General features: G+C 65.9%; 52 protein-coding genes (2 of these 52 running past the window's edge). 28 read left to right on the top strand and 24 right to left on the bottom strand.

What is annotated here, in order from left to right; genetic code table 11:
* Nucleotides 1-850, bottom strand: the beginning of a protein-coding gene (locus tag C5F44_RS00820) for a monovalent cation:proton antiporter-2 (CPA2) family protein (RefSeq protein WP_107671597.1). 941 nt of this gene lie to the left of the window's left edge; 850 of the gene's 1,791 nt are visible here — the first part of the coding sequence; its start codon is at nt 848-850; its stop codon lies off the left edge, out of view.
* Nucleotides 851-939: 89 nt separating this feature from the next.
* A complete protein-coding gene (locus tag C5F44_RS00815) occupies nt 940-1,404 on the bottom strand; it encodes an Lrp/AsnC family transcriptional regulator (protein WP_107671825.1) in 465 nt (154 codons plus the stop codon).
* Nucleotides 1,405-1,547: 143 nt separating this feature from the next.
* On the opposite strand from C5F44_RS00815, the gene ald reads away from it, so the two are divergent.
* Nucleotides 1,548-2,666 carry an alanine dehydrogenase gene (gene ald / locus C5F44_RS00810; protein ID WP_107671596.1) on the top strand — a complete coding sequence of 373 codons (1,119 nt, stop codon included), beginning with the start codon at nt 1,548-1,550 and terminating at the stop codon, nt 2,664-2,666.
* Between the two features lie 78 nt (nt 2,667-2,744).
* Here ald and mscL read toward each other — a convergent pair whose 3' ends face one another.
* The gene (mscL, locus tag C5F44_RS00805) at nt 2,745-3,116 is read right to left on the bottom strand and encodes a large conductance mechanosensitive channel protein MscL (RefSeq protein WP_107671595.1); all 372 of its coding nucleotides are present in this window, start codon (nt 3,114-3,116) and stop codon (nt 2,745-2,747) included.
* A gap of 134 nt (nt 3,117-3,250) precedes the next feature.
* Nucleotides 3,251-4,204, bottom strand: a complete 954-nt coding sequence (locus C5F44_RS00800) for an L-threonylcarbamoyladenylate synthase (RefSeq protein ID WP_107671594.1) — start codon at nt 4,202-4,204, stop codon at nt 3,251-3,253.
* Between the two features lie 89 nt (nt 4,205-4,293).
* Between C5F44_RS00800 and C5F44_RS00795 the strand changes: the two genes are divergently transcribed.
* The 6 genes from C5F44_RS00795 (at nt 4,294) to C5F44_RS00770 (ending at nt 9,005) form a co-directional block, all read left to right on the top strand.
* Nucleotides 4,294-6,000 (top strand): acyl-CoA dehydrogenase, encoded by a 1,707-nt coding sequence (locus C5F44_RS00795; RefSeq protein WP_107671593.1) that lies wholly within the window; start codon nt 4,294-4,296, stop codon nt 5,998-6,000.
* Nucleotides 6,001-6,076: 76 nt separating this feature from the next.
* Nucleotides 6,077-7,105 (top strand): MBL fold metallo-hydrolase, encoded by a 1,029-nt coding sequence (locus tag C5F44_RS00790; RefSeq protein ID WP_107671592.1) that lies wholly within the window; start codon nt 6,077-6,079, stop codon nt 7,103-7,105.
* Nucleotides 7,102-7,551, top strand: a complete 450-nt coding sequence (locus C5F44_RS17890) for a DUF6173 family protein (RefSeq protein ID WP_181318135.1) — start codon at nt 7,102-7,104, stop codon at nt 7,549-7,551. Before C5F44_RS00790 ends, C5F44_RS17890 begins: the two co-directional genes overlap by 4 nt.
* 37 nt (nt 7,552-7,588) lie before the next feature.
* Nucleotides 7,589-7,738, top strand: a complete 150-nt coding sequence (locus tag C5F44_RS00780) for an aa3-type cytochrome c oxidase subunit IV (RefSeq protein WP_107671591.1) — start codon at nt 7,589-7,591, stop codon at nt 7,736-7,738.
* A gap of 113 nt (nt 7,739-7,851) precedes the next feature.
* Nucleotides 7,852-8,379, top strand: coding sequence for a hypothetical protein (locus C5F44_RS00775; RefSeq protein WP_235822471.1), 528 nt, complete (start codon nt 7,852-7,854; stop codon nt 8,377-8,379).
* A 29-nt stretch (nt 8,380-8,408) separates the two neighbouring features.
* A complete protein-coding gene (locus tag C5F44_RS00770; RefSeq protein WP_412917514.1) occupies nt 8,409-9,005 on the top strand; it encodes a GNAT family N-acetyltransferase in 597 nt (198 codons plus the stop codon).
* Nucleotides 9,006-9,011: 6 nt separating this feature from the next.
* On the opposite strand, the gene C5F44_RS00765 is transcribed toward C5F44_RS00770, so the two are convergent.
* Nucleotides 9,012-10,040 (bottom strand): hypothetical protein, encoded by a 1,029-nt coding sequence (locus C5F44_RS00765; RefSeq protein ID WP_107671589.1) that lies wholly within the window; start codon nt 10,038-10,040, stop codon nt 9,012-9,014.
* A gap of 5 nt (nt 10,041-10,045) precedes the next feature.
* The gene (gene greA, locus C5F44_RS00760; protein WP_164681944.1) at nt 10,046-10,516 is read right to left on the bottom strand and encodes a transcription elongation factor GreA; all 471 of its coding nucleotides are present in this window, start codon (nt 10,514-10,516) and stop codon (nt 10,046-10,048) included.
* A 256-nt stretch (nt 10,517-10,772) separates the two neighbouring features.
* Here greA and C5F44_RS00755 point away from each other — a divergent pair, with 256 nt between their 5' ends.
* Nucleotides 10,773-12,422: an electron transfer flavoprotein-ubiquinone oxidoreductase gene (locus C5F44_RS00755; RefSeq protein ID WP_107671588.1), complete on the top strand. Its 1,650-nt coding sequence runs from the start codon at nt 10,773-10,775 to the stop codon at nt 12,420-12,422.
* Nucleotides 12,423-12,509: 87 nt separating this feature from the next.
* Here the strand turns inward: C5F44_RS00755 and C5F44_RS00750 are convergent, their stop codons facing one another.
* The gene (locus C5F44_RS00750; protein WP_107671587.1) at nt 12,510-13,325 is read right to left on the bottom strand and encodes an LOG family protein; all 816 of its coding nucleotides are present in this window, start codon (nt 13,323-13,325) and stop codon (nt 12,510-12,512) included.
* 156 nt (nt 13,326-13,481) lie between these two features.
* Between C5F44_RS00750 and dapD the strand changes: the two genes are divergently transcribed.
* Genes dapD through C5F44_RS00730 form a run of 4 tightly spaced genes read left to right on the top strand, consistent with a single transcriptional unit; the run spans nt 13,482 to nt 16,272 of the window.
* Entirely contained in the window at nt 13,482-14,306 is an 825-nt protein-coding gene (dapD, locus tag C5F44_RS00745; protein ID WP_107671586.1) for a 2,3,4,5-tetrahydropyridine-2,6-dicarboxylate N-succinyltransferase, read from the top strand.
* A 49-nt stretch (nt 14,307-14,355) separates the two neighbouring features.
* A complete protein-coding gene (locus tag C5F44_RS00740) occupies nt 14,356-14,697 on the top strand; it encodes a hypothetical protein (protein WP_107671585.1) in 342 nt (113 codons plus the stop codon).
* Between the two features lie 13 nt (nt 14,698-14,710).
* Entirely contained in the window at nt 14,711-15,856 is a 1,146-nt protein-coding gene (gene dapE / locus C5F44_RS00735) for a succinyl-diaminopimelate desuccinylase (RefSeq protein WP_107671584.1), read from the top strand.
* The gene (locus C5F44_RS00730; RefSeq protein WP_107671583.1) at nt 15,853-16,272 is read left to right on the top strand and encodes a GNAT family N-acetyltransferase; all 420 of its coding nucleotides are present in this window, start codon (nt 15,853-15,855) and stop codon (nt 16,270-16,272) included. Before dapE ends, C5F44_RS00730 begins: the two co-directional genes overlap by 4 nt.
* Before the next feature lie 150 nt (nt 16,273-16,422).
* Here C5F44_RS00730 and C5F44_RS00725 read toward each other — a convergent pair whose 3' ends face one another.
* A complete protein-coding gene (locus C5F44_RS00725; RefSeq protein WP_235822470.1) occupies nt 16,423-17,655 on the bottom strand; it encodes a lytic murein transglycosylase in 1,233 nt (410 codons plus the stop codon).
* Nucleotides 17,652-19,889 carry a ribonuclease R gene (gene rnr, locus C5F44_RS00720; RefSeq protein WP_107671582.1) on the bottom strand — a complete coding sequence of 746 codons (2,238 nt, stop codon included), beginning with the start codon at nt 19,887-19,889 and terminating at the stop codon, nt 17,652-17,654. Before rnr ends, C5F44_RS00725 begins: the two co-directional genes overlap by 4 nt.
* A gap of 145 nt (nt 19,890-20,034) precedes the next feature.
* Between rnr and C5F44_RS00715 the strand changes: the two genes are divergently transcribed.
* Nucleotides 20,035-20,478, top strand: a complete 444-nt coding sequence (locus C5F44_RS00715) for a cytochrome c (RefSeq protein WP_181318134.1) — start codon at nt 20,035-20,037, stop codon at nt 20,476-20,478.
* Nucleotides 20,479-20,540: 62 nt separating this feature from the next.
* Here the strand turns inward: C5F44_RS00715 and C5F44_RS00710 are convergent, their stop codons facing one another.
* Nucleotides 20,541-20,801, bottom strand: a complete 261-nt coding sequence (locus tag C5F44_RS00710) for an I78 family peptidase inhibitor (protein WP_107671580.1) — start codon at nt 20,799-20,801, stop codon at nt 20,541-20,543.
* A 158-nt stretch (nt 20,802-20,959) separates the two neighbouring features.
* On the bottom strand, nt 20,960-21,283 hold the full coding sequence (locus C5F44_RS00705; protein ID WP_107671579.1) for an I78 family peptidase inhibitor: 324 nt from the start codon (nt 21,281-21,283) through the stop codon (nt 20,960-20,962).
* An 80-nt stretch (nt 21,284-21,363) separates the two neighbouring features.
* Here C5F44_RS00705 and C5F44_RS00700 point away from each other — a divergent pair, with 80 nt between their 5' ends.
* From C5F44_RS00700 to C5F44_RS00685, 4 genes are all read left to right on the top strand, one after another.
* On the top strand, nt 21,364-22,494 hold the full coding sequence (locus tag C5F44_RS00700; protein WP_107671578.1) for an S-(hydroxymethyl)glutathione dehydrogenase/class III alcohol dehydrogenase: 1,131 nt from the start codon (nt 21,364-21,366) through the stop codon (nt 22,492-22,494).
* Nucleotides 22,495-22,577: 83 nt separating this feature from the next.
* Nucleotides 22,578-23,048, top strand: coding sequence for a YbaK/EbsC family protein (locus C5F44_RS00695; protein ID WP_107671577.1), 471 nt, complete (start codon nt 22,578-22,580; stop codon nt 23,046-23,048).
* 62 nt (nt 23,049-23,110) lie between these two features.
* On the top strand, nt 23,111-23,863 hold the full coding sequence (locus tag C5F44_RS00690) for an NYN domain-containing protein (protein WP_107671821.1): 753 nt from the start codon (nt 23,111-23,113) through the stop codon (nt 23,861-23,863).
* A gap of 102 nt (nt 23,864-23,965) precedes the next feature.
* A complete protein-coding gene (locus C5F44_RS00685) occupies nt 23,966-24,997 on the top strand; it encodes an LLM class flavin-dependent oxidoreductase (RefSeq protein WP_107671576.1) in 1,032 nt (343 codons plus the stop codon).
* Here the strand turns inward: C5F44_RS00685 and trhO are convergent.
* Complete coding sequence (gene trhO, locus C5F44_RS00680) at nt 24,994-25,896, bottom strand: oxygen-dependent tRNA uridine(34) hydroxylase TrhO (RefSeq protein ID WP_107671575.1); 903 nt, start codon at nt 25,894-25,896, stop codon at nt 24,994-24,996. The genes C5F44_RS00685 and trhO overlap by 4 nt on opposite strands.
* Before the next feature lie 110 nt (nt 25,897-26,006).
* Here trhO and pncA point away from each other — a divergent pair, with 110 nt between their 5' ends.
* Entirely contained in the window at nt 26,007-26,615 is a 609-nt protein-coding gene (gene pncA, locus C5F44_RS00675; protein WP_107671574.1) for a bifunctional nicotinamidase/pyrazinamidase, read from the top strand.
* 3 nt (nt 26,616-26,618) lie between these two features.
* A complete protein-coding gene (pncB, locus tag C5F44_RS00670) occupies nt 26,619-27,911 on the top strand; it encodes a nicotinate phosphoribosyltransferase (RefSeq protein WP_107671573.1) in 1,293 nt (430 codons plus the stop codon).
* Between the two features lie 6 nt (nt 27,912-27,917).
* Here pncB and C5F44_RS00665 read toward each other — a convergent pair whose 3' ends face one another.
* The 8 genes from C5F44_RS00665 to C5F44_RS00630 all read right to left on the bottom strand — a co-directional run bounded on the left by C5F44_RS00665 (nt 27,918) and on the right by C5F44_RS00630 (nt 35,519).
* Nucleotides 27,918-29,396 (bottom strand): inorganic phosphate transporter, encoded by a 1,479-nt coding sequence (locus tag C5F44_RS00665; protein WP_107671820.1) that lies wholly within the window; start codon nt 29,394-29,396, stop codon nt 27,918-27,920.
* Nucleotides 29,397-29,501: 105 nt separating this feature from the next.
* Complete coding sequence (locus C5F44_RS00660; protein WP_107671572.1) at nt 29,502-30,419, bottom strand: phosphotransferase enzyme family protein; 918 nt, start codon at nt 30,417-30,419, stop codon at nt 29,502-29,504.
* Entirely contained in the window at nt 30,416-30,838 is a 423-nt protein-coding gene (arfB, locus tag C5F44_RS00655; protein WP_107671571.1) for an alternative ribosome rescue aminoacyl-tRNA hydrolase ArfB, read from the bottom strand. Before arfB ends, C5F44_RS00660 begins: the two co-directional genes overlap by 4 nt.
* Before the next feature lie 248 nt (nt 30,839-31,086).
* Entirely contained in the window at nt 31,087-31,710 is a 624-nt protein-coding gene (locus tag C5F44_RS00650; protein ID WP_181318149.1) for a queuosine precursor transporter, read from the bottom strand.
* 83 nt (nt 31,711-31,793) lie between these two features.
* Nucleotides 31,794-32,693 (bottom strand): esterase-like activity of phytase family protein, encoded by a 900-nt coding sequence (locus C5F44_RS00645; RefSeq protein ID WP_107671570.1) that lies wholly within the window; start codon nt 32,691-32,693, stop codon nt 31,794-31,796.
* Entirely contained in the window at nt 32,666-33,511 is an 846-nt protein-coding gene (gene mepA, locus C5F44_RS00640; protein WP_235822469.1) for a penicillin-insensitive murein endopeptidase, read from the bottom strand. The genes C5F44_RS00645 and mepA overlap by 28 nt, the downstream gene beginning before the upstream one ends.
* Before the next feature lie 50 nt (nt 33,512-33,561).
* Nucleotides 33,562-34,929 (bottom strand): MFS transporter, encoded by a 1,368-nt coding sequence (locus C5F44_RS00635; protein WP_107671568.1) that lies wholly within the window; start codon nt 34,927-34,929, stop codon nt 33,562-33,564.
* A 56-nt stretch (nt 34,930-34,985) separates the two neighbouring features.
* Entirely contained in the window at nt 34,986-35,519 is a 534-nt protein-coding gene (locus C5F44_RS00630) for an acyl-CoA thioesterase (RefSeq protein ID WP_107671567.1), read from the bottom strand.
* 131 nt (nt 35,520-35,650) lie between these two features.
* Here C5F44_RS00630 and C5F44_RS00625 point away from each other — a divergent pair, with 131 nt between their 5' ends.
* Genes C5F44_RS00625 through yaaA form a run of 3 tightly spaced genes read left to right on the top strand, consistent with a single transcriptional unit; the run spans nt 35,651 to nt 38,791 of the window.
* On the top strand, nt 35,651-35,938 hold the full coding sequence (locus C5F44_RS00625; protein WP_107671566.1) for a YggT family protein: 288 nt from the start codon (nt 35,651-35,653) through the stop codon (nt 35,936-35,938).
* Complete coding sequence (gene recQ / locus C5F44_RS00620) at nt 35,938-37,974, top strand: DNA helicase RecQ (RefSeq protein ID WP_107671565.1); 2,037 nt, start codon at nt 35,938-35,940, stop codon at nt 37,972-37,974. The genes C5F44_RS00625 and recQ overlap by 1 nt, the downstream gene beginning before the upstream one ends.
* A gap of 16 nt (nt 37,975-37,990) precedes the next feature.
* Nucleotides 37,991-38,791 carry a peroxide stress protein YaaA gene (gene yaaA / locus C5F44_RS00615; RefSeq protein ID WP_107671564.1) on the top strand — a complete coding sequence of 267 codons (801 nt, stop codon included), beginning with the start codon at nt 37,991-37,993 and terminating at the stop codon, nt 38,789-38,791.
* Between the two features lie 7 nt (nt 38,792-38,798).
* Here yaaA and C5F44_RS00610 read toward each other — a convergent pair whose 3' ends face one another.
* On the bottom strand, nt 38,799-41,366 hold the full coding sequence (locus tag C5F44_RS00610) for a hybrid sensor histidine kinase/response regulator (RefSeq protein WP_107671563.1): 2,568 nt from the start codon (nt 41,364-41,366) through the stop codon (nt 38,799-38,801).
* A 178-nt stretch (nt 41,367-41,544) separates the two neighbouring features.
* Here C5F44_RS00610 and C5F44_RS00605 point away from each other — a divergent pair, with 178 nt between their 5' ends.
* Nucleotides 41,545-46,998, top strand: coding sequence for an alpha-2-macroglobulin family protein (locus C5F44_RS00605; protein ID WP_107671562.1), 5,454 nt, complete (start codon nt 41,545-41,547; stop codon nt 46,996-46,998).
* On the top strand, nt 46,995-49,037 hold the full coding sequence (gene pbpC, locus C5F44_RS00600; RefSeq protein ID WP_107671561.1) for a penicillin-binding protein 1C: 2,043 nt from the start codon (nt 46,995-46,997) through the stop codon (nt 49,035-49,037). The genes C5F44_RS00605 and pbpC overlap by 4 nt, the downstream gene beginning before the upstream one ends.
* 188 nt (nt 49,038-49,225) lie before the next feature.
* Here the strand turns inward: pbpC and C5F44_RS17730 are convergent, their stop codons facing one another.
* Together C5F44_RS17730 and bktB are read right to left on the bottom strand one after the other, a co-directional pair.
* Entirely contained in the window at nt 49,226-49,660 is a 435-nt protein-coding gene (locus C5F44_RS17730) for a hypothetical protein (protein ID WP_146161883.1), read from the bottom strand.
* Between the two features lie 162 nt (nt 49,661-49,822).
* Complete coding sequence (gene bktB, locus C5F44_RS00595; protein WP_107671560.1) at nt 49,823-50,992, bottom strand: beta-ketothiolase BktB; 1,170 nt, start codon at nt 50,990-50,992, stop codon at nt 49,823-49,825.
* A gap of 170 nt (nt 50,993-51,162) precedes the next feature.
* Between bktB and C5F44_RS00590 the strand changes: the two genes are divergently transcribed.
* A complete protein-coding gene (locus C5F44_RS00590; protein WP_107671559.1) occupies nt 51,163-52,263 on the top strand; it encodes an MFS transporter in 1,101 nt (366 codons plus the stop codon).
* A 79-nt stretch (nt 52,264-52,342) separates the two neighbouring features.
* A complete protein-coding gene (locus tag C5F44_RS00585) occupies nt 52,343-52,549 on the top strand; it encodes a hypothetical protein (protein ID WP_146161882.1) in 207 nt (68 codons plus the stop codon).
* A 67-nt stretch (nt 52,550-52,616) separates the two neighbouring features.
* Here the strand turns inward: C5F44_RS00585 and C5F44_RS00580 are convergent, their stop codons facing one another.
* Nucleotides 52,617-53,846 (bottom strand): UbiH/UbiF/VisC/COQ6 family ubiquinone biosynthesis hydroxylase, encoded by a 1,230-nt coding sequence (locus C5F44_RS00580; RefSeq protein ID WP_107671557.1) that lies wholly within the window; start codon nt 53,844-53,846, stop codon nt 52,617-52,619.
* Nucleotides 53,847-53,929: 83 nt separating this feature from the next.
* On the opposite strand from C5F44_RS00580, the gene C5F44_RS00575 reads away from it, so the two are divergent.
* A complete protein-coding gene (locus C5F44_RS00575) occupies nt 53,930-55,261 on the top strand; it encodes an amidase (RefSeq protein WP_107671556.1) in 1,332 nt (443 codons plus the stop codon).
* A gap of 140 nt (nt 55,262-55,401) precedes the next feature.
* A protein-coding gene (locus tag C5F44_RS00570; protein ID WP_107671555.1) for an aminotransferase class I/II-fold pyridoxal phosphate-dependent enzyme crosses the window boundary here: on the top strand, nt 55,402-55,602 show its 5' portion. It continues 978 nt past the right edge of the window; the window shows 201 of its 1,179 coding nt (coding positions 1-201); it begins with the start codon at nt 55,402-55,404; the stop codon falls past the right edge of the window.

Genomic DNA, 55,602 nt, shown 5'->3' with positions numbered 1-55,602 from the left:
GCAGCCCCCGGAAGGGTTCGACATCGGCCTCAAGCTGGTGGCGGAAGCTGGATTCCGACAGCAGCACGCCGGCAAGAAACGCCCCCATCGCCATCGACAACCCGCCCGCCTGCATCAGCACGGCGGCCCCCAGCACCACCAGCAGGGCGGCGGCCGTCATCACCTCGCGCGCGCCGAACCGCGCCAGAAGGCGGAACATCGGGTTCAGAAGATAGCGCCCGGCCAGCACCAGCACGACAATCGCCGCCAGCCCGATCGCCACGCCTTGCAGACGGTCCGCCAGCGTGGCCTCTTGCCCACCCGGCGCCAGAAAGGCCACCAGCGCCAGCAGGGGAACGATGGCCAGATCCTCAAGCAGCAGGATCGCCACGATCCGTCGCCCCTTGGGCAGGCCCATCTGCCCGCGCTCTTCCAGCATCTGCATCACGATGGCGGTCGATGTCAGAACAAAGCCGGTGCCGGCCACGAAACTGGCCTCGGGCGGATAGCCCAGAAGGATGCCTACCCAGACCAAGGCAAACATCGCCAGCGCCACCTGCGCCAGCCCGATGCCGAAGATCTCGCCCCGCATGGCCCACAGGCGGCTGGGCTGCATTTCCAGCCCGATGATGAACAGGAACAGCACCACGCCCAGTTCGGCCACATGGATGATGGCCTGCGGGTCATCAAAGAACCCAAGGCCGAACGGCCCGATGGCAAGGCCGGCGGCCAGATAGCCCAGAACCGACCCAAGGCCGATGCGGCGGAAGACCGGCACCGCGATCACGGCCGCGGCAAGCAGCACCACGATCGGCAGCAGGTCAAACCCATGGTGGGCGGATTCTGCTGCGTGGGAAACCGGGTCTGCCATTCTGTGTCACCTGTCTTGAAACGCTTACCTGCACACCGCAGCGGGATCGCATCCTGACGGGCGTTTCCTGCAAGAGCAAGCGTCGGCTGCTACACGGGCAGCGCCGTTGTCTTCAGCACCTCGCGCAGCGCGAAGCTGGATTGCATCTGCCGCACGCCCGGCAACCGGCTTAGCCGCTGGCGGTGGATGCGGGCGAAATCCTCGGTGTCCTCGGCCACGATCTTCAGCAGATAGTCCGCCGTTCCTGCCATCAGGTGACATTCCAGAATGTCGGGCACCCGCGCCACTTCGCGTTCAAAGGCGTCAAGCAGATCCTCGGCCTGGCTTTCCAGCGTGATTTCCACGAAAACCGTGGTCGGCTTGCCCAGCCGCCGCGCATCCAGCAGCGCGACATAGGCGGCGATGAAGCCTTCCTCCTCCAGCCGCTGCACCCGGCGGTGGCAGGCCGAGGGCGACAGGTTCACCCGTTCGCTCAGTTCCGCGTTGGTGATGCGGCCTTCCTTCTGCAATGCAGCAAGAATACGGCGGTCGGTTGCGTCCAGTTCGTCTGACACGAAGAAATCTCCTGCGGCCACGGTATTCTGCCGAAGAATCTACCGGAAAGCCGTGCCCGGGCCAACCAGATTTCAAAGCATCGCCGCCCGATATGCCCGACGCTGGCCTTACAAGGCCGCAACGGGCCGACAGGGAGAGAGCCATGAAAATCGGATGCCCGAAAGAGATCAAGCCGCAGGAGTTCCGTGTGGGCATGACGCCCGACGCCGCGCGTGAGGCGGTTGCCGCTGGCCATGAGGTGCTGATCGAGACGAAGGCCGGTCTTGGGGCCGGCTTTACCGATGATGATTATCGCGCGGCCGGGGCGGCCATCGTCGATACGGCGGAAGAGATTTTCGCCCGGGCCGACATGATCGTGAAGGTCAAGGAACCGCAGCCGGTAGAGCGCAAGCGCCTGCGTCCGGGGCAGATCCTGTTCACCTATCTGCATCTCGCGCCCGACCCGGAACAGACCGCCGATCTGCTGGCCTCGGGGGCGACCTGCATCGCCTATGAAACCGTGACCGATGCCCGGGGTGGCTTGCCGCTGCTGGCGCCGATGTCCGAAGTGGCCGGCCGTCTGGCGCCGCAGGTCGGCGCATGGTCGCTGCAAAAGGCCAATGGCGGACGCGGTGTTCTGCTGGGCGGCGTGCCCGGCGTTGCCCCGGCAAATGTCGTGATCGTTGGCGGCGGCGTCGTTGGCACCGCGGCGGCCCGGGTGGCCGTGGGCATGGGCGCGCGTGTCACCGTGCTGGATCGCTCGGTTCCGCGCCTGTCCTATCTGGATGACATCTTCCACGGCAAGCTGGTCACCCAGTATTCCAGCGCTGCCGCGCTGGCCGAACTGGCCCGCACGGCCGATATGGTGATCGGTGCCGTCCTGATTCCGGGTGCCGCCGCACCCAAGCTGATTTCGCGCGCCCAGCTCAGGGACATGAAGCCCGGCGCCGTGCTGGTGGATGTGGCCATCGACCAGGGGGGCTGTTTTGAGACCAGCCGCGCCACCACGCACCAGGACCCGATCTACGAAGTGGACGGCGTGCTGCATTACTGCGTTGCCAACATGCCCGGTGCCGTTGCCCGCACCTCGACCCAGGCGCTGGGCAACGCGACCATGCCCTTCATGCTGGCCCTTGCGAACAAGGGCTGGAAAAAGGCCTGTGCCGATGACCGTCACCTTCTGGCCGGTCTGAATGTCCACGCGGGCAAGCTGACCTATGAAGCCGTCGGCGTTGCACTGGGGCTGCCCAGCATTTCGGCCGAAGAGGCGCTGAAAATCTGAACCCGCCCCTGTTGAACGGCAAACGGCCCACGAGATTATTCTCGCGGGCCGTTCTGTTGGGAAGGATGGTTGGTCCGCTTACTTCTTCTTCAGCTCGGCCAGAATCTGCGCCAGAAGTTCGGCCTCCGAAGGACCAGCCGGCGCTGCGGCGGGGGCCTCTTTCTTCGGCATCAGCTTGTTGATGAACTTCACCAGCAGGAACACCACCCAGGCCACGATCAGGAATTTGATCACGGCGTTGACGAAGCTGCCTATGGCGAATTTCGCTTCGCCGATCGAGAAGCCCCAGGATGAGAAATCAATCCCGCCGACGATCATGCCGATCAGCGGATTGACCAGATCGTCCACCAGAGAGGTGACGATGGCGGTGAAGGCCGCCCCGATAATGATCCCGACCGCAAGGTCAAGGACGTTGCCCTTTGAAATGAAGGCTTTGAATTCGTTCAGCATTCCACGGTTCCCTTGTTCTGCCCGCTGTTGTTGCCGACCGGCCCGCTGTTCTGCGGTGTCCGGGGTAGGCAAACTATGCCCAAGGCCGTTTGGTTTCGCACGGGGAAAATCGTGTCGCGATGTTCCGAAGGATGTCAGGGGCGGGGGGCAGCCGCGCGGCGCAGCCGGTCATTGATCGCGCGGCCAAGGCCGGTTTCCGGCACCGGGGCAAAGGCGATGCGCCCGCCCGGGCCGGCCAGCGCATCCGCCTCGCGCAGCAGGTGGAACAGGGCGGCCGCGGCTTCCACCAGATCGCCCGCCGCGCTGAGTGTTAGATCGCCCCGTACCGGGCCGAAGCCAACCAGAATCTCGCCCGTTTCCGCGGCATGGGCGTTCAGCCGCACCACCGCCGCAGGGGCGTAATGGCTGGCCAGTTGCCCCGGTGCGTTCGGCTTGGCGGCGCTGCCACCGCTGGCGATCTGCTGCCCCAGCGCGGCCTCCAGCGCCTCAAGCGGCAGGCCGCCGGGCCGCAGCAGACGCGGGCTGTCGCCGTCCAGCCCCAGGATGGTGCTTTCCACCCCCACCGCGCAGGCCCCGCCATCCAGCACCGCCGCGATCTGGCCCGCCAGCCCGGCCAGCACATGTGCCGCCCGTGTGGGCGACACCCGCCCCGAAGGGTTGGCCGAAGGTGCTGCCAGCGGGCCGCCAAACGCCTCAAGCAAAGCCCGCGCCACCGGATGCGCCGGCACCCGAACTGCTACCGTGGGCAGGTCAGCCGTGACCAGTGGAGACAATCCCGCCCCGCTGCGCTGCGGCAGGACCAGTGTCAAAGGGCCCGGCCAGAACGCCGTGGCCACGGCGCGCGCCCGGGCATCGAATACCGCCACCCGTTCGGCTGCGGCCAGCGATGGCACATGCACGATCAGCGGGTTGAACCGGGGCCGACCCTTCGCCGCGAAGATTCTCGCCACGGTTTCATCCTGCCGCGCATCGCCGCCCAGACCATAGACCGTCTCGGTCGGGAACGCGACCAGCCGCCCGGACCGCAGCAGGTTCGCGGCCTGCAAGATGCCCGCGTCGGTTGCGGCAAGGGTCTTGGTCTCTTCCATCTGACGCAGCGTCCGGGTTGCAGGGGGTGCCGCATGGGCTAGCTTGGCGCATAAGCGACGCGTCCGCGTCAGACAAGCCGGAGTTTTCGATGTCCCCTCGCGCCCCCGCCGCCGATCAACGCTTCATCCTCGATCACGTCGTGGGCTTTGCCGAAGTCGCCGCGACCGACCGTTTCGCCGAAGCAACGCCCGACACCGTGACCGCCATCCTGACCGAGGCCGCGCGGATGTGCGACGATGTTGTCGCGCCACTGAACCGCGACGGCGACAAGCACCCGGCCCGGCTGGAAAACGGCATCGTCCGCTCCTCGTCCGGCTATGATCGCGGCTATCGCGCCATCTCCGAAGGCGGCTGGATCGGTGTATCGGCGGCCCCCGAATGGGGCGGCATGGGCCTGCCGCATACGCTGGCCACTTGCGTGAACGAAATGCTGTCGGGGGCCTGCCTGTCGCTGCAGCTCAAGCCGCTACTGACCCAGGGCCAGATCGAGGCGCTGGAGCACCATGCCGATGATGCGATCAAGGCGCTGTATCTGCCCAAGCTGATTTCCGGCGAATGGTCCGGCACCATGAACCTGACCGAACCGCAGGCCGGCAGCGACGTGGGCGCGCTGAAGTCGAAGGCCGAACCGAACGGCGATGGCAGCTATGCCGTGACCGGGCAAAAGATCTTCATCACCTGGGGCGACAGTGATCTGGTGTCAAACGTCTGCCATCTGGTCCTGGCCCGCCTGCCTGATGGTGCCCCCGGCACCCGTGGCATCAGCCTGTTCATGGTGCCGAAATACCTGCCCGACGCTGCCGGCAATCCCGGCGTGGCCAACAGCCTTCGCGTTGTCAGCCTGGAACACAAGCTGGGCATCCACGGCAGCCCGACCTGCGTGATGCAGTTCGACGGCGCCACCGGCTGGTTGGTTGGCGCGCCGCACAAGGGCATGGCGGCCATGTTCACTATGATGAACAACGCCCGCCTTGGCGTCGGGATGCAGGGCGTTGGCGTGGCCGAGGCTGCGCTGCAAAAGGCCGCCACCTTCGCGGTGGATCGCGTGCAGGGCCCGACCGGCACCGCCGAGGCCGGGATCATCGGCCATGCCGATGTGCGCCGCATGCTGGCCGAGGCACGCGCCCAGGTCTTTGCCGCCCGCGCCATCGGTCTGGCCTGCGCCAAGGCCATCGACATGGCCACCGCCACCGCTGACCCGAAATGGCAGGCCCGCGCCGCGCTGCTGACCCCCATCGCCAAAGCTTTCGGCACCGACACCGGGATCGAGGTCGCCGATACCGGCGTGCAGATCCACGGCGGCATGGGCTTCATCGAAGAGACCGGGGCCGCCCAATACCTGCGCGATGCCCGGATCACCGCCATCTACGAAGGCACGAACGGCATCCAGGCGATGGATCTGGTCGGCCGCAAGCTGGCCGACAACGGCGACGCCGCCTTCCGCCTGATCGGTGAGGTCGAGGCCAATGCCAAGGCCGCCCGCGCCGCCTTGCCCGATCTGGCGGGTGAGGTCTGGCAAGCCGCCGAAACGCTGCGCGAAGCGACCGAGGCCCTTCTGGCCATGGCGCCGCAGGACCGCTTTGCCGGCGCCGTGCCCTATCTGCGCGCCTTCGCGCTGGTGCTGGGGGCAGATGCGCATCTCAAGGCCGCCGGTGCCGACCCTGCCCGCACACCGTTGGCCGCCGTGATGATCCGCCGCCTGCTGCCGGCCCATGCCGGGCTGATTGACCGGGCCCTGACCGGCGCCGCCGATCTTTATGCCCTCAGCCCCGCCGACCTGGGCGCCCCGGCCTGACGGCGGACCTGCCGCACGGCCACCAAAGCGGTGGCCGCCCTTGCACCTGCCCGCCGCCTGTCGCACGACTGGCGGCATGGCCAATGCGATTTACCATCCCTTTCCCGATCCGCCTGCCGAAGGCACCGCGACCGAGGTTGCATCCGGCATCCTGTGGATGCGTCTGCCGCTGCCGATGGCGCTGGACCATGTGAATGTCTTTGCGCTGGACGATGGCGATGGCTGGACCATTGTCGATACCGGCCTTCACAGCCGCCGCACGGTGGCGCTGTGGGAAACGCTGCTTGCCGGGCCGCTGGCCGGCCGCCCCGTGCGGCGGCTGATCGTCACCCACCACCACCCCGATCATGTTGGTCTGGCGGGTTGGTTTCAGGCCCGCGGGGCAGAGCTGATGACGACCCGCACCGCTTGGCTTTACGCCCGGATGCTGACGCTGGACGAACAGCCCCTGCCCACGCCGCAGGCGCTGACCTTCCTGCGCCGCGCCGGCCTGTCGCAGGCCGATCTGGACCGTCGCGCCGTGGAACGGCCGTTCAACTTTGCCGATGTCGTGCATCCGATGCCGGTGGGGTTCACCCGCCTGACCGAAGGCCAGACCCTGCGCCTGGCCGGGCGAACCTGGACCGTCCGCCTTGGCAGCGGTCACGCGCCGGATCACGCCACCCTCTGGACCGAGGGCCTTGTGCTGGGGGGTGATCAGCTTCTGCCGGGAATCTCGGCCAATATCGGGGTTTACCCCTCTGAACCCGATGATGACCCGCTGGCCGACTGGCTGGAAAGCTGTGGCCGGCTGGCGGCCCATGCCCGGGATGACCAGCTTGTCCTGCCGGGCCACAAGCTGCCCTTCACCGGGTTGCCGTTCCGTCTGGTGCAGATGGCCGAGAATCACCAGTCCGCGTTGACCCGGCTGCTGGACCATCTGGCGGTTCCGCGCAGCGCCGTTGAGTGTTTTCCGCCGTTGTTCCGCCGCGACATCGGGCCGGCAGAGCTGAGCCTTGCCCTGGCCGAGGCGGTGGCGCATATCAACCATCTCTTGCGCCGCGGCATGATTTCCCGTTCGCTGACGGAAACGGGGGCCTGGACATGGCAGAAGACGCAGGAATGACCGCGCGGAAGGCGCCGGCGAAAGCCCGGTCAAGGGCCGCGGCCAAGGAGAAAAGCCCCGCCGAATGGGCCTACGACCGGCTGGTGCTGTATATCCGCAACTTCGAAAGCCAGCTTGATGCCACGCAGGAAATTGCCATGGGCTTCGCCGGAAGCGAAGCCGGCGTGCTGCAGATCGAGGGGCTGGGCTATTACGACCCTGATCTCGTCACCTTCTATGGCCGTGATGAAGACGGGCTGAAAACCCAGCTTGTGCAGCATGTCAGCCAGTTGTCGGTGATCCTGCGCGCCGTGCCCAAGCTGGCCCCGGAAGAACCGCCGCGGCGCATCGGGTTTCATCTGCCGGCGGGCTGGGCGGGGGGCGAATCCGGCGATGGATCGGCACAGGGTACGGATCATGCACTACGCCCCGCCGCGCCGCGTGACAGGGCCAGAGGATTAGGCTAACTAAGCCACATGTGACACCGAAAGGGACTCTGCAACGATGGCCGACAATACCCATAGCGAATACGTCCACGGCTCGATGGACATCCGCGCCCAGGAAAAGACCTTCGCCGGATTTATCCGCATGTCGACTTTCGTGGCGACCGCGGCCATCCTGATCCTGATCTTCATGGGCCTCGTCAACTCCTGACCCTGTGCCACCCTGACCGGAAATTCCAAATGCTGCGCCTGTTGATTTCCCTTGCCGCTGCCTTGTTTCTTGCGGCTTGCGGTGCCGATCGGACCTATGATTCGCAAGAAAGGGTGGATTCGGCGCGCTATGTTGCCGGTCCTCCGGCCACGATCACGCTGTTCACCGGGATCAACACCCAGAACGGCACAGGCGCCCATTCCGCCCTAATGGTCAACGGTTCGCAGCGGGTGCTGTTCGATCCGGCCGGCACCTGGCAGCACGCTTCGGTGCCGGTTCGCAATGACGTGCATTACGGCATCACGGACCGGATGCTGCTGTTCTTCCTCGACTATCACACGCGGGATCATTTCGATGTGGTCGAGCAGACGATTGTCGTATCCCCCGAAGTCGCGGAACTGGTCCTGAACAAGATTCAGGCCTATGGGGCCGTGCCAAAGGCCGGCTGCGCCAATTCGATCTCCAGCATCCTGCGCACGGTTCCGGGCTTTGAATCCATCAAGTCGACCTGGTTCCCCAAGGCGCTGCGTCGCGAATTCGCCACCATCCCGGGCGTGACCGAACGCTATCTTCGGGATGCCGACGTGCCGAATACCCACGGCGTCATCATGGTGGACAAGGACGGCAACCGGGTGAACTGACCCCGCCGTTGCCGCGGAAAGGGGGGCTGATGGTCAGCATCCGCAAGGGCCTGCCCGCCGCGCAGCACCCCGCCGCCGCCCGCCTGTACTGGGAGGCGTTCGGGGCAAAGCTGGGCACCGTCATGGGCCCCGACGACCGGGCGCTGGCCTATCTTGCCCGCGTCATCCGGGCAGACCACTGTTTCACCGCGCAGTCCGCAGATGGCACCCTTCTGGGCATCGCCGGCTTCAAATCGCCGCTGGGCAGCTTTGCCGGCGGCGGCCCTGCCGATCTGCGGGTGATCTATGGCCGCTTCGGGGCCTATTGGCGCAGCCTTGTGCTTGAGGCGCTGCTGGATGACGTGGACAACCGGCGCTTCCTGATCGACGGAATCGCCGTCACCCATGCTGCCCGCGGGCAGGGCATCGGCACCGCCCTTGTCGCCGCGCTTTGCGCCGAGGGCCGCGCCCGTGGCTACCCCGAGATCCGGCTTGAGGTGATCGACAGCAACTGGCGGGCAAGGGCGCTGTACAAACGGCTGGGCTTCGTCGCCACCCACACCGCCCGTCTGGGCCTGCTGCGGCCATTTTTCGGCTTTACCGCCGCCATCACCATGGTCCGCCCGCTGACCGAGGCGGACGCCTGACGTTCTTCAGTCGAAGACGCCGGCAACCCGGCCGAATAGCATGAAGGCCCGGGCGGTGCGGGTATCGGCCAGGTCGGCCAGTTCGGCATCGCTGGCGGTGCTTTCGAACATCTGGAACACCTTGTCGAAGGTGCGCAGGAAATGGTGCGCCGCATCGCGGAACACCGCGTCTTCGCGCATCCGCGCCGCCGTCAGCGCCAGCGAAGCGCGGTCGCGGATCCCGCCCACCGCGGCAATCGTCCGGCCGCGTTCGCCTGCCGCAAAGCGCCGCCACAGATCGGGCCGCGCCATTTCGGGCTTGAGGTCATCCATATAGATGCCCTCCTGGCTGAGCAGCGTCAGCACGTCCTGCGCCGCGCGGATCAGCCGGGCGACTGTCCGGTCCTCAAGTGCAAGCCGCAGCGCGCGGAAGCCTTCCTTGTCTTCCGGCGTTTCGGGGAACTGCAGGGCCCGGATGAAATCGGCCACGCTCAGCGGCGGGCGCATCTCATCGGCCGGGGTTCCCAGCGCCAGGCCGGGCTGTTCGGCCTCAAGATCGGGTTTCGGCGGCGCCAGCGCGGCCTTGCGGTCGGCTGACGGCACCGACAGGCTGCTGTCGCGCCGCGTGCTGAAGGTTGCCAGGACGGTACCGGTTTCCTTGGTCACCGCGGCAATCTCATCCAGCCGCTTTTCCACCGAGGGCTTGATTGCAGCCGCCTGCACCTGCGCCTGCGTCTGCACATAGCTGGCCCGCATCGCATCAACCGCGGCCTGCAACCGGGCCGCTTCCGCGCGCAGGTCGCGCAGCGATCTCAGCGTGATCACGGCCACCCAGATCAGCGCCAGCGGCAGGAAAACGATCAGCAGGGTCATGGCCAGGCCCAGCGTCTGTACGTCGGTGCCGGGGGGCGAAATCAGAAGATAGGCCAGAACCGCAACGACCCAGACCACACTCAGCAGCCCGCCGATCACCTCGGTTGATCGCCTTGATCCGCCCGTTTCCGGCTTTGCGGCCAGACCAAGCAGATCGGGGGGCAATTCCGGGGGGCGGGCCATGGCGATCAGATGAACCTGACCGACAGCACTTCATAGCTGCGGGTGCCGCCCGGGGTGACGACATCGACGCTGTCGCCTTCCTCCTTGCCGATCAGCGCCCGCGCCAGAGGCGATCGCACGTTCAGCAGCCCCGCCTCGATCTTGGCCTCAACCTCACCGACGATCTGGTAGGTCTTTTCCTCGCCACTGTCTTCATCGGCAAGGGTCACCGTTGCGCCGAACTTGACTGCGCCCGACAGCTTGGTCGGGTCAATCACCTCGGCCAGCGAGATCACGGCCTCCAGCTCCTTGATGCGGCCTTCGATGAAGCCCTGTTTTTCGCGGGCGGCATGGTATTCGGCATTTTCCGAAAGGTCGCCATGCGCCCGGGCTTCGGCGATGTCCTTGATGATCGCGGGGCGGTCGACGGATTTCAACTGCCGCAGTTCTTCATCCAGCGCATCGAAGCCGCGCCGCGTCATCGGGATCTTTTCCATCGGTCTACCGTTCCGGTCAAAATAAGAAGCCACGGGCCGGTTTCCCGGTCCATGACCCCCTGTCTACATCGTTGCCAAGACACCCGAACCCCTGGGGAATTGCAAGCAGAATGGCGGGCGCTGTGCGCAATCTGTCGCCGCCGGGCAATAAGATTTCGTTTGCAGCCCCGATAATCATTGTGCTGTTGCGTCACGGTTGACCTTGCCGGGGCCATGGGGCAACACAAGCCGTCCAGTGCGAAGAGAAGGAATCCGTATGTCCGTGATTGTGCGCGAGTCGATGGACTACGACGTTGTAATCGTGGGCGCGGGGCCGTCCGGCCTGGCATCCGCCATCAGGATCAAGCAACTCGACCCCGATCTCAGCGTGCTTCTGCTGGAAAAAGGCTCGGAAGTCGGTGCGCATATCCTGTCTGGCGCCATTCTTGACCCCGTTGGCCTGAACGCGCTGCTGCCCGACTGGAAAGAGATGGGCGCTCCGATCAAGACTCCGGTGAAATCCGACAGTTTCGTCGTACTTGGCCCGGCCGGAAAGATGCGCATCCCGAACTGGCCGATGCCGCCGCTGATGTCGAACCATGGCAACTACATCGTGTCCATGGCGAACGTCTGCCGCTGGCTGGCACAGGTGGCCGAAGGTCTGGGGGTCGAGATTTTCTCGGGTATGGCCGCTTCGGAACTGGTGTTCGACGGGGACCGCGTGGCCGGTGTGGTGGCCGGCGAATTCGGCCGTGATCCCGAAACCGGCGAACCCGGCCCTGCCTACGAACCCGGCATGGAACTGCGCGGCAAGTATGTTTTCCTGTGCGAAGGCGTGCGCGGGTCGCTCGCCAAGCAGGTGATCGCGAAATACGACCTGTCCAAAGGCAAGTGCCCGCAGAAGTTCGGGCTGGGCATGAAGGAAATCTGGGAGATTGATCCCGAGAAGCACCGCGAAGGCACGGTCACCCATACCATGGGCTGGCCGCTGGGCGGCAACGCGGGCGGCGGATCGTTCATCTACCACCTGGAAAACAACCAGATCGCCATCGGCCTTGTGGTTCACCTGAACTACGAGAATCCCTATCTCTACCCCTACATGGAATTCCAGCGTTTCAAGCATCACCCGCTGGTGGCTGATCTGCTGAAAGGCGGCAAGCGCATCGCCTATGGCGCGCGCGCCATTTCCGAAGGCGGCTGGCAGTCCATTCCCAAGATGGTGGCGCCGGGTGTCGCTTTGCTGGGCTGCACCGCCGGTCTGGTGAACGTGCCGCGCATCAAGGGCAACCACAACGCCATGCTGTCGGGCATCGCCGCCGCCGAAGCCGCTGTCGCGGCGATCAAGGCCGGTCGTTCGGGTGATGAACTGGCCGATTATGAAATCACGGTCCGCACCGGCGCCATCGGCAAGGATCTGAAGAAGGTCCGCAACGTCAAACCGCTGTGGTCGCATTACGGACTGACCGCCAGCTTGCTGGGCGGCGGTCTGGACATGTGGCTGAACACCTTTGGCCTGACGGCATTCGGCACGCTGCGCCACAAGAAATCGGACGCGCAGCACACCGGCAAGGCCAAGGATTTCAAGCCGATCGACTATCCCAAGCCCGATGGCGTGCTGTCCTTTGATCGGCTGACGAATGTGGCCTACAGCTTCACCAACCACGATGAAGCCCAGCCCGCCCACCTGCGGCTGACCGACCCGACCATCCCGATCCGCGTCAACCTGCCTGAATACGCGGAACCCGCGCAGCGCTATTGCCCGGCCGGCGTGTATGAGGTGATTTCGGAAGAGGGCAAGGAACCGCGGTTCCAGATCAACTTCCAGAACTGCGTGCACTGCAAGACCTGCGACATCAAGGACCCGTCGCAGAACATCACCTGGACCACGCCGCAAGGCGGCGGCGGGCCGAATTATCCGAACATGTGACGCAAGGCCCAAGGGGCCAAACTGTGACGATAAGCGGCCAAGCCCCTGAAAAGGCTTGGCCCGTTTCGTTTCAGCGGGCGGCAGCCCTCATTCCCAGGTGTCGATGGCTTCCAGCGCCTCTTCGGCGGTCTCGACCATGCGGAACAGCTCCAGATCGCTGCGGGCAATCACCCCGGCCTCGGCCAGCCGGTTCCAGTCAACCACGCTTTCCCACCAGTCGCAGCCGAACAGCACCACCGGAATCCGCTTCATCCGTTTGGTCTGGATCAGGGTCAGGCTTTCGAACAGTTCGTCCATCGTGCCGAAGCCGCCCGGGAAAACGCAGATCGCCGCCGCCCGCATCAGGAAATGCATCTTGCGGATCGCGAAATAGTGGAAGTTGAACGACAGGTCCGGCGTGACATAGCTGTTCGGGGCCTGCTCGTGCGGCAGCACGATGTTCAGCCCGACCGATTGCCCGCCCGCATCGACCGCGCCGCGATTGCCCGCCTCCATCACGCCCGGCCCGCCGCCGGTGACGACCACCCAGTTCTTGCCGTAGGATTCCAGCGACCGCTCGGTCAGCATCTGCGCCAGCTTTCGCGCCTCGTCATAATAGCGCGACAGTTCGGCCAGCTCTGGCGTTGTCGCCTTTTCCGCGTTCTCGGGGGCCGGAATCCGTGCGCCGCCGAACAGCACCACGGTCGAGGTGATGCCCTTCTCATCCATGATGAGCTGCGGCTTCATCAGTTCAAGCTGCAGGCGCACCGCGCGCATCTCGTCGCGCATCAGGAAATCGCGGTCGGCAAAGGCCAGCCGGTAGGATGCAGCCCGCGTCTGCGGCGTATCGGGAATTCTGTTCGCCGCCTCGATGTCCTGCCGGCTGTAGCGGAACGGGTGGCTGCGGGGGGTATCCTCGGGCATGTCGGCTGTCTTTCACTCTTGAACCGGGAAATCCCCCGGACCGGACCGCCAATCTAGGCCTGACCGGCGCGCTTGGCCAGACTTGCCGCCTGTGGCCGCGTTGCGCTTGGCCCCCGCAGCCGCTAGAACCGACGACAACCAGCAGGAGGCTTGCACATGTCATTTGCCGCGATGGAAACCGCCATCGAAGCCGCGTGGGACGCCCGCGACAGCATCACCCCCGCGACCCGCGGCGAAACCCGCGACGCGATCGAGGCGACGCTGGCCGCGTTGGGGGCGGGCACGCTGCGGGTTGCGGAAAGACGCGGCGCCGACTGGCATGTGAGCCAATGGGCGAAGAAGGCGGTCCTTCTGGGGTTCCGTCTGCAGGACATGGGCCTGCAATCCGGCGGCCCGCAGGGCAGCAACTGGTGGGACAAGGTGGACAGCAAGTTCCACGGCTGGGGTGAGGCCGAGTTCCGCGCCGCCGGCTTCCGCGCCGTGCCGAACTGCATCGTCCGTAAGTCGGCGCATATCGCCAAGGGCGTGGTGCTGATGCCCAGCTTCGTGAACCTGGGCGCCTATGTCGATGAGGGCACCATGGTCGACACCTGGGCCACCGTCGGAAGCTGCGCCCAGATCGGCAAGAACGTGCACCTGTCCGGCGGTGTCGGCATCGGGGGCGTGCTGGAACCCATGCAGGCCGGCCCCACCATCATCGAGGACAACTGCTTCATCGGGGCCCGGTCGGAGGTGGTGGAAGGCTGCATCGTGCGCGAGGGCAGCGTTCTGGGCATGGGCGTCTTCATCGGCAAATCGACCAAGATCGTCGATCGTGAAACCGGCGATGTCATGTATGGCGAGGTTCCGGCCGGTTCGGTTGTGGTGGCCGGTTCGATGCCGTCGAAGAACGGCATCAACCTGTACTGCGCCGTGATCGTGAAGAAGGTCGATGCGCAGACCCGATCCAAGACTTCGATCAACGAACTGCTGCGCGACTGACCGGGCAGGGCGCCCTGCCGCCCGGCCAGACCAGCAAAGGGAACCTGCGATGACCACGCCCGAAACCCCGGACAAGCCCAAGCGCCCGCAGCAGGTTTATACCCTGATCGTCGAGGTGGGCCGCAAGACCGGCGACGGTCTGCCCGACAAGGCCAAGGGCGCGGCGCTGATGTGCTATGCCAGTGGCGTGGATGAGGCCGAAGCCGTCCGCGAAACCGTCGCCATCCTGAAAGAAGCCGACCTGGCCCCGCTTGAGGTGCAGGGCCTGGGCACGCTGGACGAACGCCGCAAGGCGGGCGAGGAGATCGACGCCGAGGAAGAAGCGCTCATGGACCGGGCCCTTCAGGAAAACTCGGTCATCGTGGCCCAGATGACCCCCTTCTTTGACTGAAAGCCAATTGCCCATGACCCCCGTCGATCCCGTTGACCTGACCGCCCGCCTGATCCGCTGCCCCTCGGTCACCCCTGTCGAAGGTGGGGCGCTGGTGCTGTTGGAAGACCTGCTTTCGCAGGCCGGCTTTGCCTGCACCCGGGTTGACCGCAACGGCGTGCCCAACCTGTTTGCCCGCTGGGGCAACCGGGGCGCCAACCGCAGCTTCGGCTTCAACGGCCATACCGATGTGGTTCCGGTGGGCGATGCTGCCGCCTGGACGCAAGACCCGTTCGGCGCCGCCGTGGTGGACGGCTGGATGTATGGCCGCGGCGCGACCGACATGAAATCGGGTGTGGCGGCCTTTGTCGCGGCGGCTGTGGATTTCGTGCGCGACACCCCGCCCGACGGCGCTGTGATCATCACCGTGACCGGCGATGAAGAGGGCGATTCGGTTGACGGCACGACCGCGCTGCTGGACTGGATGGCCGCAAACGGCGAACGCATGACGCATTGCCTGGTGGGCGAACCCACCTGCCCCGAGCGTATGGGCGACATGATGAAGATCGGGCGCCGTGGCAGCCTGACTGCCTGGTTCACCGCGCAGGGCGTGCAGGGCCACAGTGCCTATCCGCATCGGGCGAAGAACCCGATGAGCGCGCTGGTCCGGCTGATGTCCCGGCTGGAAGCCGCGCCGCTGGATCAGGGGTCAGACCATTTCGATGCCTCGACCCTGGCCATCACCACCATCGACTGCGGCAACCCGGCCACCAACGTCATCCCGGCGCGTGGCACGGCCACGGTGAACATCCGCTTCAACGACCTGCACTCGGGTGCTTCGCTGACAGACTGGATGCAGGGTCATGCTGCGGCGGTGGAGGCCGAGACCGGCGTGCAGATCACGATGCGCGTGTCGATCTCGGGCGAAAGTTTCCTGACACCGCCGGGCGAGTTCTCGGAACTGGTGAAACGCTCTGTGCAGGCCGAGACCGGCGTCGCGCCGGCCTATTCCACCAGCGGCGGCACTTCGGACGCGCGCTTCGTGAAAAGCCATTGCCCGGTGGTTGAGTTCGGGCTGGTCGGCAAGACCATGCACCAGGTCGATGAACGGGTCGAGGTGGCGCAGATCGGCCAGCTCAAGGCGATCTACAGCCGCATCCTGCGCGACTATTTCGCATGATCCAGATCGCCCCCACCCTTGATGTCGCCACTTGCCGCGCCCTGCGGCGGACGGTGTTCATCGAGGAGCAGGGCGTCAGCGAGGCCGATGAGGTGGATGATCTGGACGATGTGGCGATCCACCTGCTGGCACGGGTGGTGGGTGAGCCGGTCGGAACCGCGCGTCTGCTGGTGCAGGGCGACACCGGCAAGATCGGCCGTGTCTGTGTTCTGGCGCAGGCGCGCGGCACCGGCCTTGGCGCCGCCCTGATCCGCACCGCGTTGGACGAATTGCGCCGTCAGCGCGGCGTGGTAAAGGCCAAGCTCGGCGCGCAGACCCACGCCCTTGGCTTCTACGAACGGCTGGGCTTCACCGCCACGGGGCCCGAATACATGGATGCCGGCATCCCGCACCGCGACATGGTGCTGATGTTCTGACCTACGCCGTCGCAAGCGGGGGTTTCACACCCCGCACCCCCGTGGGATATTTGAGGACAGATGAACGGGGAAGAATCGTTGCCCTTCATCTGTCTCCAAATATCCCGGGGGTGAGGCCGCAGGCCGAGGGGGCAGCGCCCCCTTGCCCGGTCAGCCACCGCGCAGCGCAGCCAGAACATCGGGGCTGGGGTAGCCGTCTGGCACATCGCCGCGCGCCTTTTGCCAGGCCTTCACTGCCGCAATCGTCTTGGGCCCCACCCGGCCATCGACGCCGCCGGTATCCAGCCCCTGCGCGACCAGCATCACCTGCAGTTCCTTGCGTTCCTCCAGTGTCAACGCGCGCCATTGGCGGGGCCATGTGGCGGCGATCGGCGGGCCGCCTTGCAGGCGATCGGACAGGTGACCGATGCCGATGACATAAGCGTCAGCCAGATTGTATTTCTCGATCACCTGGAAGTTGGGAAAGATCAGGAACGCCGGGCCGGTATGGCCGGCGGGCAGCAGAATGCTGGCCTGCGGGCCGGCCGGCAGATCGCCCCCTGCCATCGGCCGAACCCCCATCGCCTGCCAGTCGGCCACCAGCTTCTTCACCCGCTCGGTCGTCTGGTCATAGTCGAAATCCGGCGGCAGCCGCACCTCCAGCCCCCAGGGTTGGCCCTTGGTCCAGCCCCAGTGCGCAAGATAGTTCGCCGTCGAGGCCAGCGCGTCGGCGGGATCATCGCCCCAGATGTTGCGGTGGCCGTCACCGTTGAAGTCCACCGCGAATTCAGCCCAGCTTGACGGCATCAACTGGGTATGTCCCATCGCGCCGGCCCAACTGCCAACCAGGGCGTCGGGCTGAACATGGCCTTCGTCCAGGATCTTCAATGCCTGGATCAACTGCCCCTCGAAAAAGGCGGCGCGGCGGCCGTCATAGGCCAGCGTCGCCAGCGCGCTGATCGTGTCGGTGTTGCCGCGATAGGTGCCATAGGCCGACTCCAGCCCCCAGATCGCCGCGACCACCTCTTTCTCGACGCCGTATTGCGTCTCGATCTGGTCCAGCAGCGCGGCGTTTGCGGCCAATGCCTTCTGCCCGAGTGTCACCCGGTCGTCTGACACCGCGACATCCAGATAGTCCCAGATCGTCTTGGTGAATTCGCTTTGCTTGCGGTCGCGCGCCACCACATCGGGCAGATAGGTCGCGCCGCGCAGGCTGCGGTCATAGACCGCCGCCGGAACCCCGGCCTCAAGCGCGCGGGGGCGGAACCCGGTCGCCCACTGCCGGAATCCCGCTTCCGATGCGTCCTTGCGCCCTTCGCCCAAGATCGTTCCCTCCGGGTCTTCGATGGTCTGCGCGCCGGCCGGCATTACCGCCAGCAGCAGCGCCAGCGCCGCCGCTCTCACTTGCGCCTCCGCACCACGCGGCGCTTGATCTCGGCCTTGGCGGCACCGCGCCGGGGCGGCTTGCCGCGCGGGCCGCTGCGGCCACCGGGCAGGGCGCGGTCTTCGATCTCCAGCAGTTCCAGCATCAGCCCGCCGGTCACCGGCACGGCCTCGGCCAGCCGCACGGTGACACGCTGGCCGAGGCCGATGGTCAGCCCGGTATCGGCGCCCATCAGGGTCTGGCTGTTCTGGTCATAGTGGAAGAATTCGCGTCCGACGCTGCGGATCGGCACCAGCCCGTCCGCCCCGGTTTCGTCCAGCTTCACGAACAGCCCGAACCGCTGCACGCCCGACACCCGGCCCGAGAAGGTGCTGCCGACGCGGTCGGACAGATAGGCGGCAAGGTAGCGGTCCACCGTATCGCGTTCCGCCGCCATACTGCGGCGTTCGGCATCGGAAATCAGTTTGGCCGTTTCGTCCAGATTCTCGATGTCCCAGGCCGACAATCCATCGTCCCCCGCCTTCAGCCCGCGCACCAGCGCGCGATGGACGATCAGGTCGGAATAGCGCCGGATCGGGCTTGTGAAATGCGCATAGTTGCGCAGCGCCAGCCCGAAATGGCCCAGATTCTCGGCGTTGTAATAGGCCTGCGTCATGCTGCGCAGCGTGCTGATGTTCATCAGCTCGTCAAATTCGCTGTCCTGCGCCTGCGCCAGAAGACGGTTCAGATGCGCGGTCTTCAGCACTTGCCCCTTGGCCAGGGTGAAGCCCGACGCCTCGGCCACTTCGCGCAGCGCGTCCAGCTTGTCGGGGCTGGGTTCTTCGTGGACGCGATAGAGGAAGGGCTGTTTCAGGCGTTGCAGATCCTCGGCGGCGGCGACGTTGGCCAGCACCATGAATTCCTCGATCAGCCGGTGCGCATCGACCCGCTCCTTGAAGGCGACCGACAGCACCTTGCCTTCGTCCGACAGCACGATCTGCCGTTCGGGCAGATCCAGCTCCAGCGGCTGGCGCAGGCCGCGGGCCAGTTTTAGGCTGGCATAGGCGGCGTAAAGCGGCTTCAGCACCGTCTCCAGCAGGGGGGCGGTCTTTTCGTCCGGCTCGCCATCCACGGCGCGCTGCACCTGGACGTATTCCAGCGACCCTTTCGACCGCATCAGCCCGCGCAGGAAGCGATGGCTCAGCTTGTGGCCCTGCGCGTCGATCCGCATCCGCACGGCCAGGCAGGGCCGGTCAACATGTTCGTGCAGGCTGCACAGGTCGCCCGACAGCACGTCGGGCAGCATCGGCACCACGCGGTCGGGGAAATAGGTGGAATTGCCGCGCCGCCGCGCCTCGCGGTCCAGCGCGCCGCCGGGGCGGACGTAATGCGCCACATCGGCGATGGCCACCCACAGCACATGGCCGCCGGGGTTGCCGGGCTCGGTGTCGGGCAGGGCCAGCACCGCATCGTCGCGGTCGCGCGCATCGGCGGGGTCGATGGTCACCAGCATCAGATCGCGCAGGTCTTCGCGATGGTCCATCGTGACGGGGCGCGGAGTGTCGGCCTCGGCAATGGCGGCATCGGGGAACTGGTCGGGGATGCCATGCTGGTGAATGGCGATCAGCGACACCGCGCGTGGTCCACTCGGGTCGCCCAGCCGTTCCACGATGCGGGCCTGCGGCAGGCCCAGCCGGCGGTTGCCCACCGCCTCGGCCTCGACCAGCTCGCCATCGCGGGCGCCCATGTCGCTGTCGGCGGCCACGCGCCATTCCTTGTCCTGCCCCTTGTCGATGGGCACGATCCGGCCGCCTTCGCTGCCCTTGCGGAATACCCCCAGCAATTTCAGCGGATTCGACCCGATCCGCCGGATCAGCCGCGCCTCCCAGACGTAATCGTCCAGGTCCACCCTGGTCAGCCTGCCCAGCAAACGGTCGCCCTCGGCCAGTGCCGGGTCGCCCTTTTTCGGAATGATCAGGATGCGCCCGACATCGGTGTCGACGCCATCTTCCATCGGTTCGGCGAACAGGTCGCCCGCGGCATCGGGCTTCAGCACCCTCAGCAGCGCCACCGGCGGCAGGTCGCCCTTGGGGCGGAACCGGCGGGCGGCCTTGGTGACGGTGCCCTCGGCCTCAAGCTCTTGCAGCAGGCGGCGCAGTTCGGACCGCATGTCGCCCTTCAACCCGAAGGCCTTGGCGATGTCGCGCTTTGAGGTCAGGCCGGGGTTTTCGGCGATCCACTGGCGGATCTGGTCTTTCGAGGGAAGCTGGGTCATGCGCCAGCCCTAGCATGCCCGCCCCGGCGCGCAAACCGGCCTTTGTGTTTCACGGCACTGTGAAGCGGGGGATGCAAATCCGTTTTCTGAAATTCGGAATTGCATGCTCTACTTTCGACAGAGTGCCAGCCAGGGAGCCAGACCGATGAAGTTTGCCAGACTTGCCATAGTTGCCGCCCTGATCGGCGCCGGGGGGGCTGCGGTTCAGGCCGACCCGACCGATCCCAACGCGATTTTGCGCGCCAATGTGATGAAGGACATTGGGGGCGCGATGAAGGTTCTGGGCGACATTGCCGGTGGCAAGACCGCCTATGATGCCGCCGCGGCCGAAGCGGCCAAGGCCAAGCTGGTGGCCGATGCCGCCGCCATTCCCGAAGCGTTCAAGACCGAAGGTGCCGCCGACCCCGAGTCGGAGGCCAAGCCCGAAATCTGGACCGGCTGGGACGATTTCCTGAAAAAGGCCGGCGCGCTGGAAGCGGCGGCCGGGGCGGCCGATGTCGGTTCGGTTGGCGCGATCAAGGCTTCAATGGGCGCATTGGGGGGGGCTTGCAAGGATTGCCATACCACCTATCGCACCATGAAGATGTAACGGTGTGACCAAGCGTTTCGGTCAGGGGGCCCCCGGTTCTGCCGGGGGCCTTTCTCATGGCGTCAGCCGCAGGTCAGACGGGTGATCTTGCCCGCGCCGTCCAGTTCCACGTTCAGTCGGGTGGCGTTGTAATCCATCGTCACCGCCATGCCCGGTTCGATCACCCGCACTGGCCCCTTGAACGTCATCGAGGCCAGCACGCTGCGGTATTGCCCGACCAGCCCTTGCAGGCCTTCGGCGCCGCAGGTCTGTTCTGCCGGAATCGGGGTGCCGGGCTGCTCAATCACGCAGGCGGCCAGCGCCAGCGGCGCCAACGCGGCCATGGTCAACAGGAAACGTGGGGCAACAGGGGGCATTGCAAGTCCTCCATCATTCGGGCCGCTGCTCGGGTCGGCCGACGGGCAAAGCATCCCGCCTTGGCCGCCCGCCGTCCAGTCAGGCCCGCGTGACCGGCAGGTTCCTGCCGCCCCCTTCCGTTGCTTCAGCCGCAGGTCAGCAGGCGGACGGTGCCGCGGCGGTCCACATGCAGGTTGATCCGGGCCGAGCGGTATTCTTCCTGATCGACGACCTCATCCTGCGCGATGATCCGCACCGGCCCGGGCGCGCCCGAGGTATCAAGCATGGCCACCGGCTGGCCCACCCAGGCCTGCAACGTGCTGGCCTTGCAGGTGTCGGGCTCACGCTCGTTGAAGCCGCTGGTCACATCGGCGGGCGGAACCCAGTCATCGACCGGAACCGCAGGTTCGGGATTGGTCATGGTGCAGGCCGTGGCGGCCAGGAACAGCAGGGGAAGGAATCGGCGCATCTTGTCTTGCTTTCCGCGTTGCGTTTGGCGGGAACTTGGCACAGCCTTGGGGTCCGCGAAAAGAGGGAAGGAGAGCACCCATGCGCACCCGTGCCGCCGTGGCCATTCAGGCCGGAAAACCGCTTGAGGTGATGGAAGTCAACCTTGAAGGCCCGAAAGAGGGCGAGGTTCTGGTTGAAATCAAGGCCACCGGCATCTGCCACACCGACGAATTCACCCTTTCGGGCGCTGATCCCGAAGGCGCCTTCCCGGCGATTCTGGGCCATGAAGGCGCGGGCGTGGTGCTCGAGGTGGGGCCGGGCGTGAAATCGCTGAAGCCGGGCGACCATGTGATTCCGCTTTACACGCCCGAATGTCGGCAATGCCCGTCCTGCCTGTCGCAGAAGACGAACCTCTGCACGGCGATCCGCGACACGCAAGGCAAGGGCCTGATGCCCGACGGCACCAGCCGGTTCAGCATGTTGGATGGCACACCGATCCTGCACTACATGGGCTGCTCGACTTTCGCCAACCACACGGTTCTGCCCGAGATCGCGCTGGCGAAGATTCGCCCCGACGCGCCCTTCGACAAGGTTTGCTACATCGGTTGCGGCGTCACCACCGGCATCGGTGCGGTGATCAACACCGCCAAGGTGGAAATCGGCGCCAAGGCCGTGGTTTTCGGTCTGGGTGGCATCGGGCTGAACGTGATCCAGGGCCTGCGGCTGGCGGGCGCCGACATGATCATTGGGGTGGACATCAACAACGACAAGAAGGCCTGGGGCGAACGCTTCGGCATGACCCATTTCGTGAACCCTAAAGAGATTGACGGCCCGGTCGTGCAGCACATCGTCAACATGACGAAAACGCCTTTCGACAAGATCGGCGGCGCCGACTACAGCTTTGATTGCACCGGCAATGTGAAGGTGATGCGCGACGCGCTGGAATGCACCCACCGCGGCTGGGGCCAGTCGATCATCATCGGTGTCGCACCCGCCGGGGCCACCATCGAGACGCGGCCCTTCCAGCTTGTGACCGGCCGGGTCTGGAAAGGCACCGCCTTTGGCGGCGCGCGGGGCCGGACCGATGTGCCACAGATCGTGGACTGGTACATGGACGGCAAGATCGAGATCGACCCGATGATCACCCACACGCTGAAGCTGGAAGACATCAACAAGGGCTTCGATCTGATGCACTCGGGGGAATCGATCCGGTCGGTGGTGATTTACTGACAGGGGCTGCCGGGGGCTGTCTGCCCCCCGCGGCCTTCGCCCGAGGATATTCTGGGAAAGATGAATGAGGCAGGGGCGCAGACATGGCCGCCACCCCCGGATTGAGATTTCTGGAGTTGCACGGGGTAGAGGTGACGCTTCACCCCTATGATTATGACCCGCGCGCCGATGCCGTTGGTCTGGCCGCTGCGCAGGCGCTGGGCCTGGACCCGGCGTTGACGCTGAAAACCCTGATGGTCGAGGTGGACGGAAAACCCGCCTGCTGCGTTATCCCTTCGGACCGCCAGCTTTCGATGAAACGGGTGGCAGCGGCCTTTGGCGGCAAGGCCGCTGCCATGATGCCGCCCCCCAAGGCGGAGAAGCTGACCGGGTATCATGTTGGCGGCATTTCCCCCTTTGGCCAGAAGCGCGCGGTTCCGACTGCAATCGAAGTGACCGCCTGCACCGCGCCGAAGGTCTGGATCAATGCCGGCGCCCGCGGGCTGCTTTTGGGAATCGCGCCAGACAAGGCTTTGGTCGTGCTGTCGGCCCGCGCCCTGCCGCTGGTGGCCTGACGGTCGGGCTTTCGCCTGCTGTGGCAACCTGCCATTGTGGCGCCAACATCAAGGAGGCCCAGATGCCCGACCCCCGCGCGCCCCGTCTTGCGGTGCTGATTGACGCCGACAATGTGCCCGCCGGCTATGCCGAGGCGATCTTTGAAGAGATCGCCGCGCTGGGCGAAGCCTCGGTCCGCCGGATCTATGGTGACTGGTCCGCGCAGCGGCTGAACGCCTGGGCCAAGAAGGTGGCGGCGTTGGGTCTGGTGGCGGACCAGCAGTTTTCCAACACCAAGGGCAAGAACGCCAGCGACATCGGGCTGGTGATCGCCGCGATGGATTTCCTTCATTCCGGCCTGTTCGACGGGTTCGTTCTGGTGTCGTCGGACAGTGATTTCACCCGTCTTGCCGCGCGGGTGCGCGAGCAGGGTCTGGATGTCTATGGCATCGGCGAGAAGAAGACGCCCGAGGCCTTCCGCATGGCCTGCAAGCGGTTCATCTATGTTGAAAACCTGGGGGCAACCGAGCCGGAAGAGGCGGCCCCCCGCCCCGCCCGCGGCGAGGCCGAGCCCGCAGCACCCGTTGCCCCGCGCCCCGGCGGGAAAGAGCCGCCGGCGAAGGCCATTCCGCTGATCGCCGCCGCGATGCGCGCCATCGACCCCGAGGGCGAATGGTATTCGCTGGGCCAGATCGGCCAGTTCATCACCCAGGGCAACCCCGACTTCGACACCCGCACCTATGGTTCTGCCAAGCTGTCGGACCTGATCCGCAAGCTGCCCCGGTTCGAGGTGCGGCTTGAAGGCAACCAGCTTCTGGTGCGCGACAAGGCCTGATCCGCGCCGCATCGGTGCGCGATTGCGCAATCGACCGCGCGCCGCCGCACTTTGTTGTCCGGAATCCGCGGCATATGTTTGGCGCCGGAAACGGAGACACAGATGACAAACGCGGTAAGTCTTGGGCTTGATACCTTCGGTGACGTGGCGCTGGCCGCCGATGCCCGGATGCAGCGGCAGGACGAGACCCTGCGCGACGTGGTGGAACAGGCCGTTCTGGCCGATCAGACCGGCGTGGATTTCATCGGCCTGGGCGAACACCACCGCCCCGATTTCGCGATCTCCTCACCCGAAATCGTGCTGGCTGCGATTACCGGGCGCACCAGCCGCATCCATCTGGGCACGGCGGTTACGGTGCTGTCGTCGGATGATCCGGTGCGGGTCTTCCAGCGGTTTTCCACGCTGAATGCCGTGTCGAACGGCCGGGCAGAGGTGATCCTGGGCCGGGGATCGTTCACGGAAAGCTATCCACTGTTCGGCTATGACATGGCCGACTACGACCAGTTGTTTGAAGAGAAGCTTGACCTTTTCGCCCGGCTTGTTCGCGAAAAGGCGGTTACCTGGTCGGGGCAGACCCGCAGCCCGCTGGTGAACCAGACCGTCTATCCGCCGCTTGGGCCGCAGGGCCTGCCGGTCTGGGTGGGGGTTGGTGGCAGCCCGGAAAGCGTGGTGCGCGTGGTGCGCCATGACCTGCAACTGATGCTGGCCATCATCGGGGGCGATGCCCGCCGCTTCCTGCCCTATATCGAGCTGTATCAGCGCGCCTGTGTCCAGATGGGCCGCACGCCCCGCCCGGTTGGCGTACATTCCCCCGGTTTCGTGGCGGCCACGGACGAAGAGGCGCAGGAAACGCTTTGGCCGCATTACGCCGACATGTTCGGCCGGTTGGGCCGTGAACGCGGCTGGCCGCCCGTGACCAAGGACAGGTTCCTGGCCGAAGTGCAGCACGGCGCGCTGTATGTCGGAAGCCCCGAAACGGTGGCGAAGAAGATTGCCGCCACGGTGCGCGACCTGGGTCTGCAACGGTTCGACATGAAGTATTCCACCGGCCCGGTGCCGCATGGTGCGCTGATGGAGTGCATCCGCCTTTATGGCGAGAAGGTCATTCCCATGGTGCGGGATATGCTGGCCTAACCGCCCAGATGCGTGGTGCCACGTTCGGCGGCCAGCAGCATCTGGCGGTGGCGTTCGCGAAAACGGGCGCGGTCTGTTTCCGAATATTCGCTCACACAGGCCGCGCAGCATACGCCTTCTTCATAATCCGGGTGTGCCCGTCCTTCGGGCGTGACCGGGCGGCGGCAACCGCCGCAACTGCTGTTCTGGCCCGGCACCAGCCCGTGCCCGACCGAGATCCGCCCGTCGAACACATAACATTCGCCATCCCACAGCGACTGTTCGGCGGGCATGTCTTCCAGATACTTCAGGATGCCGCCTTGCAGGTGGAACACGTCTGTCACGCCTTGCGACAGCAGGTAGTTGGTGGATTTTTCACACCGGATGCCGCCGGTGCAGAACATGGCGATACGCTTGTTGTGGAACCGTTCGCGGTTCGCCTCCCACCAGGCGGGAAACTCGCGGAAGCTGCGGGTGCCGGGGTCCACCGCGCCGCGAAAGGTGCCCAAGGACACCTCGTAATCATTGCGGGTGTCGATCACCGCCACATCCGGCGCAGCAATCAGCGCGTTCCAGTCGGCGGGGCTGACGTAATGGCCAACGGCGGCCAGCGGGTCCACGTCCGGCTGGCCCATGGTCACGATTTCCGCCTTCAGCTTCACCTTCATCCGGCCGAAGGGCATGGACTCGGCAAAGGATTCCTTCCACACCAGCCCGGCGCAGCCCGGCAGGGCGCGGATATGCGCCAGCACCGCGTCAATTCCGGCGCGTGGCCCGGCAATCGTGCCGTTGATCCCTTCGCGCGCCAGCAGAAGCGACCCCTTCACCCCGCGCTCAAGACAGGCTTGCAGCAGCGGCCCGCGCAGGGCGGCCGGGTCGGGAAAGCGGGTAAAGTGATACAGCGCGGCAATGGTCAGCATTCCGCTTGCTTGACCCGTGCCCCCCGCGAAATCAAGACCTTCGCTTGACGCAATCCCGCCAAAGCCTTTACGCAGGTCGGAATGGCCGAAGCCGAAGGGGAGGGGGCGACATGCGCGATCCGCGCGAAGCCTTGATCGTGATCGACGTGCAGAACGATTTCTGCCCCGGCGGTGCGCTGGCGGTGGCCGGGGGCGATGCGATCATCCCCCGCATCAATGCGCTGATGGAGGATTTCGCCACCGTCGTGCTGACGCAGGACTGGCACCCGGCGAACCACGCGTCCTTTGCCGCCAATCACCCGGGCGCCGAACCGTTCAGCCTGACCGAAATGCCCTATGGCCCGCAGGTGCTGTGGCCCGTGCATTGCGTGATCGGCACCCCCGGCGCGGGCTTTCACGCAGCCCTGCGCACCGACCCGGCGCAGATGGTGATCCGCAAAGGATTCCGGCAGCAGATCGACAGCTATTCGGCCTTTTTCGAGAATGACCACACCACCCCCACCGGGCTTGACGGCTATCTTCGGTCGCGCGGTGTCAGCGCGCTGACCTTCGTTGGCCTTGCGACCGATTATTGCGTTGCCTATTCGGCGCTGGATGCCGCCCGCCTTGGCTTCCGAGCCGCGGTGCTGGAGGGGGCCTGCCGTGCCATTGACCTGAATGGATCGCTGGCCACCGCACGCGATCAGATGCGCGCCGCCGGCGTGGCGCTGGAGGCCTGAGCCATGGTTGATATTGCGAGTCGCGTCTATAACCACAACTTCAAGATCGATCCGATCGTCCGGTCGCTGATCGACACCGACTTTTACAAGCTGCTGATGTGCCAGTCGGTGTTTCGCAACAAGCCGGATACGACCGTCGTCTTCAGCCTGATCAACCGCAGCACAAAGGTGCGTCTGGCCGATCTGATCGACGAGAGCGAGTTGCGCGAACAACTGGACCATGTCCGCAGCCTGTCACTGTCGCGCGGCGAAAGCACTTGGCTGCGCGGCAACACCTTCTATGGCAAGCGGCAGATGTTCCGTTCGGACTTCATGCAGTGGTTCGAGAACCTCCGCCTGCCGCCCTATCATCTGGAAAAGGTCGATGGTCAGTATGAGCTGACTTTCGAAGGCGCCTGGCCCGAAGTGATGATGTGGGAAATTCCGGCGCTGGCGGTGCTGATGGAACTGCGGTCACGCGCGGTTTTGAAAGGCATGGGCCGGTTCGAACTGCAGGTGCTTTACGCCCGTGCCATGACGCGGATCTGGGAAAAGATCGAACGGCTGCGCCAGCTTGAACACCTGCGCATCGCCGATTTCGGCACCCGCCGCCGGCACGGCTTCCTGTGGCAGGACTGGTGCGTTCAGGCCATGCAGGAAGGGCTGGGGCGCAAGTTCACCGGCACCTCGAACTGCCGCATCGCCATGCGCCGCGACATCGAGGCGATCGGGACCAATGCCCATGAACTGCCCATGGTCTATTCCGCGCTGGCCGACAGCGACGCCGAACTGGCGCAAGCGCCCTATCAGGTGCTGGCCGACTGGCATGAAGAGCATGACGGCAACCTGCGGATCATGCTGCCCGATACCTATGGCACCGAAGGCTTCCTGAAACGCGCCCCAGACTGGCTGGCCAGTTGGACCGGCATCCGTATCGACAGTGGCGATCCCGCGACCGGCGCGGAAAACGCGATCCGCTGGTGGAAGGAGCGGGGCGAAGATCCGTCGAAAAAGCTGGTGATCTTCTCGGACGGGCTGGACGTGGACACGATCGAACAGCTTTACGCCCGCTTCCACGGCCGGGTGAAGGTGTCCTTCGGCTGGGGCACCCTGCTGACCAACGACTTCCGCGGTCTGGTGCCCGAAGACGGGCTTGCCCCTTTCAGCCTGGTCTGCAAGGCGATCAGCGCCAATGGCCGCCCCACCGTCAAGCTGAGCGACAACCCGAACAAGGCCATGGGCCCGGCGGATGAAATTGCCCGTTACAAGCGGGTGTTCGGTGTGGGCGACCAGACGGCGCGCGACGTGGTGGTCTGAGGCGCCTCAGAACACCGCGTTCAGCACCCAGAAGATTGCGGCGGACAACAGCGCCGTCAGCGGCACCGTCACAACCCAGGCCGCGCCGATGCCCAGCACATGCGCGCGCCGAACCAGCTTGCGCCGCACACGTTCGTCCTCGGCCACGGGCTTGCCTTTCAGCAGGTTCAGCCGCCGTGCCTGCCGGTCGGCGTGCCATTCGCGATAGAAGCCCACCCCGAACACGCCACCCACGGCGATATGGGTCGAAGACACCGGCAGCCCCAGCGCCGAGGCGACGATGACCGTGATCGCCGCCGACAGGGCCACGCAATAGGCGCGCATCGGGTTCAGCTTGGTGATTTCCTGCCCCACCATGCGAATGAGCTTGGGCCCGAACAGCAGCAGCCCGAAGGAAATGCCGAAGGCGCCGATCATCATCACCCAAAGCGGGATGGTAACCTTTTCCGAGGTGCCCATATCCTGCACCGCGTGCACGATGGCGGCCAGCGGCCCCACCGCATTGGCCACGTCATTGGCCCCATGCGCGAACGAAAGCAGCGCCGCCGAGGCAATCAGCGGCAGGCCGAACAGTTTCTTCAGGCTGCGCTTGCGGTTTTCCAGCCCCTCGGACTGGCGGCGCACCACGGGCCGCATGATGAAATAGGTTGCCACGGCAACCACCAGACCCAGAACCAGCGCCTGGTTCAGCGAAACGTCCACCAGCTTCTTGAGGCCCTTGGCCACCAGATAGGCCGAGAAGGCGCCCGCCATGATGGCAATCAGCAGCGGCACCCAGCGGCGGGCGGCGGCAATCTTGTCGGGCACGTCGTTGATGAAGCCCTTGATGAAGGCCAGGAACAGTGCCGCGAACACACCGCCCAGAACGGGCGAAATCACCCAGCTTGCCACGATCTGGCCCATGGTGGCCCAGTTCACCGCGCCGAAGCCTGCGGCAACGATGCCCGCGCCCATCACACCGCCAACAATGGCATGTGTGGTGGAAACCGGGGCGCCCAGCCAGGTGGCCAGGTTCAACCACAGGGACGAGGCGATGAGCGCCGCCATCATCGCCCAGATGAAGGTGTTGGGGTCTGCCACCGCCTCGGGCGCGACGATCCCGCCCGAAATGGTGCTGACCACATCGCCCCCGGCGATCAGTGAGCCAAGCGTTTCGAAGATGGCGGCAATGATCAGCGCGCCGCCCATGGTCAGCGCATTTGCCCCAACGGCAGGGCCCATGTTGTTGGCCACATCGTTCGCGCCGATGTTCAGTGCCATATAGGCCCCGAACACCGCAGCGGCGACGATGATCAGCGTGCCGGACTGGTGGCCGGTCAGGATTGCCGCCGCCAATCCGCAGATCAGGATGAAGGCCAGCGAGATGCCGATTGCCACCGAGGGCCGGCCGATCGCGACCGTTGCCTGTTTCAATAACTCGATCCGCCCCAAATCCTTGTCCAGCGTCTTCCAGCGGTTCTGCTTGGGGTCGGGGGCAAAGGTCATGGGCTGGCCTGTCATGCGCTTGTGACACCTTCGTAACGAAAGTGTCATTCGCGGCGCTGACTATCCGTTCACATTGCCTCCCGCAACCGATTCCGCTGCGGCGGTTCAACCCATGATATGGCGCGCCCACACCACCGCCCGGCGAATGTGCAGGTCAATCACCGGATCGCCGGGTTGCAGTCGCGGAATCATCCAGCCCACGCTGGCGCAGCATCGGGCCAGCACCATTGTTTCGACCAAAGCGCGGTCGGTGGTTCCATAGCCCTGCATCAGCGCATCGCGCAATTCTGCATAGGCCGGTTCCTGCAGCGATTGGCTAAGGGCGGTGCCCAGATCGTAGAGCGGTAAACCCCAGCCGGCGTCATCAAAGTCGATCAGGGAAACCGAGCGATCATTCACCAATACATTCTCGCGCAGCACATCGGCGTGGATGGGATGTGCGGCCCTCAGCGCGCCCAGTTGGCTGGCCAGAAAGCCCCGCGCCGCCAGCAGAACCGAGCGGTCCCCCGCACTGGCGGCAGGGTGATCCCAGAAGCGGCCCCAGAACGGCGCTTCGCCGACAAACCCGTCGCAGTCCCAGCGGGGGCGGGTGAAATCTTCGGGAAAGATCAGCCCGGCGGTTACGTCATGCACCTGCCGCAACAGTTGGCCAAGGCTGTGGTGTAGGTTCAGAAGCTGCGGCACCGGCCGGTCAAACGGAACCCGCGCCACCCCCAGCGGTGCGCCGTCCAGCCAGCCCACGGCCGAGGCCATGCTGCCCGACGGCAGCATCACAAGCATCTCGCCGCCGGATGTGGGCAGTGGTGCGGGCACCGGCACGCCGCGCCTGGCCAGTGCCGCGCACCACCACAGCTCTGACCGGATCGCCGCCGCGGGTTGATAACCCGGCCGGTGCAGCCGCAGCGCGGCCCGCGCACCGGAGGACAGGCGCATTTCGCAGACGATGTTTTCCCGCGCGGCAATCAGCCGGGTCGGGATGCCGCCCCAATGCCGCGCCGCCTGGATTGCTGCCTCGGGGATCATTCCTCGTCCCCGACCTTGCCGCGCAGCGCCTTCACTTCGCCCCGCACGGTCTTGGCCACCAGCCGGCGGCGCTGGCTGCCCAGCGTCGGCTTGGTTGCGATGCGCCGCTTCGGCGCCACCAGCGCGGCGCGGATCATCTCGACCAGCCGTTCGCGGGCAATCTCACGGTTACGGGCCTGGCTGCGGGTATCTTCCACCTGGATGACGATGGCGCCTTCCGCTGTCCATTTCCGCCCGGCCAGCCGCTTCAGCCGCGCCTTGACCGGCGGCGCCAGATGCGGCGACCGTTCGGCCTCGAACCGCAGCTCCACGGCGGTGGAAACCTTGTTCACGTTCTGCCCGCCCGGCCCCGACGACCGCATGAAGCTTTCGCTCAGTTCCCAGTCGGCGATGGCCAGTGTTTCGGTGACATGCAGCATGGCGAAAACCCTAGCGCCAAAGAGAAAGGGCCGCCAGCAGAGGCGACCCCTTCCGAGTTCCAAGGAGATGGGCCAGTTAGGAAAGCGGCCCAATCAGTGGTCTGTTGACCAAGGGGCTGCCCCTAGAAAACACTCCTCCTGACTGTCCCGACACCTCTCTCCAATATCCCTCTAGACACTGGATCACCTCCTTTCAAAAGTTGCCGATAGGCGAAACGTGGCACAGATTTTGTGTTTGTCAAAACAATTCACGCAACCCGTGCCATGAGTTTTCCGGCAATGATGCGGAAAGGAACAAGTGCGACGGCATCAAGACCAATCTTCACGCACCAGTCGGCTGCGGCCAGCGAAACCCAGAACGGCAAGACCGGCCCGATGCCCAGAAGAGGGGTTGGCCCTGCGGCCCAGGACACATCATTCCCGGGCTCCAGAAACACCAGAAAGCCGGCGAAGGCGACGGTGAAGAAGATCAGCGTGTCCAGCGTCGAAGACACCAGGGTTGAGACAAAGGGCGCAACCCACCAACGGTGACGGCGCAACCGATCGAAGATCGCCACGTCCAGCATCTGCGCCGACAGGAAGGCCAAGCCCGAGCCAAGCGCGATGCGCAGCGTGACCAGGGGACCGAACTCGCCCACGATTTGCGTGCCAATCAACGAGCAGAGGATGCCGGTAACGAAGCCAGCCAGAACCACCCGTCGCGCGGCGGCCGGGCCGGCGATGCGGTTGGTCAGATCGGTAACGAGGAAGGCGAAGGGATAGCTCAGGGCGCCCCAAGTGAGGTAGGCGCCCATCGGGTGTTGAACAAGAATGTTCGAGGCCATCACGATGACGGCCATGGCAAGGATGCCGGGCAGAAGGCGGTTCATGATTTCCATTCCGTTTTGACAAGGTCGCGGAGACTTGGCCCCCGGGTCAGGGGACGCGCCGCCTTACGGCGGAACCGGGTCTTTCGTCAACGGGGCAGGCGGTATTCGACGATCTCGGTCGAAAGCAGGAACAGGAAGTTGTCGTCGGCGATCAGCGTCAGGCGGACGTCTCCCGCCGCATCGCGCCACACTGCCAACCCTTCCAGATTGCCATACTGGCCCGGCGCCGTTTCCAGCACGGTCTGCGTTTGTGCGATGCCCTGCGATGCCGGATCAACCGCCCGCACGCGGGAGGCAAAGCCGCCAAGGCCGCGAAACTGCCGTTCAAGAACGTAAAGCTGGCCGTCCGGGCCAAAATCGGCCCCCACGGGCAGGAAGGTGCCATCGCGCGGAAACAGGAAAGGCTGGCTCCAGCCGGTTTCAGGATCGTAGCGGAACACCGGAAACGCGCCGGTGCCCTGCCGCGTGTCTTCGGGCAGGGTGTACAGGCGCCCCTGCGCATCAACCGCAAGGGCCTCAAGTGCGGCATTCTTCGGCAGGTCACGGAATTCGGGTGGGCTGGGCAGGTTTTCGGCAGACCTGCCGAAAGCCGGATAGCGCAGGATGCGCGCCGCCCCTTCGAACGACACATAAAGCGTTCCGTCCGGCGCCATCGCCAGCCCCTCGCTGTCGGCCCGGTTGCTTTTGAGCGGGGCCTCATCCTGCGCCTTCAGCTTCTCGGGCGGCGCGGCGTCGATGTCGGTGATCTGCCCTGTCGCATCGCGCCGGATCGTGCCTTCGGTCCAACTTCCACGGTCGGACAGGGCCACGAACCGGCTGCCGTCGTCTGACAGTTCAATGCCGGAAAACCCGCCGAACAGCGGATCTTCCATCTTCCAGGTGTGGCGACCCACGAACCCGGCGGGGCCCGAAGGGTTCGCGGCCCCCTGCAACCCTGTCACCAGAACCGCTGCCGCTGTCAGTCCGAGGCGAGCACGTCTCTGCATTGCTTGGGCAAATCGGCCATGGTGAATTCGCGCGGCCCCTTCTTGCGGGGCGCGTCGTCTTCCTTGGGTTTCTTGCCACCCTTCTTGGGCGGGTTCAGGTAATCGGTCACCCACCACATCAGCGTATCGTCACAGCCGTCCCCGCCGTTCGACAGATCGGCCACGGTCGGTTTCTGCGTTTCGCACAGCCGCGCGCCTTTGGGGCATTTCAGCCGCACATGGAAATGCGTGTCATGCCCGGCAACGGGCCGGATCTTCTGCAACCATTTCTTGTCCGACCTCTTGGCGGTCTTGCACATCTCGATCTTGATGGCGGCGGCCACAAAGATGCGGTCCACGCGGGGGTCGGACGCGGCAATTTTCAGCAGCGCTGCCGCCCGTGGGCCCCAGTTCTCGGTTACCGACCGCTGGTCGGCCGACCGCATGGGGATTGAACTGATATTCTCGCGTTCCTTCACGCTCAGGTCCAGACGGCGCGGCGCCAGCCACCAGATATCGGCATCCAGCCCGATCTGGTGGCTGGCATGGCCGCTGGTCATCGGGCCGCCGCGCGGCTGGCTGATGTCGCCGATATACAGCCCCTGTCCCCAGCCGATCTGGGCCGCTGCCTGCGACAGTTCGATCAGGAAGTTGACCATCACCGGCTGACCGAAATTCCGCCCGCGCGACAGGCGCATCGCCTGCCAGGTGGGGCCGGTTTGCGGCAGTTCCACCAACCCGGCCGCACAGCCGCGCGCATAGGAACCTATGGGCATCGAATCCTGCCGGCTGGGGGCGTCAACCGCACCGAACAGCTTGTTGGCCAGTTGGTCGGCCATGGCAGGGGCAGGAAGGCACAAGGCCAGGCACAGAAGAAAACGCGAAAACATCAGGACTGCTCACCTTTGGGATTGACCCAGACTAGCAGGATCAGCCCGATCAGGAACAGCCCGATCAGCGGTGAAATGCCGATGCGCTGACTGCCGCTGATCTGGGTGGCCAGCGCAATCAGTGCCGGCGACATGAAGCTGGCCACCTTGCCCGAAAGGGCGAACAGGCCGAAGGCTTCGGTTGCGCGGTCCGGGGTAGTGTGGCGCACCATCATCGTGCGGCTGGCGGCCTGCACCATGCCGCCCGCGGCGCCGATCAGCGCCCCGCAGGCAAAGAAGATCTGGTCCGGCCGGCCCGAGGCCGGGTCCATCGCCAGACCCCAGACGCCTTCGCGTGTCATGCCCACGATCACGGCGCAGACCGCGATCAGAACGACGATGGAAAAGGCGATCACCGGCTTCGGCCCGAAGGCGCGGTCGACTCTGCCGCCCAGCCAGCTTGCCACCATGGCGGCCACCGCACCGACGATGCCGAAGATGCCGATCTGCGTGATCGACCATCCCAGCACGCCCGAGGCATAGACGCCGCCGAAACCGTAAAGCGCGTTCAGCGCATCACGGTAAAACAGGGATGAAACAAGATAGGCCGAAAGACTGCGCCGATACCGGAGTGAGGCCAGCAGGTCGGTCAGCATCGAAATCGCCCGGCCCGGCCGCAGCGGTTGCGCCACCGTGCGCGGTTCCTTCACCCACAAAAAGAACGGCACCATGAACACCGCATACCACAGCGCGGTGAACGGCCCCACGAAACGGGTTCCTTCACGCGCCTCGGGATCAAGCCCGAGCAGGGGCGAAATGCCCAGGAAGGTTTGCCCGCTGTCGGTGCCTTCGGCAAAGAACAGCAGCATGATGATCAGCGCCACCAGCCCGCCCAGATAGCCGAAGGCAAAGCCGCTGCCGGAAATCGCGCCCAGATCCTCATGATCCGAAAGCGACGGCATCAGCGAATTGGTGAAGATGGTGGCGAACTCCATCCCGATGAAGCCCAGTCCGAAACTGGCAAGCGCCCAGAACAGCATGTCGCCTTCGCCGCCGGGGGCTACCCACCACAGGCCCCAGGCCCCGACAACGTAGAAGACCGAGAAGATCCAGACCCAGATCAGCCGCCGCCCGGTGCTGTCGGCCACCGCGCCCAGCAGCGGTGCCATTACCGCGATGAAGATCGAGGCGATGGCCAGACCCCAGCCCCAGTAGCTTTGCGCCGCCGCCGCTGCCGCATCGGCCTCCATGCCCTGGCCCATGTAATAGCCACGTGCGACCTCGGCGAAATAGGGGCCGAAAATGAATGTCAAAAGCAGCGTGTTATAGGGCTGGCTTGCCCAGTCGAAGAAGTACCAGCCCCAGATGCGTTTCTTCGCGCTGACCATTCACCATCCCCCGGTTTTGCGGCCAGTGAAGCCGCAATCGCGGAGGGGCGCAAGCGTCACGCGACGGGCGGCCAGGGGCGTTGCGCATCTGCGTCAGACCAGGCCGTTACCCAGCCGGGCAGGGGCGGGCTTTCCGGGGCCAGCCCCAGCGCCACCGCCATCTCGGCCGGGGGCACGATCCCGCGCTTGCCTTGCGTGATGGCTGACCGCAGCAGCGCCTGCGAGGTGCATTCCCCGCGCACCCACATCGACTGATCCATATAGACGAAACGCGCGTCCCACCCCAGAAGCCGTGTCCGCATCTCTATCCGGTCAAAGGTCTTGACCCGCTTGCGATAGCGGACCGAGGCGCCGGCCACCGCCAGCCCCCAGCCCTTGGCCCGGGCGATCTTGTCCAGGCCAGTGCGCGTGGCCATCGGGATACGCCCCAGATCATACAGCGTCAGCGTGCGGCCATTGTTCAGCTCAAGCCAGGGGTCAATGTCCCAGGGCCAGCAGATGTGATGGCTGACATGCGTCTCGAACGCCCCCAGCGGCGGGGCATTCCGGTACTTCACGATTTCCTTGATCATCCGCAGATAGGGATACATCGGCGCCTCCGGCAAACTGCCCCTCGCCTGCCGCGTGCGGCGACCGGCGTCAAGCCTGACCCGGCGTAGACCATTGCCCTTCCGGGGGGCGCGGGTTACGAAACGGCCAACCCTGCACGCATGAGGCCGAAATGACGTCGATCTACCAGATCCTGATGCTGGTCCTGGACATCGCCTATTTCATCATCCTGGCGCATGTCATCATGAGCTGGCTGATCAACTTTCAGGTGCTGAACCTGCGGCAGCCTCTGGTGGCCCAGCTCTGGGATGGTCTGAACCGCCTGCTTGAACCCGTCTATTCTCAGGTGCGCCGTGTCATTCCCGCCGTCTCTGGCCTGGATTTCGCACCGCTGGTTGTGCTGGTTGGCATCATCGCGCTTCGCATCGTGCTTCGGAACAACGCCGCCGCTTTCTTCTGATGCCTGAACCTGCCACGCTTCTGGCCCGGGTTTTCGGATTTCCGGGGTTCCGCCCCGGTCAGGAAGAAATTGTCCAGTCTGTCCTTGCCGGGCGCAACACGCTGGCCATCATGCCCACCGGCGGCGGCAAGTCGCTGTGTTTCCAGCTTCCGGCCCTGTGCCGCGACGGGGTGACGGTTGTGATCTCGCCGCTCATCGCCCTGATGCGCGATCAGGTTCGCAGCCTTCGCGAGGCCGGGGTTGAGGCGGGCGCCCTGACATCGGGCAATACCGAGGATGAGACGGAAGAGGTGTTCTCGGCCATCGACGAAGGCCGTCTCAAGCTGCTCTATATCGCGCCGGAACGGCTGGCCTCGCCGGCAACGCTGCCGCTTTTGCGCCGCGCCGGCGTGTCGCTGATCGCGGTGGATGAGGCGCATTGCGTTTCGCAATGGGGCCACGATTTCCGCCCTGATTACCTGCGCATCGGTGATCTGCGCCGCACGCTGAACGTGCCGCTTGCCGCCTTCACCGCCACCGCCGACGAAGAAACACGGGCCGAGATCGTGACCCGCCTGTTCGACGGCGCGGCCCCGGCCACCTTCCTGCGCGGGTTTGACCGGCCGAACATCCATCTGGCCTTTGCCGCGAAAGACAGCCCGCGCGACCAGATCCTGCGCTTCGCCGCCGCCCGCAAGGGGCAGTCGGGCATTGTCTATTGCGGCACCCGCGCCAAGACGGAAACGCTGGCGCAGGCGCTGTGCGAGGCCGGTCATCACGCGCTGGCCTATCACGCCGGGCTTGACCCGGACCGCCGGCGCTTTGTCGAAACCCGGTTCCAGCGCGATGACGGGCTTATCGTGGTGGCGACGGTGGCCTTCGGCATGGGCATCGACAAGCCTGACATCCGCTGGGTCGCCCATGCCGACCTGCCCAAATCCATCGAATCCTATTATCAGGAAATCGGCCGTGCCGGCCGTGACGGGGCGCCCGCCGAAACGCTGACGCTTTACGGCGCGGACGACATCCGTTTCCGCCGCCAGCAGATTGACGAAAGCGCCGCCCCGCTGGAACGCAAGCAGGCCGATCACGGGCGGCTGAACACCCTTCTGGGTCTGGCTGAGGCGATCGGTTGCCGCCGGCAGGTCTTGCTGGGTTACTTTGGAGAAGCCGCCGAGCCTTGCGGCAACTGCGATCTGTGTGACCGCCCGGCCGAGGTGTTCGACGCCACCGAAGCCGTCCGCAAGGCGCTGTCCGCCGTGTTGCGCACCGGCGAAAGCTTTGGCGCGGGCCACCTGATCGACATCCTCACCGGCAGCCTGACCGACAAGGTTCGCGACCGGGGCCATGATGCCCTGCCCACCTTTGGCGTCGGGCGCGAGCTGTCCAAAACGCAATGGACCGCGCTGTTCCGGCAGATGATGGGCCGCGATCTGGTGCGCCCCGATCCCGAACGCCACGGGGCGCTGCGGATGACAGACGCCGCCCGCCCCGTGCTGCGGGGCGAGGTGCAGATGCTGTTCCGCAAGGATACTGCGCCCGCGGCAAAGGCGATGGTCCGTTCGCTGGTGGCCGAGGAAGACGCGCCGCTGCTGTCCGCGCTCAAGGCCAAGCGCCGCGCCCTGGCCGAGGCGGCGGGTGTTCCGGCCTATGTCATCTTTGCCGACCGCACGCTGATCGAGATGGCCGAAAAGCGCCCGCAGACGCTGGACGATATGGCCGGAATCACCGGCGTCGGCGCGAAGAAGCTGGAAAGTTTCGGCCGGCTGTTCCTTGAGGTGATCGCGGGTGCCGCCGAACCGCTGCACCCGGCCCGGATGGCGCTGGCAGGCCGGCCCGAAGGCGCCGTCTTCGACCGGCTGGCCGAAGTTCAGGCCCGCCTGCAACGCGGTGAAGATGGCACTGAAAAGCCGCTGTCCTGCACCTGGTCCACCCTGCGCCAGATTGCCGAGCGGCGCCCGCGCACATTGGCCGAACTGGAGCGGGTTCAGGGGATGGGCCCGCTCAAGGCCGAACGCTTCGGCGCGGCCTTTCTTGATGTGTTGCAGGACGGCTGACAGAAAGGGAACTGCCATGCTCTGCGTTGTCTCACCTGCGAAACGGCTGGATGAAAAGCCGAAGGCGCTGCCCGAAGGGCGGCAGATGACGCAACCCGATTTCCTGCCCGAAACGTGGAAGCTGGTGCAGGCCGCCCGCATCCTGTTGGTGAACGACCTGCGCGCGCTGATGCACCTGTCCGACCCGCTTGCCCGGCTGAACCATGCCCGGTTCGCGGGGTTCCAGCGCCATCCCGGCCCCGGTCAGGCGTTGCCCGCCATCCAGTGCTTCGCCGGCGATACCTATGCCGGGTTCGAGGTGCGCACGCTTGGCGATGATGCCCTTCGCTGGGCCGACCGGCACCTGCGCATCCTGTCGGGGCTGTACGGGCTGTTGCGGCCTTGGGACGCGATCCAGCCGCACCGGCTTGAAATGGGCAGCCGGCTGGCCAATCCGCGCGGCCCCGATCTTTACGCCTTCTGGGGCGACCGCATCGCCCGCGCACTGGTGGCGCAGGCGGCCGAGGTGGGAACCGATGTGCTGATCAACTGCGCCTCGGTCGAATACTTCACCGCCGCCGATCGCAAGGCGCTGAAACTGCGGGTGATCTCGCCCGTTTTCCTTGAGGAACGGGCGGGTGAGGCCAAGATCGTTTCGTTCTTCGCCAAGAAGGCGCGCGGGTCGATGGCGCGTTTCCTGTGCGAAAACCACCTGACCGACCCGGCCGATCTGCCCGCCTTTTCCACCGGCGGCTATGCCTATCAGCCCGCGCTGTCCACGCCCGACCGCCCGGTCTTCCTGCGCGCCGCGGTGGACCAGGACGATCAGGCCGCCTGACCGCCCCTTACGCCGCATCCTCGGCAGATAGCGACAGAGGCCGCGCTCCGGCGGGGCAATGTTCCGCCAGCGTGGCCGCAATGGCGGCCTTGCGCAGCGGCTTGGTCATGTAGCGGTCGATCCCCGCGGCCAGAATGGCCTCGGCATCCCCCTCCATCGCGTGGGCGGTCAGCGCGACAATGGGCACATGCGCGCCCGGCCCTTCGGCGGCGCGGATACCGGCGGCGGCTTCCTTGCCGTCCATTTCGGGCATCGAGATGTCCATGAAGATCAGGTCGGGGTGAAAGTCTTTCCATAGCGCCAGCGCCTCGCGGCCATTGGCGGCGAAGCGCAGGTCGATCTCCAGCCCCTTCACCATTTTCTGGAACACCAGTTGATTGGTCCTGTTGTCTTCCGCCACCAGAACCCGCATCCGCCGATCTACCGCCAGTTCGGGCGACAGCAGCAACAGCGGCGGGGCAGGGGAGGCGGGCTCCTGCTCTTCCTGTCCGGTCAGGCTGCGCAGGCAACGGTAAAGTTCGGCCCGCAGCACCGGCTTTTGCAGGATCGCATCCAGCGCCACCGCCCCTTCGCGTTCCCGCGCCATCGCCGGGTTTGACGACAGCAGCAGGATCGGCATCGTCAGCCCCGCCGCCCGGATGCGCCCGGCCAGCGTGACGCCATCCATTTCCGGCATGTCGTGATCGGTCAGCACCACGTCCACCGGCGGCCCCTCGGCCAGCGCCGCCAGTGCCTCGGTGCCTGACCGGCACAGGGTCACCCCGATGCCGCAAGGCGCCAGTTGCCGTTCCAGGATGGTGCGGTTGATGAAACGGTCATCCACCACCAGCGCCCGCCGTATCTTGACCGGGGGCCGTGCCATTTCAGCCACCTCGGCCACGGGCAGGCTGACGCGAAAGCCGAAGACCGATCCCTTGCCCGGCTCGGAATCCACCCAGACCGCGCCACCCATATGTTCGATCAGCCGCCGGGTGATGGCCAGCCCCAGCCCGGTGCCCTGATACTTGCGGTTTTGTTCGTCCTCGACCTGATTGAATTCGCCGAAGATGTGATCCAGATGTTCGGGCGCGACGCCGATGCCGGTATCCTCGACCGTGACATGCAACTGCTGGCGCCCGTCTTCCGCCTCGACGCCGACCACGCGGGTCAGGACATGGCCGTTGTTGGTGAACTTGACCGCGTTGCCGATCAGGTTGGTCAGCACCTGCCGCAGCCGCCCCGGGTCGCCCACGAACCCGGTGGGCAGGAACATGTCATAGTCGATCATCAGGTCGATTCCCTTGGCCCGGGCCTGCGGCTGCAGCAGCATCGTCACCTCATGGATGGTGCGCTCCAGATCGAAGGTCTCGGGGTTCAGGGTCAGCCGCCCGGCCTCGATCTTGGAATAGTCGAGGATGTCGTTGATGATCACCAGCAGCGCTTCGCCCGACGAGCGGATGGTTTCCGCGAACAGCCGCTGCTCATCGCTGAGACTGGTGTCACATAGCAGTTCAGCCATGCCGACCACGCCGTTCATGGGGGTGCGGATCTCATGGCTCATGTTGGCCAGAAACGCCGATTTGGCGCGGTTTGCCGCTTCGGCCTGCCGGCGGGCGGCTTCCAGCGCGGTCTGCTGTTCGCGCAACTGGGTGATGTCGGTGCGCAGGCCCACCCGCCCGCCGTCGGGTGTCACATGGTCGCTTTCCAGAATCCATCGGCCATCGGCCAGCCTGCATTCGCTGCTGCCGTTCGCCTCGCGCATCTGGCGCAGGCGGTCGGCCAGCCAGTCCTCCTCGCGGCCCACGGCGGCGGGCACATGGCCGTTGCGCAGCCCGTGGCGCAGCAGATCCTCGAAGCTGGTGCCGCGGACCATCACCGGAACACTGTCGGGAAACATGTCGCGATACCGTTGGTTGCAGGTCAAGAGACGTTCCTCCCTGTCGAAAAGGACAAAGCCATCGGGCAGCGCCTCGACGGCGGCCCAGATGCGCATCTGTTCGGTGATATCCAGGCCAAGGCTGACCACCCCGCCATCGCGGGCGCGGCGGTTGACCAGCCGCACCCAGGCGCCGCTGCGGAAATGCAGCGTTTCGGGCGGGATCGGGTCTTCATCCAGCCGGGCGATCATGCCGGCCACCCAATCGTCTGCCGGCATCTCGCCGGTGTCGATCAGCCCCTGATCGGCCAGCAGATGCAACAGCGCGCCATAGGTGACCCCGGGCTCGATCTGAGAACCGCCAAAACCGGCTGCAAATGCGCTGTTCGCGGTGATCAGCCGAAGCTGCGCGTCATAGACGGCAAACCCGTCGCGGATGGTGTCGATCGAATCCCACAACCGCCGTTCCGCCATGACAGCGGCGGTATGGGCGCGTTCCAGATCGCGCAGGACGCGGGTATTCTGGCCTTTCAGCGTCTCGGCCTCGGTCACGGCGGTCTGCACCACAACCCGCTGTTCGACGATCTGGTCCGACAGCACGCGCGCATGAAGCGCCAGCTTTTCGTTGGCGGCAAACAGTTCGCGCGTGCGCTGTTCCAGCAGGCGTTCGGCCGCCAGCCGGGCCCGGCGTTCCTTTGCCAGTCTCTCGCTCAGATCCATCGCGCCCCAGCCGACATCCTGCCTGCCGCTCCGGCGCTGGCGGGGCCAACGTCCGGTTTTCGCGACTACCTTCGCCCAGCAGAATGAACCAAGACTTAACGACAAAATGAGGGAACCTCTGCTTGCCGCTTGCCGGGGGGCATGGCACTCTCACCGTCATGTGACAGGAGGGTTTTTCATGCGCGTTTTCGCCAGAGCTGCCGTGGTGGCACTTTTGCTTGGTGTCCCGTCTCTGGCGATGGGTGAGGATCTGATCCCCGAACGGCGGGCGATCGTCACGCAGGATGCCGACCTTCCGGGTGGCGACATTTCCTCGATCTTCGACACCTCGCACGAGGCTTGCGAACGTGCCTGTCTGACCAACACGCGCTGCGAGGCCTATACGTTCAACACCCGCAACGGCAGTTGTTTCCTGAAGGCTGGCGCGGGGGAACCGCAGTTCTTCCAGGGTGCCTTTTCGGCCATCATGGTGGCGGGTGATCCCGCCGTGGCCACCCGTGCCGCGGACCGCCGCGATGAGTTGAAGCCGTGGATGCCGGATTGGGACGTGCAGTCAGCGTATGACATGGCGCTTACGCTTGGGCGTACCCACACCACCGGCCCGTGGAGCGCGGACGAACACATGGAAGCGGCGGCGAACGCCGAAAGCTCGGGCGATTGGGTGATGGCGACCGCCTATACGGGGGCTGCCCTCAGCCGTGATGATTCGGCAGAGATCTGGCTGGAATATGCCCGCCGCGCCTATCAGGCGTCGAACCAAAGCAACAACGATCAGAACTGGTATCGCAACCGCGCCTATCAGGCGTCGATCAACGCCTATCTGCGGGCCGAAAACCCCGCCCTGCGCCATTCCATTCTGGTGCAGATGGGCGCTGTGCTTGAATCGCTTGGCCGTGGCCGCGACACCGTGCAGGCGCTGCGTCTGGCGCAATCGCTGCAAAGCCGGGATGACACGGCCGCGCTTCTGGATGATGCGATCGGGAAATACGGCTTCCGCATCAGCGACAACACGGTTGAGGCCGATCTTGCCCGCCCGCGCATCTGCGCCACCTTTACCGAAGAACTGGTGCCGTCGGGCGTGGACTATGCCAATTACGTCAAGCTGCCCGAGGCGGGAATGGCGGTTGAGGCCGGCGGCTATCGCCAGCTTTGCGTGACTGGGGTCAGCCACGGCAGCCGCTATACCGTGACCTTCCGCGAAGGTCTGCCTGCCAAGGACGGCCAGGTTCTGGCCAAGGACGTGGACCTGACGATGTATGTCCGCGACCGCAACCCCGGCGTCAGCTTCCCCGGGCGCGGCTATGTTCTGCCGAAATCCGACAATGCCGCCCTGCCGGTGCAGACGGTGAACACCACCAAGCTGGACCTGACGCTGTATCAGGTGACAGACCGCAACATGCTGCGCGCCATTCAGGACAGCTATTTCGGCTGGCCGATGCAGGAATACACCGAGGGTTACTTTGCCGAAACGGTGGGGGAATCGATCTGGACCGGCACCGCCACCGTCGCGCAAGAGGTGAACAAGGATGTCACTACCCGCCTGCCGCTGGCCGAGGCGCTGAAGGACCGCCCCGCCGGGATCTATGCGCTCAAGGCTGCCGTGCCGGGGGTTGACCCGTACACCGTTGCGCCGGGCTGGCAGTGGTTCGTTGTTTCCGACCTTGGGCTGACCACGCTGTCCGGCGTTGATGGCCTGCATGTCTTTGTTCGCAGCCTGGGCACCGCCGCCGCCAAGCCGGGCGTGTCTGTTCAACTGCTGAACCGCGCCAATGCCGTTCTGGGCACCGCCACCACCGATGACCAGGGCTATGCCCGCTTCGATGCCGGGTTGACCCGTGGCACCGGCGGCGCGGCGCCCGCGCTGATCGTGGTGAAGGATGGCGAGTCCGACATTGCCTTCCTGTCGCTGACCGACCCGGAATTCGATCTGTCCGACCGGGGCGTCGAAGGGCGCGAACCTGCGCCGCCGGTCGATGTGTTCCTGACCACCGACCGCGGGGCCTATCGCGCCGGCGAAACCGTCTATGCCACCGCGCTGGCCCGCGACCCGCAGGCCGCCGCCGTGGAAGGGCTGCCGCTGACCGCCATTCTGATGCGCCCCGACGGCGTGGAATATTCGCGCCAACTGGTGCAGGATTCCGGGGCCGGCGGCCATGTGTTCGAGATGCCCATTGCCGGCAGCGCCCCGCGTGGCGTCTGGCGGCTTGAGGTGCGGGCGGATCTTGACGCCGCGCCGCTGACCAGCCGCACCTTCCTGGTGGAAGACTTCCTTCCCGAGCGTATCGACTTTACCCTGTCGCTGGGGGACACGCCGCTTGCCTTTGGCGATACGCCCGGCGAACTGGTTGTCGATGCCCGGTATCTTTTCGGCGCACCGGGGGCCGACCTTGCCATTGAAGGCGAAGTTCTGCTTCGCGCCGCCAAGGGGCTGGAAGCCTTCCCCGGCTATGTCTTCGGCCGCTATGACGAACCCTTCAACGCGACGATGCAGTCGCTTGAAAACGGCACCACGCTGGAAGACGGCAAGGGTTATCTTGATGTGGCCCTGCCGCAGATGGCCGACCCCGGCCTTCCGCTTGAGGCGGTGGTGACCGTCCGCGTTGCCGAAGGTTCGGGCCGGCCGGTGGAACGGCAGGTGACCAAGTCGGTCACCCCGATTTCGGCCATGATCGGCGTCAAGCCGCTGTTCGATGGCGTGGCCGGTGAAGGCACCAACGCGACCTTTGAACTGATCGGTGTCGGCACTGATCTGAAGCCCGCGCCGATGCCGGTGAAATGGACCATCACCCGGATCGAGACCGACTATCAGTGGTATCAATCCTACGGCAACTGGAACTGGGAGCCGGTGACCTATCGCACCCCTGTTGCCGAAGGCGAGGCCACCCTGGGCGATGCGCCCGTTCAGGTGGCCGCCCCGGTGACCTGGGGCGAATACGAGATCAAGGTCGAACGGACCGACGGCACCATCGCGGAAACATCCACCACCTTCTGGGCCGGCTGGTATGCGCCCGCCGACACCTCGGCCACGCCCGACACGTTGGAACTGTCGCTGGACAAGCCCGCCTACAAGGCCGGTGACACCGCGACGCTGCGCATCGTGCCCCGCGCCGCCGGCACCGCGCTGGTGACGGTGCTGTCGAACCGTCTGGTCACCATGAAGGCGGTCGAGGTCAGCGAAGGTGAAAACCTGATCGAGCTGCCCGTCACCGCGGACTGGGGCGCCGGCGTCTATGTCACCGCCTCGGTCCTGCGGCCGATGGATGTGGCTGCCGGCCGCAATCCGGCCCGCGCGCTTGGCCTGTCTTATGCCAGCATTGACCCGGGCAGCCGCGCGTTGACCGCCAGCATCGAAACCGCGCCCGAGGCCGCACCGCGCGGCCCGATGGAAGTGGCGGTCAAGGTGGACGGTATCACCGAAGGCGAAACCGCCTATGTCACCATTGCCGCCGTCGATCAGGGCATCCTGAACCTGACCGGCTTCAAGGCCCCCGATCCGCAGGGCCATTTCTTCGGCCAGCGCAAGCTGGGCGTGGGCATCCGTGATGTCTATGGCCGTCTGATCGACGGGCTGAACGGCGCGGAAGGGCAGGTCCGGTCCGGCGGTGATGCCGGCGCGCAGGCCCGCCTGCAAGCCCCGCCTCCGACAGAGGAACTGGTGGCCTATTTCACCGGCCCGGTGCAGGTGGGGGCTGATGGTTATGCCCGCGCCAGCTTTGACCTGCCTTCGTTCAACGGCACGGTGAAGGTGATGGCCGTGGCCTGGTCGAAGACCGGCGTGGGGCAGGCCAGCGCCGATGTGCTGGTGCGCGATCCGGTGGTTGTTACCGCCTCGATCCCGCGCTTCATGTCGCCCGGCGATGAAAGCCGCGTCCTTCTGGAAATTGTCCACGCCACGGGCCCTGCCGGAAAGATGGCGCTGGCCGTGGCGGGCAATGGCGTGACGCTGGGCGCCGCCCCGGCCGAGGTGACCCTTGCCGAAAAGGGCAAGCAGGTGGTTGAGGTGCCGCTGACCGCTGTCAGCGCAGGTATCCATACCATCGACGTGACGCTGACCACGCCCGACGGCAAGGTGCTGAAAAAGACCCTGACGCTGCCGGTTCAGGTGAATGACCCGGAGATTGCCAAGATCAGCCGGCTTGACCTGAAGAAGGGCCAGTCGATGACCTTCGATCAGGCCGTGTTCACCGGCCTTGTTCCGGGTTCGGGCAAATCGGTCATGGCGATCGGTCCCATCGCCCGGCTGAACGCGCCGGGGCTGCTGGCCGGGCTTGACCGCTATCCCTATGGCTGCACCGAGCAGATGACATCCAAGGCGATGCCGCTGCTGTATTTCGACGAAATCGCCCGCGTGATGGATCTGAAAGGGGCTGACAACATCCAGACCCGGATTGACCAGGCGGTGGCCGAAATCCTGTCGAATCAGGGGGCCGAAGGGTCATTCGGGCTTTGGGCACCGGGGTCGGGCGACCTCTGGCTTGATGCCTATGTGACCGATTTCCTCAGCCGGGCGCGGGCACAGGGTTATGCGGTGCCGGATCTGGCCTTCAAGAACGCCCTGGCCAACCTGCGCAATCAGGTGAACTCGGCACCCGATTTCGACGGCTCCACCAATGGCGGGGGCGAGGCGCTGGCCTATGCGATCATGGTGCTGGCCCGCGAAGGGGCTGCTGCGATTGGCGATCTGCGCTACTATGCCGATGTGAAGGGCGATGATTTCGCCAGCGCACTGGCACAGGCGCAGATCGGTGCGGCGCTGGCGTCCTATGGCGACCAGACCCGCGCCGACGCCATGTTCCGCAAGGCTGCCGCGCGGGTGCCCGCGCTGTTTGACGGCGACGCCAGGCAGGTCTGGCGGGCCGACTATGGCACCGGCTACCGCGACGCCGCCGCCCTGCTGACCCTGGCTGTCGAGGCCGGGTCCGAGGCAATGGACCGCGAGGCGCTGGTGGCCCGGCTGGCCACCGCCAACGGCAACCTTTCGACGCAAGAGGCGACCTGGGCGCTGATGGCGACGAACGCGCTGATCGACCGGCCCGGCACGGATGGCATCAAGATCGACGGGCAGGCCCCGACCGGCCCGCTGGTCAAGGTGCTGACCGATGGTCAGGCCCCCGTCACCGTCAGCAATGAAGGCGCGGATACCTACCTGACCATCACCACCTATGGCGTGCCTTCCGAACCGGAGCCCGCCGGTGGCAAAGGTTATGCCATCAACCGTGACTATTACACGATGGAGGGCGAGCCGGTTTCGCTGGAAGGTGTCAAGGTTGGCGACCGGCTGGTCGTGGTGGTGACGGTCAAGCCCTTCGAATATTCCGAAGGGCGCCTGATGGTGGCCGATCCGCTGCCGGCCGGGTTCGAGATCGACAACCCCAACATCATGGCCAGTGGTTCGACCTCGGCGCTTGGCTGGCTGGATACGCTGGATCAGGTGACCCATGCCGAATTCCGGCAGGACCGTTTCCTTGCGCAGGTGGACTGGTCGTCCGACCAGCCGTTCAAGCTGTCCTATATCGTCCGCGCCGTCAGCCCCGGAACCTTCCACCACCCGGCGGCCTCGGTCGAGGATATGTATCGCCCCGACTTCCGCGCCCGCAGCGATGTGGGAACGGTGACCATCGCCGGCAAATGATGCTGGCGCGCGGCTTTCTCGCGGTGGCGGCAGGCCTTTGGCTTGCCGCCCTTGGGCATGACAGGTTCGATGCCTGGGTTGATGCCACCGTGCTGCCGCCGCTGACGATTGAGACCAGCGCCGAGGTGCTGGACCGCAACGGTCATCTGCTGCGGGCCTATACCGTGGCGGATGGGCGCTGGCGGCTGGCCGTAGGTCTGGATGAAGTCGATGCCGGCTACATCGACATGCTGCTGAACTTTGAAGACCGCCGGTTCCGCGACCATGACGGCGTGGATCTGCGTGCGATGGCCCGCGCCCTGGCGCAGGCGGCCTGGAACGGGCGTGTCGTCTCGGGCGGGTCCACGCTGACGATGCAGGTCGCGCGCCTGCTGGAAGAAGGCACCACCGGCCAAGTCTCGGGCAAGCTGCGGCAGATGCGGGTGGCGCTGGCGCTGGAACGCCGGCTGTCCAAGAATGAAATCCTGTCGCTCTATCTGCTGCTTGCCCCGTTCGGCGGCAATCTGGAAGGGGTGCGTGCCGCCTCGATTTCCTATTTCGGCAAGGAACCGGCCCGGCTGACCCCGGCCGAGGCGGCGCTTCTGGTGGCCATTCCGCAATCCCCGGAAAGCCGCCGCCCCGACCGCGCCGCCGACCGTGCCGAAGCCGCCCGCGACCGGGTGCTGGCCCGCGCCGTGGCCTTCCATCTGATCGACGAGGAAGAGGCCACCGCCGCCCTGACGGAGCGGGTTCCCGGCCTGCGCCAGCCCTTTCCGGCCCATGCCCCGCATCTGGCCGACCGCGCCCGCGCCGAAGACCCGGCCGCCCGCGAACAGCGCCTGACGCTGGATCTGTCCTTGCAGAAGAAGATCGAGGCGCTGGCGGCCGAGGCTGTGGAAGGGCGTGGCGAACAGTTGCAGGTCGCCATCGTGGTGGCCGACCACGCATCTGGTGAAATCCTTGCCTCGGTCGGCTCTGCCGCCTTTGCCGCCGATGCGCGGCAGGGCTTCGTTGACATGACGACCGCGCTGCGCAGCCCCGGATCGACGTTGAAGCCGCTGGTCTATGGGCTTGCCTTTGATGAAGGTCTTGCCCATCCCGAAACCCTGCTGGACGACCGCCCGATGACCTTTGGCGGCTATGCGCCGCAGAATTTCGACAAGCTGTTCCGTGGCGAAATCCGCGCGCGAGAGGCGTTGCAGAAATCGCTGAACCTGCCCGTGGTGGCGCTGACCGATGCGCTGGGGCCGGCCAAGCTGTTGTCGGCCATGGGCAAGGCCGGGATGCACTATCGCGTGCCGGGCAACCAGCCGGGGCTTGCCGTGGCGCTTGGCGGGGTGGGCGTCACCCTGACCGACATGGTTCAGCTTTACGCCGCCATTGCCCGTGGCGGCGTGGCCTTGCCCCTGGGCTGGCGGATGGAGGGCGACCGCCCCGAAGGCCAGCGCGTGATTTCCGCCGTGGCCGCCTGGCAGGTGGGTGACATCCTGGCGGGCCTTGCGCCGCCGCCCGGCGCACCGTCAAACCGGCTCGCCTACAAGACCGGCACCAGCTATGGCCACCGCGATGCCTGGGCCATTGGCTTTGACGGCCGCCATGTCATTGGCGTCTGGATGGGCCGGGCCGATGGCACCCCGGTTCCCGGCGTTTTCGGCGCCGATCTGGCGGCGCCGGTGCTGTTCCAGGCCTTCAACCGGCTGAAACGCACGCTGGACCCGCAACCCCCCCCGCCGGCGGCCACGCTGCTGGTCTCGAACGCCCAGCTTCCGCCGCCGCTGCAACGCTTCCGCCCGCGCAACGCCGTGTTTGCCGCCGCCCCGGATGCGCCCGCCGTTGCCTTCCCGCCTGACGGGGCCGAGGTGGAGCTGCTTGATGCCGGCCTGAAGGTGCGCGTTTCCGGGGGCACCGCGCCCTTTACCTGGATGGTGGACGGCACCCCCGTCACCACCGGCGCCCGTGACCGCGAGGCGATGCTGGCCCTGCCCGGCAAGGGCTTCGTCACCCTCTCGGTGATCGACGCCGCCGGCCGCTCTGCCCGCGCACAGGTGCGGGTCTGGTAGGGGGCGGTTGGCGCCCCGTGGGAAGTGGGAGCAGGGGATCAACTTCCCCAAGCCCTAAGACAGAGGCACCAGCCAGGTCAACGGCTGCGAAGCGGCCCCGGGCAGGCGCCCAACCACCTTCCGTGCGGACGCTTGCTGGCCTGCCATAGCGCAAGGGCTTAAGATGGCTTTGAGCCCACTGCGGGCGGTCAGGGCCTCGCAGCAGCAGTTGCGCTGCGTCTCCTGAGTTCGCGGCGAGGATCGTGCCTACGCACCAACAAAATGCGACTAAATTCAAAGGAGCGCCCAAGGTCAGAAACCACGCGAAGCGAGCAATTGAGTCGTTCAAAAGCAGCCAACTCAACAGTGAAGCGAGCGTCCTGAACCCACTCGGAAGGCAGGTTTTGGCTCTTCATGAGGACTTGAAGCATTGCAGCGAAGCGTTGAGATATCGGAAAAGTCTTAGAATTTATTGCGGCGAGGCCTTCGCCCACCAGCGGTATTTCAAGCGTGCCCGCACCTTCGTCCTCCATCCAAGTTCTCAACTGACCAAGGGCCCAGTATCCGTTCAGATCGTTGTTGCGGCTGATAAAGGCAGCGAGGACATCATGAACGATGCCGTGAAGCTCGATGCGTCTCGCCATGCTGTGTTGGCTCCTAGTGATTTTCCAGCTTCGGCCCGACTGTAGCATCAGTCAACGTCCAGAATGTCCCGCATAGCCGCCACTCACCGTTCACCCCACCTGGCCATAGTCCCGTATCCCCAGCCTTCCGCCGGCCCGTCGGGGCCGGCGGGGCGGGTTGGGTCAGACCCGCTCGATCGCGAGGGCGATGCCCTGACCGCCGCCGATGCACATGGTGATCAGCGCGGTCTTGCCGCCGGTCCGCTCCAGCTCATACAGCGCCTTCGTTACCAGGATCGCCCCGGTTCCGCCCACGGGATGCCCCAGCGCGATGGCGCCGCCGTTGGGGTTCACCTTGGCCGGGTCCAGGTCCAGCGCGCGGCTGACGGCCAGCGCCTGCGCGGCGAAGGCTTCGTTCGATTCCACCACGTCAAAACTTTGCGGACTGACGCCCAGTTTGGCGCAGAGCGCCCGAACCGCCGGAATCGGGCCAAGGCCCATGACCTTGGGGTCAACCCCCGCCACCGCATAGCCCATGATCCGCGCCCGCGGCACCAGCCCGCCCAGGGCCGAAGCCCGCGCCAGCACCACCGCCGCCGCCCCGTCGTTCAGCCCGCTGGCATTGCCCGCCGTGACCGAGCCATCCTTCTGGAACGCCGGCTTCAGCCCGGCCAGCGCCTCAAGCGAGGTGGCCTTGGGGTGTTCATCCACGGCAAAGGTCACCGGCCCCTTGCGGCTGGCAATCTCGACCGGCGCGATCTGGTCAACGAACCGGCCTTCGGCGATGGCCCGCGCGGCGCGGGTCTGGCTTTCCAGCGCGAAGGCATCCTGATCGGCGCGGGAAATGCCGTCCTGCGCCGCCACGTTTTCCGCCGTTACCCCCATGTGCCCGGCGCCGAAGGGGCAGGTCAGCGCGCCGGTCATCATGTCGACGGCCCTGGTGTCGCCCATCTTCTGCCCCCACCGCGCAGCCTGCAGCGCATAGGGCGACCGGCTCATGCATTCGGCCCCGCCGGCCAGCGCGAAATCGGCATCGCCCAGCATCAACGCCTGCGTGGCAGAGACAATCGCCTGCGCCCCCGATCCGCACAGCCGGTTGACGTTCATCGCCGGGGTCGTTTCGGGCACGCTCGCGTTCATTGCCGCCACACGGCTCAGATACATGTCGCGCGGTTCGGTGTTGATCACATGGCCGAAGACCACGGTGCCGATCTGCCCGCCTTCGACGCCGGCGCGCGCAATGGCCGCCTTGGCGGCATGGGTGGCAATGTCGATCGGCGGCAACGCTGCCAGCGATCCCCCGAAGGTGCCAATGGCGGTGCGGGCGGCGGAAAGGATGAAGACATCGGTCATGACAGGGCCCCGGCTCAAGGAAACAGGAAGGAACGGTTCTCTTCTGCACCCTAGCGGGGTTCGGGCCAAGGGGCAGCATGACGTCACGTCCTGAACGCACCGTCGCCGCCCGTTGACAGTGCCGCGACGACGGGCGACAGGATGCGTCTGATCCTACAGGAGCGGCCTGCGTGCGCGACCTCATCAAGGCCAACGCGGGCCTTCTTTTTGCCGGTGTCGCGACCTTTGTCGCCATGGGGATCGGCCAGTCGATCTATGGCCCGGCATTGCCCGCCTTTACCCGCGCCTTCGGCGTGACGCTGGCCGAGGCGGGGCTGGTCCTGTCGGCGCATTGGGTGGGCTGTTTCCTTGGCGTCGCCATCATGTTTGCGGTGGGGCGCGGTGTCACCCCCCGCCACGCGCTGGCGCTGATGACGCTGGGTTCGGCCGGCATCGCCACCATGGCGGGCTGGTGGATGGTGCTGGCTTCGGCCCTAGTGTTCGGGGCCGGCTACGGCATGGCGACCTCGGTGCTGAACCCGCGGGTTCTGGTGGCCTTTGGCGCCCGCGGCCCGTCGATGCTCAGCTTCCTGAACGCCACTTTCGGTATTGGCGCCATCGCGGCGCCGCTGGTCTTCGTGGCGCTTGGCAGTGATCCGCAGCTTGGCTTCGGCATCACCGCCGCCTTCTGCGCCGCCACCTGGGCCGGTGCGGGCCGCACGGGCACGGCCGCGGCCACCGCCACCATTGGCACGCGGCCATTCCGGCCGCATCTGCCGATCCTGGCCTTCGGTGCCGTCGCCATCGGGCTTGAGGCCTGCCTTGGCGGGCTTGGCCCCACCGCCCTGATCGCGGCCGGTCTTTCCGAAGCATCGGCGGCCCGGCATCTTTCGGCCTTCTTCGTGGTGTTCCTGATTGCCCGTCTGGTGCTGACCTTCACGGCGCATCGCATCCCGTCATTCGGGCTTTACACCGCGGCCATGCTGATGGCGCTGATCTGCGCACTTGGCGCGGTGCTGGTCAGCCCGGCGGTGTTCTTCGTGGCGGCGGGCGCGCCGGCCGGGCTGTTTTTCCCCGGCTTCTATGTGACCGCCAGCCGCAAGATGGGCGATGACCCGCGCGTTCCGCCCACCATCATTGCCGCCGGGCTGGTGGGCGGCATCTTCTCGCCCCTGGCCATCGCCCCCGCCATGGCGGCCCTTGGCCCGCTGGGGTTCTTCTGGATCATGCTGGGCCTGACCGCCCTGACCAGCCTGCTTGCGTTGCTGTCGCTGCGGTCAATGGCGCGTTAGGCGCTGCCGGCAGGCGGTCGGGGCTTTGCGTCGCCTGGTTCTGCGCTATCTCTTGCCCATGCAAAGGGCGGAGGCAGAGGTGTTCAAATACGGTCCGACACGAGGGGAACTGTGGTTCCGGCTGGTCGTCTCGGTTCTGGGGCTGGCCTTTCTTGCCGCCGCGATTTTCCTGCGCGGCCTGCCTGACGGCCCGGCGCTGGTTGAGGTGGTGGGTGTCGCGCTGGCGCTGTTCGGCGGCACGGCCGTCTGGACGATCAAACGCCTGATCCGGCGCGAGCATCCTTGACGGGTTCAGGGAACGCAGTCGCAACCCGCCGATTTCAGAAAGCACCGACTTGCCCGGTGGCCCGGCCCTAGAGCTTTCGCCCGGTCAACAGGCGGGGCAACTCGCCCTCAAGCCCGGCCGCCTGCCGGATGAAGCGCCGCCGCAGGCCGGGCAGGGCGTTCACCACGCCCATCCCCAGATCACGCCCAAGCCGCATCACCGGGTTGTCGTTCGAGAAGATCCGGTTCACCGCGTCCATCCCCAGCGCCAGCGCCGTGGCATCGAACCGCCGCCACCGCTGGTATTCCCCCAGCGGCACCGCGCTGCCGATGTCTTCGCCCCGCCGGGCGGCGTTGACCACCACCTCGGCCAGTGCGCCCACGTCGCGCAGGCCCAGGTTCAGCCCTTGCCCGGCAATCGGATGCACGCCATGCGCCGCATCGCCCACCAGCGCGACACGCTCTTCCACAAACCTTTCGGCCAGCGACAGCGACAGCGGATAGGTGAACCGTTCCCCCGCCAGCGACAGATCGCCAAGGAAGCCGCCGAAGCGGGGCTTCAGCGCCTCAAGATACCCGGCGTCGTCCAGCGCCTGAATCTCGGTCGCCACGGCCTCGGTCTCGGACCAGACGATTGAGGAATGATGGCCGCCGGGCAGCGGCAGAATGGCCAGCGGCCCCGAGGGCATGAAATACTGATAGGCGGTGCCTTCATGCGGCTTTTCATGGTGCACGGCCGTCACCAGCGCGGTCTGGCCATAGCCCCAGCCCAGCCGGCGGATGCCCGCCCGTTCCGCCACGCCCGACCCGCGCCCGTCGCAGCCGACCAGCAGCCGCCCGGTCAGCGTTTTGCCCGAGGCGAGACGCACCGAAACCCCGGCCGCCGTCACCTCTTGCGCCTCGACCTTTTCGCCCGACAACAGGGTGATCCCGTCGGTCGCGCGCATGGCCTGCAGGAAGGCGGCGTAAAGGAAGCGGTCCTCAAGCATATAGCCCATCGGGCCTTCTTCGATCTCATCGGCATCGAAGGTCAGGAAGAACGGTGCCGGGCCTTGGCCGGGGCGTCCGTCGCTGGTCTTGATCCTGAGGATCGGTTGCACCTGCGCCTCGACCGACCGCCAGACGCCGATGGCCTGCAACAGCCGCTTCGACGCGATGGCCAGCGCATAGGCCCGCCCGTCAAACCCGGCTTCGGCCCGTTGGGGGGCCGGGCGGGCGTCAATCACCGCCACCGACAGCCCTGCCTGCGCCAGCGCCAAGGCCAGCGCGGGGCCGTTCAGCCCGCCGCCCACGATCAGAACATCAGCCTGCATTTCCATGTGCGTGACCTAGCACAAGTCGCGGGATTGTCCATGCGGCCCACAGCCGCTAGGGTCGCCGCAACATCGCGCAGGGGTGACGGATGAAGGGAACCTGGTTCCACATGTCGGCGGCCGATCTGGGCCGCGCTATCGGCGAGGGGCGGATCAACCCGGTTGAACTGACCGAGGCCTTCCTGGAGAAGATCGCCAATCACCCACTTGCCCCCCGCATCTATGCCCGTGCCACCGAAGTTCGCGCCCGGGGCGAGGCGATGGGGGCCGCATCCCGCGCCAAGGCCGGCCTGCGCCGCGGCATCCTTGATGGGGTGCCGATTAGCTGGAAAGACCTGTTCGACACCGCCGGCGATGCGACCGAGGCTGGCAGCGCCCTGTTGCGCGGCCGCACCCCCGACCGCGATGCCGTGGTGCTGGAAACGGCCACCCATGCCGGCCTGGTCTGCCTGGGCAAGACCCATATGTCGGAACTGGCCTTTTCGGGCCTTGGCCTGAACCCCGTCACGGCCACCCCGCCCTGCCTGAACGATGACCGTGCCGTGGCGGGCGGGTCATCCTCGGGCGCGGCGACATCTGTCGCCTTCGGGCTGGCCCCGGCAGCCATCGGGTCGGACACCGGCGGTTCGGTTCGTATTCCCGCCGCCTGGAACGATCTGGTCGGGCTGAAAACCACTTCGGGCCGGTTGTCGATCAGCGGCGTCGTGCCGTTGTGCGAACGCTTCGATACCGTGGGCCCGCTGGCCTATACCGTGGAAGACTGCGCCCTGCTGCTGGCAGCGATGGAGGGGCGCCGCCCGCCCGATCTGACCGGGGCCGATCTCGCCGGGGCCCGGCTGGCGGTGCTGGAGACCGTCGCGCTGGACAACCTGCGCGAACGCCCCGCCAACGGATTTGACGACGCCTGCACCCGGTTGACCCGCGCGGGTGCCACCATCACCCGCATCAGGGCCCCCGAAGTGGCCGAGGCCATGGGGCTGACCGTCGCCCTGTTCACCGGCGAGGCCTATGGGATCTGGCGCGATACCATTGAAAAGGCGCCGGAAAAGATGTTCCCGCGGATTCTGGAACGCTTCCGCGCCGGTGCGGCTGTTTCGGCCCCCGATTATGTGGCGGCCTGGCGCCGGCTGATGGACCTGCGCCAGATCTGGCACGACCGCACTGCCGGCTTCGACGCGGTGATCCTGCCCACTTCGCCCATCCTGCCGCCGAATGCGGACCGGCTGATGACGGATCAGGATTATTACGTCACCGAGAACCTGTTGGCCCTGCGCAACACCCGGATCGGCAACCTGATGGGCCTGTGTGTCCTGACGCTGCCCACGTCCGAGCCGTCCTGCGGCATTTCGCTGATGGCCGCGCCCATGGCGGAAGACCGCCTGTTGCGGCTGGGAACGGCGGCGGAACGCGCGCTGACCTGACAAGCCCCCGATCTTCCGACAAAAAAGCCACAATTTTCGCAACCAACCCCTAGGGATGGTTCGGAAAATCTGGACCGCCGCAAGTTCCGCCGTTATCCTGATCCTCAAACGGGGCGAAACGACCCCGACTTGAGGCAGCAATGGCGTTTCCAGAGCGGTTTTCGAACCTGCCTGACTATGCGTTTCCGCGGTTGCGGAAACTTCTCGATGCCCATCAGCCGGGCGGCGAACCCATTGCCATGACCATCGGTGAGCCGCGCCACCCGATGCCCGATTTTGTTGGCCGTATCCTGTCAGACAACCTGGCCGGCTTTGGCGTCTATCCGCCCAATGACGGCACG

It is taken from the genome of Fuscovulum blasticum DSM 2131, from assembly GCF_003034965.1.
GTDB lineage: Bacteria > Pseudomonadota > Alphaproteobacteria > Rhodobacterales > Rhodobacteraceae > Pseudogemmobacter > Pseudogemmobacter blasticus.
The sequence above is the reverse complement of the archived record's forward strand: the minus strand, read 5'-3'. Positions and strand labels throughout refer to the sequence as shown.

What these genes read in the sequence shown, in the direction of transcription:
- ald (WP_107671596.1), top strand. Translation starts at nt 1,548, where the DNA reads ATGAAAATCGGATGCCCGAAAGAGATCAAGCCGCAGGAGTTCCGTGTG.
- mscL (WP_107671595.1), bottom strand. Translation starts at nt 3,116, where the DNA reads ATGCTGAACGAATTCAAAGCCTTCATTTCAAAGGGCAACGTCCTTGAC.
- C5F44_RS00800 (WP_107671594.1), bottom strand. Translation starts at nt 4,204, where the DNA reads ATGGAAGAGACCAAGACCCTTGCCGCAACCGACGCGGGCATCTTGCAG.
- C5F44_RS00795 (WP_107671593.1), top strand. Translation starts at nt 4,294, where the DNA reads ATGTCCCCTCGCGCCCCCGCCGCCGATCAACGCTTCATCCTCGATCAC.
- C5F44_RS00790 (WP_107671592.1), top strand. Translation starts at nt 6,077, where the DNA reads ATGGCCAATGCGATTTACCATCCCTTTCCCGATCCGCCTGCCGAAGGC.
- C5F44_RS17890 (WP_181318135.1), top strand. Translation starts at nt 7,102, where the DNA reads ATGACCGCGCGGAAGGCGCCGGCGAAAGCCCGGTCAAGGGCCGCGGCC.
- C5F44_RS00780 (WP_107671591.1), top strand. Translation starts at nt 7,589, where the DNA reads ATGGCCGACAATACCCATAGCGAATACGTCCACGGCTCGATGGACATC.
- C5F44_RS00770 (WP_412917514.1), top strand. Translation starts at nt 8,409, where the DNA reads ATGGTCAGCATCCGCAAGGGCCTGCCCGCCGCGCAGCACCCCGCCGCC.
- C5F44_RS00765 (WP_107671589.1), bottom strand. Translation starts at nt 10,040, where the DNA reads ATGGCCCGCCCCCCGGAATTGCCCCCCGATCTGCTTGGTCTGGCCGCA.
- greA (WP_164681944.1), bottom strand. Translation starts at nt 10,516, where the DNA reads ATGGAAAAGATCCCGATGACGCGGCGCGGCTTCGATGCGCTGGATGAA.
- C5F44_RS00755 (WP_107671588.1), top strand. Translation starts at nt 10,773, where the DNA reads ATGTCCGTGATTGTGCGCGAGTCGATGGACTACGACGTTGTAATCGTG.
- C5F44_RS00750 (WP_107671587.1), bottom strand. Translation starts at nt 13,325, where the DNA reads ATGCCCGAGGATACCCCCCGCAGCCACCCGTTCCGCTACAGCCGGCAG.
- dapD (WP_107671586.1), top strand. Translation starts at nt 13,482, where the DNA reads ATGTCATTTGCCGCGATGGAAACCGCCATCGAAGCCGCGTGGGACGCC.
- C5F44_RS00740 (WP_107671585.1), top strand. Translation starts at nt 14,356, where the DNA reads ATGACCACGCCCGAAACCCCGGACAAGCCCAAGCGCCCGCAGCAGGTT.
- dapE (WP_107671584.1), top strand. Translation starts at nt 14,711, where the DNA reads ATGACCCCCGTCGATCCCGTTGACCTGACCGCCCGCCTGATCCGCTGC.
- C5F44_RS00730 (WP_107671583.1), top strand. Translation starts at nt 15,853, where the DNA reads ATGATCCAGATCGCCCCCACCCTTGATGTCGCCACTTGCCGCGCCCTG.
- rnr (WP_107671582.1), bottom strand. Translation starts at nt 19,889, where the DNA reads ATGACCCAGCTTCCCTCGAAAGACCAGATCCGCCAGTGGATCGCCGAA.
- C5F44_RS00715 (WP_181318134.1), top strand. Translation starts at nt 20,035, where the DNA reads ATGAAGTTTGCCAGACTTGCCATAGTTGCCGCCCTGATCGGCGCCGGG.
- C5F44_RS00710 (WP_107671580.1), bottom strand. Translation starts at nt 20,801, where the DNA reads ATGGCCGCGTTGGCGCCGCTGGCGCTGGCCGCCTGCGTGATTGAGCAG.
- C5F44_RS00705 (WP_107671579.1), bottom strand. Translation starts at nt 21,283, where the DNA reads ATGCGCCGATTCCTTCCCCTGCTGTTCCTGGCCGCCACGGCCTGCACC.
- C5F44_RS00700 (WP_107671578.1), top strand. Translation starts at nt 21,364, where the DNA reads ATGCGCACCCGTGCCGCCGTGGCCATTCAGGCCGGAAAACCGCTTGAG.
- C5F44_RS00695 (WP_107671577.1), top strand. Translation starts at nt 22,578, where the DNA reads ATGGCCGCCACCCCCGGATTGAGATTTCTGGAGTTGCACGGGGTAGAG.
- C5F44_RS00690 (WP_107671821.1), top strand. Translation starts at nt 23,111, where the DNA reads ATGCCCGACCCCCGCGCGCCCCGTCTTGCGGTGCTGATTGACGCCGAC.
- C5F44_RS00685 (WP_107671576.1), top strand. Translation starts at nt 23,966, where the DNA reads ATGACAAACGCGGTAAGTCTTGGGCTTGATACCTTCGGTGACGTGGCG.
- trhO (WP_107671575.1), bottom strand. Translation starts at nt 25,896, where the DNA reads ATGCTGACCATTGCCGCGCTGTATCACTTTACCCGCTTTCCCGACCCG.
- pncA (WP_107671574.1), top strand. Translation starts at nt 26,007, where the DNA reads ATGCGCGATCCGCGCGAAGCCTTGATCGTGATCGACGTGCAGAACGAT.
- pncB (WP_107671573.1), top strand. Translation starts at nt 26,619, where the DNA reads ATGGTTGATATTGCGAGTCGCGTCTATAACCACAACTTCAAGATCGAT.
- C5F44_RS00665 (WP_107671820.1), bottom strand. Translation starts at nt 29,396, where the DNA reads ATGACCTTTGCCCCCGACCCCAAGCAGAACCGCTGGAAGACGCTGGAC.
- C5F44_RS00660 (WP_107671572.1), bottom strand. Translation starts at nt 30,419, where the DNA reads ATGATCCCCGAGGCAGCAATCCAGGCGGCGCGGCATTGGGGCGGCATC.
- arfB (WP_107671571.1), bottom strand. Translation starts at nt 30,838, where the DNA reads ATGCTGCATGTCACCGAAACACTGGCCATCGCCGACTGGGAACTGAGC.
- C5F44_RS00645 (WP_107671570.1), bottom strand. Translation starts at nt 32,693, where the DNA reads ATGCAGAGACGTGCTCGCCTCGGACTGACAGCGGCAGCGGTTCTGGTG.
- mepA (WP_235822469.1), bottom strand. Translation starts at nt 33,511, where the DNA reads ATGGCCGACCAACTGGCCAACAAGCTGTTCGGTGCGGTTGACGCCCCC.
- C5F44_RS00635 (WP_107671568.1), bottom strand. Translation starts at nt 34,929, where the DNA reads ATGGTCAGCGCGAAGAAACGCATCTGGGGCTGGTACTTCTTCGACTGG.
- C5F44_RS00630 (WP_107671567.1), bottom strand. Translation starts at nt 35,519, where the DNA reads ATGTATCCCTATCTGCGGATGATCAAGGAAATCGTGAAGTACCGGAAT.
- C5F44_RS00625 (WP_107671566.1), top strand. Translation starts at nt 35,651, where the DNA reads ATGACGTCGATCTACCAGATCCTGATGCTGGTCCTGGACATCGCCTAT.
- recQ (WP_107671565.1), top strand. Translation starts at nt 35,938, where the DNA reads ATGCCTGAACCTGCCACGCTTCTGGCCCGGGTTTTCGGATTTCCGGGG.
- yaaA (WP_107671564.1), top strand. Translation starts at nt 37,991, where the DNA reads ATGCTCTGCGTTGTCTCACCTGCGAAACGGCTGGATGAAAAGCCGAAG.
- C5F44_RS00610 (WP_107671563.1), bottom strand. Translation starts at nt 41,366, where the DNA reads ATGGATCTGAGCGAGAGACTGGCAAAGGAACGCCGGGCCCGGCTGGCG.
- C5F44_RS00605 (WP_107671562.1), top strand. Translation starts at nt 41,545, where the DNA reads ATGCGCGTTTTCGCCAGAGCTGCCGTGGTGGCACTTTTGCTTGGTGTC.
- pbpC (WP_107671561.1), top strand. Translation starts at nt 46,995, where the DNA reads ATGATGCTGGCGCGCGGCTTTCTCGCGGTGGCGGCAGGCCTTTGGCTT.
- C5F44_RS17730 (WP_146161883.1), bottom strand. Translation starts at nt 49,660, where the DNA reads ATGGCGAGACGCATCGAGCTTCACGGCATCGTTCATGATGTCCTCGCT.
- bktB (WP_107671560.1), bottom strand. Translation starts at nt 50,992, where the DNA reads ATGACCGATGTCTTCATCCTTTCCGCCGCCCGCACCGCCATTGGCACC.
- C5F44_RS00580 (WP_107671557.1), bottom strand. Translation starts at nt 53,846, where the DNA reads ATGGAAATGCAGGCTGATGTTCTGATCGTGGGCGGCGGGCTGAACGGC.
- C5F44_RS00575 (WP_107671556.1), top strand. Translation starts at nt 53,930, where the DNA reads ATGAAGGGAACCTGGTTCCACATGTCGGCGGCCGATCTGGGCCGCGCT.